The 56,430-nt window shown below is 74.3% G+C and carries 55 protein-coding genes and 1 riboswitch (1 of these 56 only partly in view); of the genes, 29 read left to right on the top strand and 26 right to left on the bottom strand.

Translation table 11 applies throughout. The features are described 5' to 3' along the window. Nucleotides 1–155 precede the first annotated feature (155 nt). From E8D37_RS12460 to pdxY, 4 genes are all read right to left on the bottom strand, one after another. Nucleotides 156–2,105, bottom strand: coding sequence for an SGNH/GDSL hydrolase family protein (locus E8D37_RS12460; RefSeq protein ID WP_136570062.1), 1,950 nt, complete (start codon nt 2,103–2,105; stop codon nt 156–158). A gap of 10 nt (nt 2,106–2,115) precedes the next feature. Further along, complete coding sequence (locus E8D37_RS12455) at nt 2,116–2,514, bottom strand: hypothetical protein (RefSeq protein WP_136570061.1); 399 nt, start codon at nt 2,512–2,514, stop codon at nt 2,116–2,118. A 40-nt stretch (nt 2,515–2,554) separates the two neighbouring features. After that, nucleotides 2,555–2,695 carry a hypothetical protein gene (locus tag E8D37_RS19880; protein WP_168929738.1) on the bottom strand — a complete coding sequence of 47 codons (141 nt, stop codon included), beginning with the start codon at nt 2,693–2,695 and terminating at the stop codon, nt 2,555–2,557. Between the two features lie 189 nt (nt 2,696–2,884). Further along, on the bottom strand, nt 2,885–3,748 hold the full coding sequence (pdxY, locus tag E8D37_RS12450) for a pyridoxal kinase PdxY (RefSeq protein ID WP_136570060.1): 864 nt from the start codon (nt 3,746–3,748) through the stop codon (nt 2,885–2,887). A gap of 80 nt (nt 3,749–3,828) precedes the next feature. On the opposite strand from pdxY, the gene E8D37_RS12445 reads away from it, so the two are divergent. Further along, entirely contained in the window at nt 3,829–4,779 is a 951-nt protein-coding gene (locus tag E8D37_RS12445; protein WP_136570132.1) for an aldo/keto reductase, read from the top strand. 21 nt (nt 4,780–4,800) lie between these two features. Here E8D37_RS12445 and E8D37_RS12440 read toward each other — a convergent pair whose 3' ends face one another. From E8D37_RS12440 to E8D37_RS12420, 5 genes are all read right to left on the bottom strand, one after another. Then, complete coding sequence (locus tag E8D37_RS12440; protein WP_240770377.1) at nt 4,801–5,613, bottom strand: dioxygenase; 813 nt, start codon at nt 5,611–5,613, stop codon at nt 4,801–4,803. An 81-nt stretch (nt 5,614–5,694) separates the two neighbouring features. Further along, entirely contained in the window at nt 5,695–6,399 is a 705-nt protein-coding gene (locus E8D37_RS12435; protein ID WP_136570059.1) for a uracil-DNA glycosylase, read from the bottom strand. A 22-nt stretch (nt 6,400–6,421) separates the two neighbouring features. After that, on the bottom strand, nt 6,422–7,744 hold the full coding sequence (locus E8D37_RS12430) for an alpha/beta fold hydrolase (RefSeq protein ID WP_136570058.1): 1,323 nt from the start codon (nt 7,742–7,744) through the stop codon (nt 6,422–6,424). A 102-nt stretch (nt 7,745–7,846) separates the two neighbouring features. Continuing rightward, nucleotides 7,847–9,262, bottom strand: a complete 1,416-nt coding sequence (locus tag E8D37_RS12425) for a trehalose-6-phosphate synthase (protein WP_136570057.1) — start codon at nt 9,260–9,262, stop codon at nt 7,847–7,849. A gap of 89 nt (nt 9,263–9,351) precedes the next feature. Beyond that, nucleotides 9,352–10,407, bottom strand: coding sequence for a Gfo/Idh/MocA family oxidoreductase (locus E8D37_RS12420; protein ID WP_136570056.1), 1,056 nt, complete (start codon nt 10,405–10,407; stop codon nt 9,352–9,354). Nucleotides 10,408–10,631: 224 nt separating this feature from the next. Here E8D37_RS12420 and E8D37_RS12415 point away from each other — a divergent pair, with 224 nt between their 5' ends. The 9 genes from E8D37_RS12415 to E8D37_RS12375 all read left to right on the top strand — a co-directional run bounded on the left by E8D37_RS12415 (nt 10,632) and on the right by E8D37_RS12375 (nt 19,830). Beyond that, nucleotides 10,632–10,928, top strand: a complete 297-nt coding sequence (locus tag E8D37_RS12415; RefSeq protein WP_136570055.1) for a DUF3263 domain-containing protein — start codon at nt 10,632–10,634, stop codon at nt 10,926–10,928. 8 nt (nt 10,929–10,936) lie between these two features. Then, nucleotides 10,937–11,485, top strand: a complete 549-nt coding sequence (locus tag E8D37_RS12410) for a LytR C-terminal domain-containing protein (RefSeq protein ID WP_240770376.1) — start codon at nt 10,937–10,939, stop codon at nt 11,483–11,485. A gap of 109 nt (nt 11,486–11,594) precedes the next feature. Further along, the gene (gene otsB, locus E8D37_RS12405; RefSeq protein ID WP_136570054.1) at nt 11,595–12,434 is read left to right on the top strand and encodes a trehalose-phosphatase; all 840 of its coding nucleotides are present in this window, start codon (nt 11,595–11,597) and stop codon (nt 12,432–12,434) included. 157 nt (nt 12,435–12,591) lie between these two features. Beyond that, a riboswitch (SAM riboswitch) is annotated at nt 12,592–12,756 on the top strand. A gap of 61 nt (nt 12,757–12,817) precedes the next feature. Beyond that, nucleotides 12,818–14,086, top strand: coding sequence for a threonine synthase (gene thrC / locus E8D37_RS12400; RefSeq protein WP_240770390.1), 1,269 nt, complete (start codon nt 12,818–12,820; stop codon nt 14,084–14,086). Between the two features lie 160 nt (nt 14,087–14,246). Further along, nucleotides 14,247–15,080: an SGNH/GDSL hydrolase family protein gene (locus E8D37_RS12395; protein WP_206055719.1), complete on the top strand. Its 834-nt coding sequence runs from the start codon at nt 14,247–14,249 to the stop codon at nt 15,078–15,080. A 228-nt stretch (nt 15,081–15,308) separates the two neighbouring features. Next, on the top strand, nt 15,309–16,937 hold the full coding sequence (gene groL, locus E8D37_RS12390) for a chaperonin GroEL (protein WP_136570052.1): 1,629 nt from the start codon (nt 15,309–15,311) through the stop codon (nt 16,935–16,937). 813 nt (nt 16,938–17,750) lie between these two features. Beyond that, complete coding sequence (locus E8D37_RS12385; RefSeq protein ID WP_136570051.1) at nt 17,751–18,284, top strand: hypothetical protein; 534 nt, start codon at nt 17,751–17,753, stop codon at nt 18,282–18,284. Beyond that, nucleotides 18,281–18,877, top strand: a complete 597-nt coding sequence (locus E8D37_RS12380; RefSeq protein ID WP_136570050.1) for an NTP transferase domain-containing protein — start codon at nt 18,281–18,283, stop codon at nt 18,875–18,877. Before E8D37_RS12385 ends, E8D37_RS12380 begins: the two co-directional genes overlap by 4 nt. Then, a complete protein-coding gene (locus E8D37_RS12375; RefSeq protein WP_168929737.1) occupies nt 18,874–19,830 on the top strand; it encodes an aminoglycoside phosphotransferase family protein in 957 nt (318 codons plus the stop codon). The genes E8D37_RS12380 and E8D37_RS12375 overlap by 4 nt, the downstream gene beginning before the upstream one ends. 15 nt (nt 19,831–19,845) lie before the next feature. Here E8D37_RS12375 and E8D37_RS12370 read toward each other — a convergent pair whose 3' ends face one another. Together E8D37_RS12370 and E8D37_RS12365 are read right to left on the bottom strand one after the other, a co-directional pair. Further along, entirely contained in the window at nt 19,846–20,217 is a 372-nt protein-coding gene (locus E8D37_RS12370) for a DUF2256 and DUF3253 domain-containing protein (RefSeq protein ID WP_136570048.1), read from the bottom strand. A 370-nt stretch (nt 20,218–20,587) separates the two neighbouring features. Further along, nucleotides 20,588–21,943 (bottom strand): MFS transporter, encoded by a 1,356-nt coding sequence (locus tag E8D37_RS12365; protein WP_136570047.1) that lies wholly within the window; start codon nt 21,941–21,943, stop codon nt 20,588–20,590. Between the two features lie 427 nt (nt 21,944–22,370). Here E8D37_RS12365 and E8D37_RS12360 point away from each other — a divergent pair, with 427 nt between their 5' ends. Continuing rightward, a complete protein-coding gene (locus E8D37_RS12360) occupies nt 22,371–22,949 on the top strand; it encodes an alpha-ketoglutarate-dependent dioxygenase AlkB (RefSeq protein WP_346763590.1) in 579 nt (192 codons plus the stop codon). 22 nt (nt 22,950–22,971) lie between these two features. Here the strand turns inward: E8D37_RS12360 and E8D37_RS12355 are convergent, their stop codons facing one another. Beyond that, nucleotides 22,972–23,415 (bottom strand): SRPBCC family protein, encoded by a 444-nt coding sequence (locus E8D37_RS12355; RefSeq protein ID WP_136570045.1) that lies wholly within the window; start codon nt 23,413–23,415, stop codon nt 22,972–22,974. Nucleotides 23,416–23,587: 172 nt separating this feature from the next. Between E8D37_RS12355 and E8D37_RS12350 the strand changes: the two genes are divergently transcribed. The 3 genes from E8D37_RS12350 to E8D37_RS12340 all read left to right on the top strand — a co-directional run bounded on the left by E8D37_RS12350 (nt 23,588) and on the right by E8D37_RS12340 (nt 27,792). Beyond that, on the top strand, nt 23,588–24,382 hold the full coding sequence (locus E8D37_RS12350; RefSeq protein WP_136570044.1) for an ABC transporter ATP-binding protein: 795 nt from the start codon (nt 23,588–23,590) through the stop codon (nt 24,380–24,382). Nucleotides 24,383–24,384: 2 nt separating this feature from the next. Further along, the gene (locus tag E8D37_RS12345) at nt 24,385–26,988 is read left to right on the top strand and encodes an FtsX family ABC transporter permease (RefSeq protein WP_136570043.1); all 2,604 of its coding nucleotides are present in this window, start codon (nt 24,385–24,387) and stop codon (nt 26,986–26,988) included. 126 nt (nt 26,989–27,114) lie between these two features. Further along, entirely contained in the window at nt 27,115–27,792 is a 678-nt protein-coding gene (locus tag E8D37_RS12340) for a GntR family transcriptional regulator (RefSeq protein ID WP_240770389.1), read from the top strand. 214 nt (nt 27,793–28,006) lie between these two features. On the opposite strand, the gene E8D37_RS12335 is transcribed toward E8D37_RS12340, so the two are convergent. Continuing rightward, nucleotides 28,007–28,357, bottom strand: coding sequence for a hypothetical protein (locus E8D37_RS12335; RefSeq protein WP_206055718.1), 351 nt, complete (start codon nt 28,355–28,357; stop codon nt 28,007–28,009). 83 nt (nt 28,358–28,440) lie between these two features. Here E8D37_RS12335 and E8D37_RS12330 point away from each other — a divergent pair, with 83 nt between their 5' ends. After that, a complete protein-coding gene (locus tag E8D37_RS12330) occupies nt 28,441–28,740 on the top strand; it encodes a DUF4031 domain-containing protein (RefSeq protein WP_136570040.1) in 300 nt (99 codons plus the stop codon). A 4-nt stretch (nt 28,741–28,744) separates the two neighbouring features. Here E8D37_RS12330 and E8D37_RS12325 read toward each other — a convergent pair whose 3' ends face one another. The 5 genes from E8D37_RS12325 to serA form a co-directional block, all read right to left on the bottom strand. Next, the gene (locus E8D37_RS12325; protein WP_240770375.1) at nt 28,745–29,401 is read right to left on the bottom strand and encodes a hypothetical protein; all 657 of its coding nucleotides are present in this window, start codon (nt 29,399–29,401) and stop codon (nt 28,745–28,747) included. A 117-nt stretch (nt 29,402–29,518) separates the two neighbouring features. Beyond that, complete coding sequence (locus tag E8D37_RS12320) at nt 29,519–30,490, bottom strand: carboxypeptidase-like regulatory domain-containing protein (protein WP_136570039.1); 972 nt, start codon at nt 30,488–30,490, stop codon at nt 29,519–29,521. Nucleotides 30,491–30,863: 373 nt separating this feature from the next. Continuing rightward, nucleotides 30,864–32,075: a carboxypeptidase-like regulatory domain-containing protein gene (locus E8D37_RS12315; RefSeq protein WP_136570038.1), complete on the bottom strand. Its 1,212-nt coding sequence runs from the start codon at nt 32,073–32,075 to the stop codon at nt 30,864–30,866. 125 nt (nt 32,076–32,200) lie between these two features. Then, entirely contained in the window at nt 32,201–33,088 is an 888-nt protein-coding gene (locus E8D37_RS12310; RefSeq protein WP_136570037.1) for an oxygenase MpaB family protein, read from the bottom strand. Nucleotides 33,089–33,216: 128 nt separating this feature from the next. Next, on the bottom strand, nt 33,217–34,425 hold the full coding sequence (gene serA, locus E8D37_RS12305) for a phosphoglycerate dehydrogenase (protein ID WP_136570036.1): 1,209 nt from the start codon (nt 34,423–34,425) through the stop codon (nt 33,217–33,219). Nucleotides 34,426–34,605: 180 nt separating this feature from the next. Between serA and E8D37_RS12300 the strand changes: the two genes are divergently transcribed. Beyond that, entirely contained in the window at nt 34,606–35,373 is a 768-nt protein-coding gene (locus E8D37_RS12300; RefSeq protein ID WP_136570035.1) for a GAF domain-containing protein, read from the top strand. A 77-nt stretch (nt 35,374–35,450) separates the two neighbouring features. Beyond that, nucleotides 35,451–35,618, top strand: a complete 168-nt coding sequence (locus E8D37_RS19875) for a hypothetical protein (RefSeq protein ID WP_168929735.1) — start codon at nt 35,451–35,453, stop codon at nt 35,616–35,618. Between the two features lie 101 nt (nt 35,619–35,719). Here E8D37_RS19875 and E8D37_RS12295 read toward each other — a convergent pair whose 3' ends face one another. Genes E8D37_RS12295 through E8D37_RS12280 form a run of 4 tightly spaced genes read right to left on the bottom strand, consistent with a single transcriptional unit; the run spans nt 35,720 to nt 40,107 of the window. Beyond that, nucleotides 35,720–36,763: a methylenetetrahydrofolate reductase C-terminal domain-containing protein gene (locus E8D37_RS12295; protein ID WP_206055717.1), complete on the bottom strand. Its 1,044-nt coding sequence runs from the start codon at nt 36,761–36,763 to the stop codon at nt 35,720–35,722. Then, nucleotides 36,753–37,394 (bottom strand): pyridoxamine 5'-phosphate oxidase family protein, encoded by a 642-nt coding sequence (locus E8D37_RS12290; RefSeq protein ID WP_136570034.1) that lies wholly within the window; start codon nt 37,392–37,394, stop codon nt 36,753–36,755. Before E8D37_RS12290 ends, E8D37_RS12295 begins: the two co-directional genes overlap by 11 nt. Continuing rightward, a complete protein-coding gene (locus E8D37_RS12285) occupies nt 37,391–38,815 on the bottom strand; it encodes an FAD-binding oxidoreductase (RefSeq protein WP_136570033.1) in 1,425 nt (474 codons plus the stop codon). The genes E8D37_RS12290 and E8D37_RS12285 overlap by 4 nt, the downstream gene beginning before the upstream one ends. Then, nucleotides 38,812–40,107, bottom strand: coding sequence for an amidohydrolase family protein (locus E8D37_RS12280; RefSeq protein ID WP_240770374.1), 1,296 nt, complete (start codon nt 40,105–40,107; stop codon nt 38,812–38,814). The genes E8D37_RS12285 and E8D37_RS12280 overlap by 4 nt, the downstream gene beginning before the upstream one ends. 348 nt (nt 40,108–40,455) lie before the next feature. Here E8D37_RS12280 and E8D37_RS12275 point away from each other — a divergent pair, with 348 nt between their 5' ends. The 8 genes from E8D37_RS12275 (at nt 40,456) to E8D37_RS12240 (ending at nt 48,433) form a co-directional block, all read left to right on the top strand. Beyond that, entirely contained in the window at nt 40,456–41,052 is a 597-nt protein-coding gene (locus tag E8D37_RS12275) for a helix-turn-helix domain-containing protein (RefSeq protein ID WP_136570032.1), read from the top strand. After that, nucleotides 41,049–42,014, top strand: coding sequence for a PDR/VanB family oxidoreductase (locus E8D37_RS12270; protein WP_136570031.1), 966 nt, complete (start codon nt 41,049–41,051; stop codon nt 42,012–42,014). Before E8D37_RS12275 ends, E8D37_RS12270 begins: the two co-directional genes overlap by 4 nt. Continuing rightward, nucleotides 42,011–43,393 carry an amidohydrolase family protein gene (locus E8D37_RS12265; protein WP_206055716.1) on the top strand — a complete coding sequence of 461 codons (1,383 nt, stop codon included), beginning with the start codon at nt 42,011–42,013 and terminating at the stop codon, nt 43,391–43,393. The genes E8D37_RS12270 and E8D37_RS12265 overlap by 4 nt, the downstream gene beginning before the upstream one ends. Nucleotides 43,394–43,687: 294 nt before the next feature. Then, complete coding sequence (locus tag E8D37_RS12260; RefSeq protein WP_240770373.1) at nt 43,688–44,476, top strand: ABC transporter ATP-binding protein; 789 nt, start codon at nt 43,688–43,690, stop codon at nt 44,474–44,476. Continuing rightward, nucleotides 44,473–45,351 (top strand): ABC transporter permease, encoded by an 879-nt coding sequence (locus E8D37_RS12255; protein WP_136570029.1) that lies wholly within the window; start codon nt 44,473–44,475, stop codon nt 45,349–45,351. Before E8D37_RS12260 ends, E8D37_RS12255 begins: the two co-directional genes overlap by 4 nt. Nucleotides 45,352–45,566: 215 nt before the next feature. Next, nucleotides 45,567–46,757: an ABC transporter substrate-binding protein gene (locus tag E8D37_RS12250; RefSeq protein ID WP_206055715.1), complete on the top strand. Its 1,191-nt coding sequence runs from the start codon at nt 45,567–45,569 to the stop codon at nt 46,755–46,757. Nucleotides 46,758–46,883: 126 nt separating this feature from the next. Continuing rightward, complete coding sequence (locus tag E8D37_RS12245) at nt 46,884–47,678, top strand: creatininase family protein (RefSeq protein WP_136570028.1); 795 nt, start codon at nt 46,884–46,886, stop codon at nt 47,676–47,678. After that, the gene (locus tag E8D37_RS12240; RefSeq protein WP_136570027.1) at nt 47,675–48,433 is read left to right on the top strand and encodes an SDR family oxidoreductase; all 759 of its coding nucleotides are present in this window, start codon (nt 47,675–47,677) and stop codon (nt 48,431–48,433) included. The genes E8D37_RS12245 and E8D37_RS12240 overlap by 4 nt, the downstream gene beginning before the upstream one ends. 27 nt (nt 48,434–48,460) lie before the next feature. On the opposite strand, the gene E8D37_RS12235 is transcribed toward E8D37_RS12240, so the two are convergent. Beyond that, on the bottom strand, nt 48,461–49,771 hold the full coding sequence (locus E8D37_RS12235; protein WP_136570026.1) for an amidohydrolase family protein: 1,311 nt from the start codon (nt 49,769–49,771) through the stop codon (nt 48,461–48,463). Nucleotides 49,772–49,961: 190 nt separating this feature from the next. Between E8D37_RS12235 and E8D37_RS19870 the strand changes: the two genes are divergently transcribed. After that, nucleotides 49,962–50,114, top strand: coding sequence for a DUF5999 family protein (locus E8D37_RS19870; protein ID WP_168929734.1), 153 nt, complete (start codon nt 49,962–49,964; stop codon nt 50,112–50,114). A 306-nt stretch (nt 50,115–50,420) separates the two neighbouring features. Here E8D37_RS19870 and E8D37_RS12230 read toward each other — a convergent pair whose 3' ends face one another. Further along, nucleotides 50,421–52,085 (bottom strand): DNA repair helicase XPB, encoded by a 1,665-nt coding sequence (locus tag E8D37_RS12230; protein WP_136570025.1) that lies wholly within the window; start codon nt 52,083–52,085, stop codon nt 50,421–50,423. Nucleotides 52,086–52,223: 138 nt separating this feature from the next. Between E8D37_RS12230 and E8D37_RS12225 the strand changes: the two genes are divergently transcribed. Beyond that, nucleotides 52,224–52,598, top strand: coding sequence for a hypothetical protein (locus E8D37_RS12225; RefSeq protein ID WP_136570024.1), 375 nt, complete (start codon nt 52,224–52,226; stop codon nt 52,596–52,598). 10 nt (nt 52,599–52,608) lie between these two features. Here E8D37_RS12225 and E8D37_RS12220 read toward each other — a convergent pair whose 3' ends face one another. Both E8D37_RS12220 and E8D37_RS12215 read right to left on the bottom strand, forming a co-directional pair. Beyond that, the gene (locus E8D37_RS12220) at nt 52,609–53,982 is read right to left on the bottom strand and encodes an MmgE/PrpD family protein (RefSeq protein ID WP_136570023.1); all 1,374 of its coding nucleotides are present in this window, start codon (nt 53,980–53,982) and stop codon (nt 52,609–52,611) included. Between the two features lies 1 nt (nt 53,983). After that, nucleotides 53,984–54,820: an IclR family transcriptional regulator gene (locus E8D37_RS12215; RefSeq protein ID WP_136570022.1), complete on the bottom strand. Its 837-nt coding sequence runs from the start codon at nt 54,818–54,820 to the stop codon at nt 53,984–53,986. Between the two features lie 380 nt (nt 54,821–55,200). On the opposite strand from E8D37_RS12215, the gene solA reads away from it, so the two are divergent. Next, on the top strand, nt 55,201–56,382 hold the full coding sequence (solA, locus tag E8D37_RS12210; RefSeq protein ID WP_136570021.1) for an N-methyl-L-tryptophan oxidase: 1,182 nt from the start codon (nt 55,201–55,203) through the stop codon (nt 56,380–56,382). Between the two features lie 14 nt (nt 56,383–56,396). Then, nucleotides 56,397–56,430, top strand: the start of a protein-coding gene (locus E8D37_RS12205; protein WP_136570020.1) for an aromatic ring-hydroxylating dioxygenase subunit alpha. 1,250 nt of this gene lie beyond the right edge of the window; the window shows 34 of its 1,284 coding nt (coding positions 1–34); the start codon lies at nt 56,397–56,399; its stop codon lies off the right edge, out of view.

The raw sequence follows: 56,430 nt of genomic DNA, 5'->3' as shown, positions 1-56,430 counted from the left end.
CAGCCTGATCAGAGGAGGTTTCTCGGTTGTGTGAGCGAGGGTTCTCAATTACTTGTAATAAGGATGTCGCGGGTTCGACTCCTGTCACCGGCTCCGCCGGCAGCACCCCCGCACCGCGTCCCACGCGGCGCAGGGGTGCCTGCGCGGTGCCGCGCTCAGGCCGGCACGTGGGCCGTGAGCGCCGCGGTGACCACCTGGTTGCGGACGGCGTAGCCGGCCGCCGTCATGTGCCTCCCGGTGGTGTCGGAGCTGAGCCAGAGCCCCGACTCGTCCCTGCCGTCGTGGATCGCGGCGTCCATGTCGTACCCCAGCAGCGTGAGGTCGGTGCGCTCACCGGCGATCGTGTCGAGCAGGGCGTTGAAGCGTCCCACCGCGTCGGCCATGTCGACGTCCGGGCTGAAGACCAGCCCGGGCCACAGGACGACGTAGTCGGACCGGTCACCCGAGGCGATCGCGTCGAGCACCTCGGTGATGTGGGTGCGCCACTGGCTGTCGGTCGCGTTCCGCTCGTTCGCGCCGAGCGGGACGCACCAGTAGCGCGGGTCGAAGCCGTCGTCGCGCCACGAGGAGATGACCTCCAGCGAGGACGTGCCGGCGGTGTCGGCGCTGATCGGTCGCCCGATCAGGCCGTCCACCCGGGAGCCCAGGAAGCGGGCGTCGGCCAGCGACTCCGCCACCGCGTCGGAGTCGTCCTGGTAGGTCAGCGAGTCGCCCACGAACCCGATCGGGCCGAGGTCGGTCGTGCCCGAGCCGGACGAGCCGGACGACCCGGCGCTCGAGGCGGTGAGGGTCTGGAGCGAGCCGCCGGAGAAGCCCGACCAGCTCACGGGCGTCCACACCCCGGGCAGCGCCACGGGCGTCCCGATCTTCACCGAGTCGACCAGCAGCGTGGCCCCGTCGGGCGCCGTGAGCGCGCCGACGCGGAACCGCGGGACCCGCCCGCGGGTGTAGGCCCCCACGAGGTGCGCCACCATCGCGCCGGAGGCGTCGTAGACGCGCAGGCGCTGACGGGCGGTGGTGCCGGGCTCGACCGTCCACCGGAACAGGTACTTCCGGCCGACGCTCAACCGCCAGGTCGTCGTGGCGACCGTGACGGAGGAGTCGCGCAGGCACAGGGTGCGGTCGGTGTTGATCCGGACGTAGGCCGCCTGCTGGCCGCGGGCGGTGCCGAACGGGTAGACCGGCACGTCCCCCGGGCTGCGCAGCTCCAACCACGCGGAGAGCTCGATGGCGTCGCTCTGCGGCTGGGAGAAGGTGTAGGTGAGCTGGCGGTAGTGGGTGGCCTTCGACAGCCTCGCGCCCTTGCCGGCGGCGAGCCCGGCGCTGACGACCTGGAAGTCGTCGTCGGCGTAGTTACCCTCGCTCTTCCACCCGGTCGGCATCGTCGCCGACGCGAGTCGCGTGCCCACGGCGAAGCCCTGGAACGTGAGCGAGGTCGTGGCCGGCCCGCCGCCCTTGACCGGGGTGTTGTCGGTGTCGTCCGGGTCGGGGTCGACGACCGTCTCGCCGACGATCCAGCCGTCGGAGACCCGGACGTTGTCCAGGTCCAGGCTGGTCCCGTCGACGTCGGTGAGCAGGCCGAAGCAGGCCAAGCTCCAGGACGTCGCGGTCATCGCGCCCGTGAGCTCGTCGAGCAGGACGTCGGAGGTGTCGTAGACCCGCAGCGTCTGCGAGACGCCCGGCTCCACCCGCCACTCCACCCGGTAGGTCGTGCCGACCTCCAGGAGGCCGGCGTCGGAGGAGTCCACGGCCTCGGTGCCGTCGCGCAGGGCGACGCGGCCGCTGGCGTTGACCCGCCAGGACGCGAGGCTCTCCGAGCCGTTCGCGGTGGTCACGCCGACGACGTTGATCTGCCCGGGCAGCGCCCGCAGCGTCAGGTCGCACGACAGGACGCGGGCCTCGGTCTCGCCCGGGTCCGAGTACTGGAGCCGGCGCAGCGAGGTGGAGTCGACGAGGCTGACGCCCTGGGCCGAGTCCACGGCGGCCGACGTGGAGACCACGAAGTTGCGCCCGGTGCCGTAGGAGGACCAGCGGTTGGCCAGGCCCGGAGGGGCCCCGACCGTGTCGTCCTCGAAGCCGAGGAAGGACAGGACAGTGGTGCTCACGGCCCGGCCCTCAGGCGGTCGGCTGGACGAAGAGGTCGACCCCGTCGACGGCGGCGGCCGGGGCGGCAGCGCTGCCGCTGGGGTCGTACCAGAGGACGGTCACCGTCTCGTCGGAGACCGGACGGGCGGGCCAGCCGGAGCCGGCCGACCAGCGGACGCAGGGCATCGCATCGAGGCCGGCGACCGCCGAGGCGACGGCCTTGTCCACGGCCTTCGCGACCGCGGAGTCCACCAGGTCGGCGACGGCGTCGGCGTCCAGGTAGCCGGTGAGCGCCTTCCAGCGGGACTTGCCGTCGCCGATCTTGAGGACGCGGGTGCGGACGTCGAGGCCCGGCTCGCCCTGGGCGAGGACCGGGTTGACGCGGTTCCAGCGGCGCGTGGTGCCGCGACGGAAGCGAATGGTGGCCACAGTGGTGCTCCGATCTACAGGCGTGGTGGTGGGTGCGCGCTCAGGGCGTGCCGCCGTCGAGGTCCTCCTCGACGGCCGCCTGTGCGGACTGGGGGGCGAACGGCAGGGCGAGCGTCGCGCCACCCAGCAGGGTGGCCAGGACGCGGCGGCGCGAACGCGGGGCGGGCTGCTCCTCCGACACGGTCGTTCTCCTTCGACGGTGTGCGACGACCCGCCGGTCGGCGGGTCGGACACATCGCAGCGCCTGGGGGGCGTCAGGCGAAGCAGGACCGGGTTTTACTCACCAATTTCGGGTAGGGCTCCGGGGCCGCCTGGGAAGCGGCGGTGATGATCCGGTGAGCAGTCGGTGACCCGGCTGTGCCGGCGAGCGTCAGCGCAGTCGCGTGGCGGCCGCGGTGCGCGGCGGGTCGGCGATCGCGTCCTGCGCGTCGACCAGGCGGATCTCGCGGCTGCCGGCGGCCAGCGTCGCCTCGAGCACCGCCCGCACGCTGGACGTGGTCCGCTCGAGCGCCCGGGCGGCCGAGCGCGTGCCGTGCCAGTGGGCCAGGAAGAGCGCGGCCGTGACGTCGCCGCAGCCGTTGGGCGCGATCGGCAGCCGGGGCGTGGTGACCAGCCAGGCGCCCTCGTCGTCCACGGCCACCACGTCGAGGTGGTCGGGGGCGGTCTCGCGGGTGAGCACCGAGGTGACGAGCACCGTCCGCGGCCCACGGGCGCGCACGGCGTCCACCGCCTCGAGGAGCTCCTCGCGGGTGCCCACGCCGTCGCAGGTCGTGGCCCCGGCGAGGAAGTCGAGCTCGAAGTGGTTGGGGGTGAGCAGGTCGGCGGCGGGGACGACCTCGTCGCGGATGAGCTCGGGCAGGCCGGGGCGCACGAACATGCCGCGCCCGACGTCGCCCATCACCGGGTCGCAGCAGTACACGGCCCCGGGGTGGACGGCCTTCACCTTCGCGACGGTCTCCAGCACCACCGCGGCCACGCCCGGGTCGCCCTGGTAGCCGGACAGCACGGCGTCGGCGTCCCCGAGGACCCCGCGGTCCTCGATGCCGGCGACGACCTCGCGGACGTCCTCGGCCGGCAGCACAGGCCCGCGCCAGGCGCCGTAGCCGGTGTGGTTGGAGAAGTGCACCGTGAGCACGGGCCAGACGTCGTGACCGAGCCGCTGCAGGGGGAACACGGCGGCGGAGTTGCCGACGTGGCCGTAGGCGACGGACGACTGGACCGACAGGATGCGCACGGCGTCATCCTCCCGCACGGTCGGCGCGGTGCCGCTGTCCGGCCCGGCCGGGGCGGGCTAGGTTCGAGGTCGTGAGCGAGATGACCTACCGCCCGCTGGGCGACTCCGGCCTCGTGGTCAGTGCCGTCGGCATCGGCTGCAACGCGTTCAGCCGGCGCGTGGACCTCGACGGCGTGCGCGACGTCCTGGACGCCGCGACCGACTGCGGCGTGACCCTGCTCGACACCGCCGACATCTACGGCAACCCGCCGGGCGGGTCCGAGGAGCTGCTGGGGCAGGCGCTCGCGGGGCGCCGGGACGACTTCGTCCTCGCCACCAAGTTCGGCATGGACATGCAGGGCGCCAACGGCGCCGACCACGGCGTCCGCGCCTCCCGCCGCTACGTCCGGCGCGCGGTCGAGGCGTCCCTGAGGCGGCTGCGCACCGACCACATCGACCTCTACCAGCTGCACCGCCCCGACCCCGTCACCCCGATCGAGGAGACCCTCTCGGTGCTCACCGACCTCGTGCACGAGGGCACGATCGGCTACCTGGGCTGCTCGAACTTCGAGGCGCGGCAGGTCGCGGACGCCGAGTGGACCGCCCGCTCGGCCGGCCTCGAGCGCTTCGTCTCGGTGCAGAACCAGTACTCGCTGCTCGACCGCACCGTCGAGGCCGAGGTCGTCCCCGCCTGCGAGCACTATGGGCTGGGCCTGCTGCCGTTCTTCCCGCTGGAGCGGGGCCTGCTCACCGGCAAGTACCGCCGCGGCGAGGGTGCCCCCGCCGGCTCCCGGGCCGCGGCCGAGCCCGAGCGCTCCGGCTGGCTCGGCGAGGCGGACTGGGACCGGATCGAGGCGCTCGAGGCGTTCGCCGCCGCGCGCGACGTCTCCGTCCTGGACGTCGCGATCGCCGGCCTGGCCGCGCAGCCCGGCGTGGCCTCGGTGATCTCCGGGGCGACCTCGGGCGCGCAGGTGCGGGCCAACGCGGCCGCGCTGCGCTGGGAGCCGACCGAGGCGGACCTCGTGGAGCTCGACCGGATCACCGTCGGCTGAGGCGCCCCGACCGGCGGCGGCTCAGGCCACCTGGAGACTGCGCTTGGACAGGCCCATCCAGAACTCGCCCGTGCTGCCGATGACCTGCTCGCCGGGGGTGCCGGCGTCCGAGGCCGCGCCGAGGGTGACGAAGAGGGGGGAGTAGTGCTCGACGGTCGGGTGTGCGTAGGGCATGCCTGGCGCGACGTCCTTGAACCGTGCCAGCTCGTCCACGTCACCGCGCGCCATCGCCTCGCCGGCCCAGGCGTCGAACTCCTTGGACCAGCCGGGGGCCTGCGCCTCGATCCGGAAGTCGCGCAGGAACGGCAGGCCGTGGGTGAGGAAGCCGGACCCCATGACGAGCACGCCCTCGTCGCGCAGCGGGCGCAGGCGGCGGCCGATCTCGAGCAGCCGCTCGGGGTCGTGCGTGGGCAGCGACATCTGCAGCACCGGGACGTCCGCCTCGGGGTACATGATCTTCAGGGGCACCCAGGCGCCGTGGTCGAGCCCGCGGGAGCGGTGCTGGTGCACGGTCTCGGTGTCGGCCATCATCGCCGCCACCTGGTGGGCCAGCACGCTCGCGTCGGGCGTGCGGTACTCCATCCGGAAGTAGCGCGGGTCGAAGCCGCCGAAGTCGTAGACGAGCGGGACGCCGCTGGCCGACAGCGTGATCGGCGCCGACTCCCAGTGGGCGCTGACGATGAGGACCGCCCGCGGGCGCGGCAGGTCGGCGGCCCACGCGCGGAGCTGGCCGGACCACACCGGGTCGTCGAGCAGCGGCGGGGCGCCGTGCCCGATGAAGAGGGCGGGCATCCGACCGTCGGGGGCGGACTGCGGGTCGATCGTCTGCGTCATCACGACCACCTGAACGTTGTTGACAGTTCAAGTTAATCCCGGGACGGCCCTCCCGTCCAGCCGTGCGCCCCGCTGTGCCCGTCAGCCGGCCGCGTGGTCCAGCGGCAGCCGCCAGTCCACCGGCTCCCCGCCGGCTTTCACCAGCATCCGGTTGACCTGCGAGAACGGCCGGGACCCGAAGAACCCCCGCGACGCCGAGAGCGGCGAGGGGTGCGCCGAGCGGACGCAGGGGACGCCACCGAGCATCGGCTCGAGGGACTGCGCGTCGCGGCCCCACAGGACGGCGGCCAGCGGGCCGCCGCGCTCGACGAGCGCCTCGATGGCCCGCTGGGTCACCGCCTCCCAGCCCTTGCCCCGGTGCGACGCGGGCTCGCCGGGGCGCACGGTGAGGCAGCGGTTGAGCAGCATGACGCCGGCGTCGGTCCACGGCGTGAGGTCGCCGTGGCGGGGCACCTCGATCTCGAGGTCGTCGCGCAGCTCGGAGTAGATGTTGACCAGGCTGCGCGGTAGCGGCCACACGTCCCGGTCCACGGCGAAGGAGAGGCCGATGGGGTGGCCGGGGGTGGGGTAGGGGTCCTGGCCCACGATGAGCACCCGGACGTCGGCCAGCGGTGCGCGGAAGGCGCGGAACACGTCGTCGCCGGCCGGGAGGTAGCCCCGACCGGCCGCGATCTCCTCGCGCAGGAAGCGGCCCATCGCCTCCACCTGGGGCTCCACCGGCGCGAGCGCCGCCGCCCAGTCCTCGGCCATGAGGCCCTTCTCGACCAGTCCCGCCAGCGCGCCCATGCGGCGACGGTAGCCAGCCGGTTCAGTCGAACGGCGGGCGGGTGCCGCCCGCCAGCCCCCGGGACGAGCCCGAGGAGTAGCGGCGGCTCGGGTTGGACCCGATCGCGTCCTTGGAGGCCGTCCCCCGCGGCGCGGCCTTCGCGGGGGCGGCCTTCTTGGCGGTCGTCTTCTTGGCCGCTGCCTTCTTGGCGGCTGCCTTGTCGGCTGTCGCCTTCTTCGCGGCCGCCTTCCTGAAGGACGCCGGCGCCGGCATCGGGTCCGTGGAGGCGAACCACTCGTCGAGCACCGGCCACGTGCCGACCGCGGCGCCGCGACCGGTCAGCTGGCCGAGGTGCCCGCCGGGCACGATCTCCCAGCGCGACTCGACCTCGCGCCCGCGCGCGGCGACGAGGGCGTCCACGAGACCCCGGACGGCGTCGGGGGGCACGATCGCGTCCGTGGCGCCCGACAGCGCCAGCACCGGGGCCCGGACGCCGGACAGGTCGGTCGCCGGGCCGTCGTCCCGCACGAGGGGTCCGAGGAGCCGGTGGAAGACCTGGCCGTAGGTGCGCCCGCCGTAGGCGTGCTCGTCCTCCCGCGGCCCGGCCGCGGCGGCCCGCAGGGCCTCCACCGCCTCGAGCTGGGCGAGGAACTCGGGGTCGTCGAGGCGGCTGACGACGGTGAGCGGGGTGCCGACGACCCGGTCGACCAGCGGGCTCTCGAGCGCCGCGCGGGCCACGGGCACGGTGGCGCCCACGCCCGAGGCGACCTTCCACCCGACGCGCACGGCACCCTCGGAGGCGGCGAGGATCGGTCGGGGCGGCACCGAGAGCGGCACGTGCTCCAGCGACCAGGGGGTGCCGAGCGTGGTGACCGAGGCGACCCGGTCGGGGTCGGCGGCCGCAGCGAGGACCGCGAGCGCCCCGCCCAGCCCCCAGCCGAGGAGGTGCACGGTGCCGGTGCTCGAGGCGACCGCGGCCGTCGGCAGGCAGCCCAGCACCGCCGTCAGGCGCTCGGTCAGCGGCACGCCGGTGTCCCAGGGCTCGGGCAGCTCGACCAGGAAGGTCGCCCGCCCGCCGTCCAGGAGGTGCCCCACCAGGGAGCAGCCGCGGCGCAGGTCGTAGACCCGCGCGGAGGCGCCGGGGGGTGCGACCAGGACGACGGGGGCGCCCGTGCTCGTGGCGCCGCCCTCGTAGCGGGAGACGATCCCGCCCTCGGGCGTGGCCGCCAGCACGGCGGCGTCGTGCGCCCGCAGGTCGGCGAGGCCGCGCCCCGCCAGCGGGCCGACGGGGAGCCGGCCCAGCGCCAGCCGGGTCAGCGAGCCCGCCGCGGTGAGGAGCTGTCCGGGGGTGGGCAGGACATCCATGGGCGCTCCCGTCTCGTGGGGCCGGTCCGGGCCGGGGTGCCCGGGCCTGCTGTGTCGCCGGCGGCGCGGCCGGGGCCGACCGCCGTGGCCAACGTACCCGCGTCAGGCGGTCGGGCGGACCGCCTTCGCGTGCGTCTCGACCTGCGCGAGGGCGGCGAGGAAGGAGTCCGCCCACGCCTTGACGTCGTTCTGCGTGACCGTCCTGCGCATGGCCTTCATCCGCTTGGCCGCCTCCTTGTCGGAGGCGTCGTAGGCGTCGCGCAGGGCCTGCTTCATGCCGTTGATGTCGTGCGGGTTGACCAGGTAGGCCTGTCGCAGCTCGTCGGCGGCGCCGGCGAACTCCGAGAGCACCAGCGCACCGTCGTTCTCGAACCGGGTGGCGACGTACTCCTTCGCGACCAGGTTCATGCCGTCGCGGTACGGGGTGACGACCATGATGTCGGCCATCCGGTACAGCGCCGCCATCTCCTTGCGGGGGTAGGAGGAGTGCAGGTAGTGGATCGCCGGGCGGCCGATCTCGCCGAGGTCGCCGTTGATGCGGCCGACGAGGCGCTCGATCTCGTCGCGCAGGATGCGGTACTCCTCCACCTGCTCGCGCGAGGGCACGGCGACCTGGACGAAGACGGCGTCCTCGACGGAGAAGTGGCCCTCCTTCATCACCTCGGCGAACGCGCGGAGGCGGGCGAAGATGCCCTTCGTGTAGTCGAGCCGGTCGACTCCGAGGAACACGGTGCGGGGGCTGCCGAGGGCCTCGCGGATCTCGTCGGCGCGCGCCTCCACCTCGGGGTCGCGCGCCATGTCCTCGAAACCCTTGGCGTCGATGGAGATGGGGAACGCGGCGGCGCGCACGGTGCGCCCGTCGGGCAGGTAGACGAGGTCGCGGTGGGTCTTGTGGCCGACGCGCTGGCGCACGAGGCGGACGAAGTTCTGGGCCGCGCCCGGCAGCTGGAAGCCCACGAGGTCGGCGCCCAGGAGGCCCTCGAGGATCTGTCGGCGCCACGGGAGCTGCTGGAAGAGCTCGGCGGGCGGGAACGGGATGTGCAGGTAGAAGCCGATGCGGAGGTCCGGACGCAGGGTGCGGAGCATCTGCGGGACGAGCTGGAGCTGGTAGTCCTGCACCCACACCGTCGCGCCCTCGGCGGCCAACGAGGCCGCCTTCTCGGCGAAGCGCTGGTTGACCCCCACGTAGGCGTCCCACCACTCGCGGTGGAACTCCGGCTTCACGACGACGTCGTGGTACAGCGGCCACAGACAGCCGTTGGAGAAGCCCTCGTAGAAGAGCTGGATCTCCTCGGCGCTCATCGACATCGGCGCCAGGTCGAGGCCGTCGGCGGAGAACAGCTCCTCGTCGCCGTCGGTGCCTCCCGGCCAGCCGATCCACACGCCGTGGTTGCTGCGCATGACCGGCTCGATGGCCGTCACCAGGCCGCCCGGGGAGGTCCGCCACCCGTTGCTCCCGTCCGGCAGCTTGATCCGGTCGACGGGGAGACGGTTGGCCACGATCACGAGGTCGAACACGCCCCCACCCTAGTCAGACGGCGTGCCGAGGCGTCCCGCCCGGCCGGGTGCCCCCGGCGCGGGGGTGCGTCGGGGACGCCTCGGGGTGGTCAGTCGGCGGGGTCGTCCGGGAAGCGGACGCCGGCCAGCGCCCGCGCCTCGTCGAGGGTGCGCATCACCGCGAGCGTCCGGGCGTGCGGCACCAGGGGGCTCTCGGTCTCCCCGGCCGCCAGGCAGCGGGCGACCTCGCGCAGCTCGTGGGTGTAGCCGGTGCCCAGCGGCGGCTCGGCCGGGACGATCTCCTCCGGGGCGACCTCGAGGGTGCTGTCGTTGTCGGAGCCGTCCGGCACGGGCGTGAACCAGGCGCGGGACGGGTGGTGGAACTGCCCCTCGAAGGTGATCCGGCCGCGGTCGGTGGCGATCGCCGCCGCCTGGTCGGACCACGACGTCATGGACGCCGACGAGGTCGACAGCGCGCCGTCGGCGTGCCGGGCGGTCACCACGACGTCCAGGTCGATGCCCCGCTCCGAGAGGTCGGCCGTGGCCGTGAGCCCCACGGGCTCCCCGAGCAGGAGGTGGGCGAGGGTGAGGGGGTAGATCCCCATGTCGAGCAGGGCGCTGGCGCCCAGCGCCGGGTCGAGCATCCGGTCGCCGGGCTCGGCGTCGACCCGGAACCCGAGCTCCCCGCGGACGTGGCGGGGCCGGCCGAGCTCGCCGGTGGCCAGCCGGGCGGCCACCGCAAGGACGACCGGGTGGCACGCCGTCCACATGGCCTCCATGAGGAAGAGGCCGCGCTCGCGCGCCAGCGCCACCATCTCCTCGGCGTCCGTGGCCCGCAGGGCCACCGGCTTCTCGACCAGCACGTGCTTGCCGGCCTCGAGCGCGAGCCGCGCGTGCTCGAGGTGGAAGGCGTGCGGGGACGCGACGTAGACCACCTCGACGCCCGGGTCGGCGACCAGCGCCTCGTAGGAGCCGTGGGCCGTCGCGCCCGGCGCGTGCTCGGCGGCGAAGGAGGCGGCCGATTCGGCCGAGCGCGAGCCGACTGCGACCATGCGGTGCTCCGGCAGCAGCGCGAGGTCGTCCGCCACGGTGCGGGCGATCTTCCCGGTCGCGAGGAACCCCCAGCGCAGGGGGTCGGCGGGCGTGGCGGCGGGGCGGGGGTCCATGGGCCCAGCCTGCCCCACCGTGGTTCGCCGGGGCCTCGCCCGAGGGGCCGCCTGCCGGGGCCGGCCGCAGGGGCCGACACGCGTCCGATCGGCGATCCGCTTAATCACAAGCGTGTAAGTCCGATCGGGTACCGTGAAGCGGACGGGCCGCGGAAGCGGTCACAGCCTGCTCACCAGCAGCAACAGTCACATCAGCACCACTCGTCACACGGGAGATTCGTCGCATGGAGCCTCAGCGGGACGCCGCGCAGCCTCTCGGAGGCGACGCGCCCTCTCTCAGCCAGCGCGACCTGGAGATCCTCGAGTTCGAGCGGCTCTGGTGGAAGTACGCGGGCGCCAAGGAGACGGCGGTCCGCGAGAAGTTCGGCATGAGCTCCACCCGGTACTACCAGGTGCTCAACGCGCTGATCGACCGGCCCGAGGCCCTCGAGGCCGACCCGCTGCTCGTCCGCCGGCTGCGCCGCATGCGAGCGGCCCGCCAGCGTCAGCGCTCCGCCCGCCGCCTCGGCTTCGAGATCTGAGGCCCGCGGTGCGCGACTCCCGAGGAGCCGTCCTCCCCACCCCCGTCCTGCTGCTCTCGCTCGTGGCGCTCGTCATGGCGGGCGTCGCCTGGGTGACGACCACCGGCTCCGGCTCCGACGAGGAGGACATCACCCCGGCCGCGGCCGGCGCCTCGTCGTCCGCGACGGCGTCGGGCACGGCCAAGGCCAAGGCGTCAAGCAGCGCGGACGCCTCGGACGACGCGTCCGCCAGCGCCACCGAGAGCGCGACCGCGACGGCCACGAAGACCGCGAAGCCGGTCAAGCGCGGCCAGGTCTACGTCGAGGTCTACAACAACTCCTCGATCAGCGGCCTGGCCTCCGACGTGGCGGCCAAGGCGACCGCGGTCGGCTGGAACGTCGTCGGCGCCGACAACTGGTACGGGAGCATCCCGTCCAACACCGTCTACTACCCGGCCCGGCTGAAGCGGGCGGCGAAGCTCCTGGCCCGTGACCTGGGCATCAGCCGCGTCGTCCCGGCCTCCGACCCGATGAAGATGGACCGGCTGACGGTCATCCTCACCGGCGCGCTGAGCTGAGCCACCTGCCCGTCCGGAGGGCGGGGCGAAGGCCCTGTGCCAGGCCCTGGGGCGCCCAGCCACCGGTCGCGGGGGGCGCTCTGCGCCAGGGTCGTGAAATCATGGGCCCATGGAGTTCACCTCGCAGGACGGCGAGCAGCACTGGCGTGACGTGCTGGCGGTCCTGGACCGCACCGTCGTCGGGCTCGACTTCGACGGCACCCTCGCGCCGATCGTCGACGACCCCGAGGCCGCCGGCATCCACCCGGACGCCCACGACGCGCTCGTCGCCCTCGCCCCGCACGTGGCGGCCGTCGCCGTCATCACCGGCCGCCCCGCGGCCCAGGTGATCGAGCTCGGCCACCTCGAGGACCTCGCCGACCGCCTCGCCGCGGCCGGCACCGAGCTGTACCTGTTCGGGCAGTACGGCAACGAGCGGTGGCGCGGCAGCACCCGCGACATCGACACCCCCGAACCGCCGGAGCGGCTCCAGGAGTTCGTCCACGCCCTGCCCGACCTGCTCGACACCCACGACGCCGACGGCGCGTTCGTGGAGGAGAAGGGCCTGGCCGTCGCGGTGCACACCCGCCGACTGGCCGAGCCCGAGGCCGCCTTCGACCGCCTCCTCGAGCCGCTCACCGAGCTCGCCGAGGAGCACGACCTGGGCGTCGAGCCCGGCCGCAACGTCGTCGAGGTCCGGGCCCCCGGCGTGCACAAGGGGGACGCGGTCGCCGAGATCGCCGAGGCGCTCGACGCCCGCGGCTTCGTCTTCGCCGGCGACGACCTGGGCGACGTGGAGGCCATGCGGCAGCTCGACGAGCTCGCCGCGCAGGGCCTGGCCACCCTCAAGGTCGCCTCCGCCTCGCGCGAGCAGCAGGCGCTCGTCGAGCTCGCCGACATCGTCGTCAAGGGCCCCGACGGCGTCGTGGACCTGCTCACCCGGCTCGCCGCGGACGCCGCCGAGCGCTGAGCCGCCCCGTCCCCCCGGCCGGCCCGCCGGCGACCCTCAGGTCCGGCCCGTCACGGGCGATGAGGGGACCGGACGCCGTGCGCGGCGTCCGGTCCACGTCCGTATCCCGGTACTCGAGTACGCCATTCGAGACATCGGCACGTACAGTGGGCGACAGCTCTCATCGAGAGGGACCGAGGGAACGGCCCGTCGACGTCCCGGCAACCGCCGCGAACCTCCGCCTCCTGGGCGCCCCAGCACTCCGCTGGGCACCGGGGAACGGATCGTGGAAAAGGTGCTAATTCCGGCCCGGCACGAAGGACGTGCCCGGGGAAGATGAGGAGGAGGTACTCATGAGCGCTGCATACGTCGTCGAGCCCGCCACTGCCCAGGTCGTGGACGGCATGCCCGCCGCCGGCCCCGGCACCGTCCCCGGCGTGCGCGAGGGTGCCTTCGGCAACGCCCGCTCGCTGCTGTGCCGCGAGTGCGGCCACGAGGTCGAGCTCGGCCCCTCCTACGCCTGTCCGGAGTGTTTCGGCCCCCTCGAGGTGGCCTACGACTTCCCGGCCGTGACCCGCGAGGAGATCGAGGCCGGCCCCCGCAACATCTGGCGCTACAAGGCGCTGCTCCCGGTGCCGACCGACATCGAGACGTCCCCCAACACCGAGCCGGGCTTCACCCGCCTGCTCGAGGCCCGCAACCTCGGCCGCGAGCTCGGCATCGAGAAGCTCTGGGTGAAGGACGACTCCACCAACCCGACCAACTCCTTCAAGGACCGCGTCGTCGCCTGCGCCCTCTCGGCCGCCCGCGAGCTCGACGCGAAGGTCTTCGCCTGCCCCTCCACCGGCAACCTGGCGAACGCCGTGGCCGCCGCCGGTGCCCGCGCCGGCATGAAGACGGTCGTCTTCATCCCCTCCAACCTGGAGAAGCCGAAGCAGGTCAACTCGGCCGTCTACACCGACTCGCTGGTCGCCGTCGAGGGCAACTACGACGACGTCAACAAGCTCGCGCAGGAGATCGCCGCCGAGGAGGAGGGCTGGGCGTTCGTCAACGTCAACGTGCGCCCCTTCTACGCCGAGGGCTCCAAGACGCTGGGCTACGAGATCGCCGAGCAGCTCGGCTGGCGCCTGCCCGACCAGGTCGTCATCCCCGTGGCCTCCGGCTCGCAGCTCACCAAGGTGCACAAGGCGTTCCAGGAGCTCATCAAGCTCGGCCTGGTCGAGGCCAAGCCGTACAAGATCTTCGGCGCCCAGGCCACCGGCTGCTCGCCCGTCTCGACCGCCTACAAGGCCGGCGTCGACGCGATCCGCCCGGTCAAGCCGGACACCATCGCCAAGAGCCTCGCCATCGGCAACCCCGCGGACGGCATCTACGTGCTCGACATCGCCCGGGAGACCGGCGGCGCCGTCGACGACGTCAACGACGACGAGGTCCGCGAGGGCATCCTGCTCCTGGCCCGCACCGAGGGCGTCTTCACCGAGACCGCCGGCGGCACCACCGTCGCCGTCACCCGCAAGCTCGTGCAGACCGGCCAGCTCGACACCTCGCTCGAGACCGTCATCATCAACACCGGCATGGGCCTGAAGACGCTCGACGCCGTCTCCGAGCAGGTCGGCCCCGCCGCGACCATCAAGGCCTCCTACGCGGCCTTCGCGGACACCGGCATCGCCTGACCCGCACCCACGCTCACCGGCCACGGGCCCGGCTCCTCGACAGGAGCCGGGCCCGTGCCGCGTCCTGCTGCTTCTTCCGGGGTGCCGCGGGGCGTAGTCGTCACCCCGCGTCGACCTGGGGATCACCCGGCGTTCAGGGTGCGCGGGTAGACCGGAGGACGTGCGTCGCAGTCTCATCGCCGTCGGGGTGGCAGCAGGAGCCGTGGGAGCGGTGAGTGGGGCGCTGGGGGTCGGGTTCCGCCGGCTGCTCCAGGCCCAGGCGGCGAGGGCACGCGCGATCATCGGCAAGCCGCTGGGGGAGGACGCGCTCGACGCCGACCGCGTCTGGAAGCGCGCCTACGGGGACCCGCTGGACCTCCTGGTGCTGGGCGACTCCATCGCCGCCGGGCTGGGCGCCGGCGTCCGCAAGGAGACGCTCGGGGCGCGGCTGAGCAAGGGCCTGGCCAAGCACCTGCACCGCTCCGTCCGCCTGCGGACGGGTGCGGTGGTCGGCTCGGAGTCCTCGGCGCTCGCCGGCCAGCTCGACGCCCTGCCCGACGGCTACCGCCCGCACCTGGCCGTCATCGTCGTGGGCGGCAACGACGTCACCCACCGCGTGCCCGTCCCTGACGCCGTGGCCCACCTCGAGGACGCCGTGCGCCGGCTGCGCGCCCTCGGCGCCGGCGTGGTCGTGGGCACCTGCCCCGACCTCGGCGCGCTGCGACCGGTCCCGCAGCCGCTGCGCGCGCTCGGCTCGCTCGCCTCCAAGCAGCTCGCGTCGGCCCAGGAGGAGGCGGCGCTGCGAGCGGGTGCGCACGCGGTGTCGCTGGGCCAGGTCGTCGGGCCGTTCTTCATCACCAACCCCGACGAGATGTTCAGCCTCGACCGGTTCCACCCCAGCCCCCTGGGCTACCGGCGCACCGCCGAGGCGATGCTGCCCTCGCTGCTGGCCGCGCTGGGGGAGCGGGACGAGGTGCCGTTCGGCCACGCCGCCCCGCCCGTCCGCGAGGGCTGAGGCGGCGCCCCCGGGCGCCCGCATGCCCCCGGGACGTTTGCACTCGCAGGGGTCGAGTGCTAAACATGACGCTGGCACTCTCTACGTGAGAGTGACAGTACCCCCGGGCTGGGGAGCTGAGGCCAGGACGCCGTCGGGAATGGTTCGACGGAGGGTCCGGGTCGTCCGTCGCGGGCAGCGAGCCGGCCCGTCCACCGACTCTTGAAGATGCGAAGGATCGCAGGAGTTATGCCGAAGCTGATTGCATTCGACGAGGAGGCCCGTCGCGGTCTCGAGCGTGGCATGAACACGCTCGCCGACGCCGTGAAGGTCACCCTCGGGCCCAAGGGCCGCAACGTCGTGCTCGAGAAGAAGTGGGGCGCCCCCACGATCACCAACGACGGCGTGTCCATCGCCAAGGAGATCGAGCTCGAGGACCCCTACGAGAAGATCGGTGCCGAGCTCGTCAAGGAGGTCGCCAAGAAGACGGACGACGTCGCTGGCGACGGCACCACCACCGCCACCGTGCTGGCCCAGGCGATGGTCCGCGAGGGCCTGCGCAACGTGGCCGCCGGTGCCAACCCGATGGGCCTCAAGCGTGGCATCGAGGCGGCTGTCGCCTCCGTGTCCGAGCAGCTGCTCGGCATGGCCACCGAGATCGAGACCCGGGACCAGATCGCGGCCACCGCGACCATCTCCGCCGGTGGCGACACCACCGTCGGCGACGCCATCGCCGAGGCGATGGACAAGGTCGGCAAGGAGGGCGTGATCACGGTCGAGGAGTCGAACACCTTCGGCATCGACCTCGAGCTCACCGAGGGCATGCGGTTCGACAAGGGCTACATCTCGGCCTACTTCGCCACCGACATGGAGCGCATGGAGGCGGAGCTCGACGACCCGTACATCCTCATCGCGAACCAGAAGATCTCCTCGGTCAAGGACCTGCTGCCCGTCCTGGAGAAGGTCATGCAGTCCGGCAAGCCGCTGCTGATCATCGCCGAGGACGTCGACGGCGAGGCCCTGTCCACGCTGGTCGTCAACAAGATCCGCGGCACCTTCAAGTCCGTCGCCGTCAAGGCCCCGGGCTTCGGCGACCGCCGCAAGGCCATGCTGCAGGACATCGCGATCCTCACCGGCGGCCAGGTCATCTCCGAGGAGGTCGGCCTCAAGCTCGAGAACGCCGGCATCGAGCTCCTCGGCACCGCCCGCAAGGTCGTCATCACCAAGGACGAGACCACGATCGTCGAGGGCGCCGGCGACGCCGGCCAGATCGAGGGCCGGGTCAACCAGATCCGCGCCGAGATCGAGAACTCCGACTCGGACTACGACCGCGAGAAGCTCCAGGAGCGCCTCGCCAAGCTGGCCGGCGGCGTGGCCGTCATCAAGGTCGGCGCGGCCACCGAGGTCGAGCTCAAGGAGCGCAAGCACCGCATCGAGGACGCCGTGCGCAACGCCAAGGCGGCCGTCGAGGAGGGCATCGTCGCCGGCGGTGGCGTCGCCCTCGTCCAGGCCGGTGCCACGGCCTTCGACAAGCTGGAGCTGACCGGCGACGAGGCCACCGGTGCCAACATCGTCAGGGTCTCCATCGAGGCCCCGCTCAAGCAGATCGCGGTCAACGCCGGCCTCGAGGGCGGCGTCGTGGCGGAGAAGGTGCGCAACCTCCCGTCCGGCCAGGGCCTCAACGCGGCCACCGGCGAGTACGTCGAGATGCTGGCCAACGGCATCATCGACCCCGCCAAGGTGACCCGCAGCGCGCTGCAGAACGCCGCCTCCATCGCGGCGCTCTTCCTCACCACCGAGGCCGTCGTCGCGGACAAGCCCGAGAAGGCTCCCGCGATGCCCGGTGGCGACGGCGGCATGGGCGGCATGGACTTCTGAGTCCAGCCCCACCCGGCTGCTGCACCCGCAGCACTGCACCACCCGCAGCACTGCACCACCCGCACGGCCCCGGTCCTTCCCAGGACCGGGGCCGTGCGGCATTTTGCGGCGGCCCGGGGCCGGGGCCTGACGCGGGTGGGTCCGATGCTGCTGAGTCGGCAGGGGCTGCTGAGCCTGCTGTGCTGGTGCTGCCGGCCGATCCGGCGTTCGGTCCTGGTGGGCACGAGGACCGAACGTCTCCCCGACGTGGCTGTGCACGCTCAGGGGGACCGGGCTGGGGAGGGTTCGGTCCTCACGGAGCACGAGAAGCGGCCGCCTGGCGGCGTTCCGGCCGGTGCCGGCGCGGCTGGGCCTGGTGCTGGCGGGTCGGTCGGGGCCGCTGGGTCGGCGGGTACTGCTGAGCCTGCTGAGGCGCTGCTGCCGGGCGATCAGCGTTCGGTCCTCGCGGGCACGAGGACCGAACGTCTCCCCGACGTGGCTGTGCACGCTCAGGAGGACCCGGCTGCGGAGGGTTCGGTCCTGGTGGGCACGAGGACCGAAGCAGAACAGCCGCGCGGGGCCGGTGCCGGCGCGGCTGGGCCTGACGCGGGTGGGTCTGATGCTGCTGAGTCGGCAGGGGCTGCTGAGCCTGCTGAGGCGCTGCTGCCGGCCGATCCGGCGTTCGGTCCTCGTGGGCACGAGGACCGAACGCCTCCCCGGCGAGGCTGTGCACGCTCAGGGGGACCGGCTGGGGAGGGTTCGGTCCTCATGGAGGACGAGAAGCGGCCGTCGGGCAGCGCTCCGGACGCTTCGCGGGCGTGTGACACTGCACGGGTGAGACCCGGTCGTCGTCTGCCCGCCCTGGCCGCCGCGGGCCTCCTCCTCACGCTCGCCGCCGGGTGCGCCGGGGACGGCGAGCCCACCAGCGCGCCGGCGCCGGCCGCGAGCCCGAGCAGTGGCACGACGTCCGACCCCGCGTCCGACCCCGCGTCCGACCCGGGCGACGGCGCCTCCGGCACCGCCTACCCGGTGGTCGAGCTCAGCCTCGCCGCGGCGAGCGGCCGCTGCGCCGTCCCGACGGCGGCGCGCCTGGCCCTCGCGGACGGCGCCTGGTCGGGCACGGTGACGCAGGCGGGGGACGGGGTGGTCGTCGTCGAGACCAGCTACACCTGGACGGGGCGGCACGCCGGCACGGTGGAGCTCGACGTCCTGGACGACGCGCTGGTGGCCGACGCCCTGCACCTCCGGGTCGGCGACGAGGTGCTGCTCGCGGCCTCCGGGTCGCAGGCGATGGTCTGCGGCTACTCCGGACCCCGCACGCGCGGTCTCGCCCGCCTCTACGAGCGGGCGTTCGGGAGCGACGCGTGACGCAGGGTCTCGGCCCGGCCGCCGATGAGCGCACCGGACGGCTCGGCGGGCTCGTCCTCGCCGCGGGGGCGGGCAGCCGCCGCGGCCAGCCCAAGGCCCTGGCCGCGGACGAGCGGGGCGACTGGCTGCCCCGCGCCACCGCGGTGCTGCGCGCCGCCGGCTGCGACCCGGTCGTCGTGGTGCTGGGGGCCGCCCCCGAGGCCGCGGCCCTGCTCGGCGACGGCAGTCGCGTCGTCGTGGCCGCCGACTGGGCGGAGGGGCAGGGCGCCTCCCTGCGGGCAGGCCTCGAGGCGCTGGGGGCGACCGACGCCGAGGTCGCGCTCGTGACGCTGGTCGACCTGCCGGACCTCACCGGCGCCGTGGCCGCCCGCGTCGCCGGCTGCGCCGACGGCCCGGCGGCCCTGGCCCGGGCCACGTTCGGCGGCCGCCCGGGACACCCCGTGCTGCTCGGGCGCGACCACTGGCCCGGCGTCCTCGCCCTGGCGGCGGGGGACGCCGGGGCCCGGCCCTACCTGGCCGCGCACCCGCCGCGCCCCGTCGAGTGCGGCGACCTCGCCTCGGGGCAGGACGTCGACGGGCCGCCGACCTCGTGACCCGGCCGTTCGCCGACCCGCCGCGCCTCCAGCCGCTGACCCGGGCCCGGGTCGCCGACCTGGGCGAGCCCGGCGCCGCCTGGCACGCCGGGCTGTCGGCGCTGCTGGACGGCCTGGCGCAGCGGTGGGGGCTCACCCTGGGGCGGCCGCTGCCCGGGGGCAGCGCCTCCTACGTCCTCACCGCCACGACCGCCGCCGGGGAGCCGCGCGTGCTCAAGGTGCGCCTCCCGGACCCGACCCTGGCCGACGAGGCGCGGGTGCTGCGGGCGGCGCACGGGTGCGGGTACGCCCGCCTGCACGGGCACGTCGCCGCGGCGGAGCTCGGGGTGGGCGAGGGCGGGGACGCGCTCCTGCTGGAGCACCTCGGCCCGACCCTGGACGCGGCAGGCGGCGCGCCACCTGACCGCCTGCGCGTGGTCGCGAGGACGCTGCGCGAGGCGTGGGCGGTCGAGCCGCCGCCCCTCGTGCCACGGCCCGAGGACAAGGCGGTATCGCTGGCCCGCTCCGTCCGCGAGACCGACGCGCGGCTCGGAGGGGTCACCGACCCCGGGGTGCTGCGGGCCGCGCTCGCCGCCGCGGACCGGCTGGCCGGCTGGGACGGCCCGGAGGTGACCGTCCACGGCGACCCCCACCTCTCGAACCTGCTGAGGGCTCCGGACGCGCGTGGCACGGGCTGGGTCTTCGTCGACCCCGACGGGTTCCCGGCCGACCCCGCCCACGACCTCGGGGTGGCGCTGCGCGACTGGGTCACGACGCTGGCCGAGGCCGGGAGCGGGGCCCGAGCGCTGCACGAGTCCTGGTGCCGCCTCGTGGCCGAGGAGACCGACCTCGACGCCGGGCGCGTGCGCGACTGGGCCCTGCTGGAGCGGGTCTCGACCGGCCTGTACGTGTGCGGGTTCGGGGCGGACCGGGTGGGGAGGCCGTACCTGGAGTCGGCGCGGGCGCTCGTGTGACCGCGGCTGAGCGGGTCAGCGGGCCCGGCGCACCCGGATCGGTCCCTTGGCGGTGGAGGGGTCGACGACGCGTCCGCCCTGGGTGATCTCCACCTGCCCCGCCGCCACGAGCCGGCGCGCGGCCTGGCGTGCGGGCTCCATCAGGTCGCGCCAGTCCTCGCCGCCGACGGCCCGCGCGGCCTCGGAGGGGCAGATCGTGGCTGACGCCGCCCGGGCGGCCAGGAGGTCGGTGATGCTGCGCTCGAGCGCCTCGTCGACCGGCCCGGGTCGGTGCCGACGGCAGGCCGTGGAGCAGTAGCGGACCTGCTCCCAGTCCCGTTCCCACTTCTTGCGCCACTCGATGCGGCGACCGCAGGTGGCGCACGACTTCGGGGGCGGGGTGCTCACGCGCCCAGCCTCACCCGACGCGCCCGTCGTCCGGACCACCCGCCGGTGCGTGGGGCGCCGTGAGCCTCACCCGACGTGGTGAACGTGTGAAGAATGCCCGGATCGGCGTGACATCGGCGGCTCGAGCCCGCAGACTGGGGGGCGCCGACGGGGGAGTCTGCGAGGACGTACCGGGCTGGTTGGTTGCCGAGGGGCCGATCATCCCTGTTCTCGCGAGAGACTGGAGCCCTGCTCTGTGGCGGAGCTCCACGCGGCATCCTTCGGGCCATGTCGTCGACACGGGGGAACGTGCGAGGACGCGTGGCAGGGGGGAACCCCTCGCCGGGGAGCACCCGGCACCGGACCAGTCCGAGCAGGGCGCCGTTCGGCCTCAGACCACGCCGCCGGCGGGCAGCGTCTCCGCGCCCGGCACCTCCGGCTCGCGGACGCCGTTGACGGCGGGGCTCAGCCGCTTCTCCAGGTGGACGACGGCCACCACGCCCAGCACCAGCGAGCCCATGACCAGCAGGCCGATGTAGGTCTGCCCGAGGCCGTGCCCGACCAGGAACCCGGCGATCGGCGGGGCGATGATCGCCGCGGACTGGAACGAGATCGAGCTCAGTGCGTTGTACCGCCCGCGCAGCGCGTCGGGGGCCAGGTCGTTGACCAGTGCCGGCAGCGTCGGCTGCATGAGCGTCTCGCCCAGGGCGAAGACCGACGCGCAGCCCGCCACGAGGAGCGTGGCCCCCACGGTGCCCGGCACGAGGGCCGTGGCGCCCAGCAGCAGCCAGGAGCCCGCCCAGACGACGGCCATCACGGCCATGACCCGGGTGCGGCGGCGCCCCTCGATGCGCTGGAGCACGAGCAGCTGGAGCACGACGATGACCGCGGTGTTGGCGGCGAAGGCGAGGCCGAGCCCACGTGTCGAGACCTCGCCGACCTCGCGGGCGAAGGCCTGGAGCCCGGCGTTGAGCTGCGAGTAGCCGACGAACGAGGCCAGGAAGCCGAGCCCCATCACCGAGGCGACCGCCGGGCGGCGCAGCACCGCCCAGTAGCTCACCGACGCGGTGGCCGCCTCGGCCCCGGCCCCGGTCTCGCCCCCGGGCTCCGGCGCGTGCGTCACCGGCCCGCCGACGTGCCGCAGCGGCCCGAGCAGCAGCACGAGCGCAGGCAGGTAGGAGGCGGCGTCGGCGAGGTAGATCGTCTGGAAGGTGATCACCCGGTCGACGTCCACGAAGAGGCCGCCGACGATGCCGCCCAGGCCGATGCCCAGGTTGAGCAGGGCGAAGTTGAGCCCGAAGTAGCGCTGCCGGATCGCGGGCGGGACGACGGCGGCGACCAGCGACTGCGCGGCCGGCCACTCCAGCCCGAACGCCAGGCCCTGGAGGGCGAGGCCGGCGACGGCCACGGGCAGGCTCGAGGCGAGGGCGAGGACGACGCCGCCGACCACCAGGCAGGCCAGCGCGGCGGCCAACACCCGGCGCGGGCCGAGGCGGTCGATCGCGTGGCCGCCCGGGGCGGCCGCGACGAGGCCGACCAGCGGCTGCACCGCGATGAGCAGGCCGGCGGTGCTGTAGCCGAACCCGCGCACCTCGGCGAGGTAGACGATGTGGAACGGCAGCACGAGGCCGGTGCCCAGGAACTGGAGCACGACGATGGAGAGCAGCAGCCGCCCCTCGCGGGGCAGGTCGTGCCAGAAGTCGACGAGGCGGGGGCGGGCGTCCTTGCCCGACCGGGGAGCGGTCATGGAGGGCAGTCTCACCCGGGCACGGGGAGGACCCGCAATCGAGTTTCGCCGGCGGCGGGGGTGAGGCGGGCCGACGGGCTCCCGGTCAGCGGCCCCGGCGCCCTGGTCGCGGCCCGCTCACGCGGAGGGCCGAGCGGGAGACGAGGGGCGTCGGGACCGGTGAGGAGGCCGAAGCACGACCCCGTGCCAGCGCCGGAGGGAGGTCGGCGCCGTCCCGGGCCGCCGCAGCGCCTCTCGTCGTGGCCTGCGTGCGACCCGTGACCTCCCAGACAACCTCGTCGGGCGGCCCAGCGCCAGCGCAGAGGGGTGACGACCTGTCGACCCGCCGCGCCGGTGGAATCGAACGGAGTTTCGATTCGCCGGGTATGGTGCGCGCATGGACTTCCAGAGCACCCTCTTCGCGGGCCCCGAGACCGGGGTGGACGCCATGGTGGCCGACCTCGCCGGTGCCGAGCGCACGGTGCTGGGCCAGGGCGCCTGGATCGACGTCCGCCGCTCCTGGCTGCCCGAGCCGGACGCCGTCCTCGCCGCGCTCGTCGAGCGGGTGCCGTGGCGCGCCGAGCGCCGGCAGATGTACGACCGGGTGGTCGACGTGCCGCGGCTGCTGCACACGTACATGATCGGCGAGGAGCTCCCGCACCCCGTCCTCACCGACGCCCGCGACGCGCTGAGCGCCCACTACCGCCCCGAGCTGGGCGAGGACTTCCGCACGGCCGGTTGCTGCTACTACCGCGACGGCCGCGACAGCGTCGCGTGGCACGGCGACACCATCGGGCGCGGCTCGACGCAGGACACGATGGTCGCGATCGTCTCGGTCGGCGACCCGCGCCGGCTCGCCCTGCGGCCGCGCAACGGCGGCGCGGACACCGTGAGCGTCGAGACCGGGCACGGCGACCTCCTCGTGATGGGTGGCTCGTGCCAGCGCACCTGGGAGCACGCCGTCCCGAAGACCGCCTCCGCCGGCCCGCGGATCTCGGTCCAGTTCCGGCCGCTCAACGTCTTCTAGCGCGGCGCGCGGCGGCTCCGGGTCAGGCGGCCGGGACCTTCTCCTCCAGCACCTGCGTCATCTTCGCCACCGTCTCGTCGGCCAGCGCCGAGAGCGGCCGGGCGAGGAACAGGGGCGCCACCAGGTTGAGCAGGCGGCCGAAGTCGAAGTCCGCCCGGTAGCGGATGCGGGTGGAGCCGGGGCCGGCCGGCGTGAGCGTCAGGTCGTCGTGCGTGACGGCCGTGTCGTTGCGTCCCTCGAAGCGCAGGCGCCCGGTCTCCACGACCTGCGCGGTGTAGGTGAGCGAGGTGCGGCGGCCCAGGAACTCCGAGGTGTTGGCGTAGGTGGTGCCCACCCCGCCGTCCCCGGAGGTCCGCGTGGTCTCGACGGTCCCCGGGTCCCAGTCGTTGGTGGAGCGGAAGTCCGCGAGGTAGGCGGAGACGCCCTCGAGGGGACGCCGGACGGTGAAGGTGCGCTCGACGTGCATGCCTCGAGGCTAGGCAGGTGGACGCCGTCCGCCGATCGCCCCGCGGGGTGGTGCCGTGCCCCGCGGGGTGGTGCCGTGCCCCGGCGGGTGGTTCACTCGCCCGCCTCCCTGCCGATGGACCACCCGACCAGCGACCCTCGCGCCCTCCGGCGCGCACCGTGAGGATGGAGCCATGACGACCCCGCCGACCGCGACCCCCGCGAGCGCCGAGCGTGGCGTGGCCGCCGCCCGGGTGCGCGACCTGCGCAAGACCTACCGCGAGGGCGACTCGGTGGTGCACGCCCTGGACGGCGTCACCCTCGACCTCGAGGCCGGCCGCTTCACGGCGGTGATGGGGCCGAGCGGGTCGGGCAAGTCGACCCTCATGCACTGCTGCGCGGCGCTCGACACGCCCACCTCGGGCTCGGTGCGGCTCGGGGACACCGAGCTGACGGGGCTGGGGGACGACGCCCTCACCCGCCTGCGCCGCGAGGAGATCGGGTTCGTCTTCCAGTCCTTCAACCTCGTGCCGACGCTCACGGCCGAGGAGAACATCACCCTGCCGCTGGCCCTCGCCGGACGGCGGCCGGACCCGGCCTGGTTCACGCAGGTCGTCGAGGCCGTGGGCCTCGCCGACCGGCTCTCCCACCGCCCGCAGCAGCTCTCCGGCGGGCAGCAGCAGCGGGTGGCGGTGGCGCGGGCCCTGGTCGGCCGGCCCCGGGTCGTCTTCGCCGACGAGCCCACCGGCAACCTCGACTCGCGCGCCGGCGCGGAGGTCCTGGGGCTGCTGCGGCGCTCCGTGGACGAGACCGGCCAGACCGTCGTCATGGTCACCCACGACCCGGTGGCCGCCGCCTGGACCGACCGGGTGGTGCTGCTCGCCGACGGGCGGGTCGTGGAGACCCTGGAGCGCCCGACGCGCGAGTCCGTGCTCGAGGCGATGGGGCGGGCGGCCGAGCCGGGGCCGCCCGGTGGCGGGGAGGGCTGAGCATGCTGCGCTACGCCCTGCGCAGCCTCCTCGGGCGCCGGCTGCGGCTCCTGATGAGCACCCTGGCCGTCGTCCTCGGGGTGGCGTTCGTGGCCGGCACCCTCGTCTTCTCCGCCACCCTGGACCGGAGCTTCACCTCCCTGTTCGACGCGACCGTCGGGGACGTGGTGGTCGAGCCCGTCTCCGGCGACAGCGCGCGACGCCCGGAGGCGTCGGTGAGCCAGGCGCTCGTCGAGCGGCTGGCCGCGCTGCCCGGCGCGGCCCGCGCGGACGGGCGGGTGCGGGTCATCGGCGTCTACGTCGTGGGCACGGACGGCAAGCCCGTCGGCGGGTTCGGCCCGCCCGCGATCGCGGGCTCCGTCGGCGACGCCCCCGCCGCGCACGGTGCCTCCGGGCTGACGCTGCTGGAGGGCCGCGACCCCCGGGGGCTCGGCGAGATCGTCGTGGACGAGGCGACGGCCGAGTGGGCCGGCTACTCGATCGGCGACCAGGTGCCGCTCGTCTCCGCCTTCGACGACGCCTCGCTCACGGCCACCCTCGTCGGGCTCTACGGCTTCCCGGACGGCGGCTCGCTCAACGGCGCCACCTTCGTCGGCCTCGACCCGCAGGTGGCCCAGCAGGTCTTCCTCGGCGGTGCCGACGGCTGGACGGCCGCCTGGGTCACGGCCGCCCCGGGCACCAGCCAGGACGAGCTGGCCGCGCAGGTGGCCGCCGTCCTGCCCGACGACCTGCAGGCGGTCACCGGCGACGACGCCGCGCAGGAGGCGGCCGGGCACCTGCTGCGGGCCGTCTCGTTCCTCACCACGTTCCTGCTGGTCTTCGCCGGCATCGCGCTCGTGGTGGGCGCCTTCCTCATCGTCAACACGTTCTCGATCCTCGTGGCCCAGCGCTCCCGCGAGCTCGCGCTGCTGCGCGCCCTGGGCGCCTCGCGCCGCCAGGTGACCGCCTCGGTGCTGCTGGAGGCGCTCGCCATGGGCCTGGTCGGCGGGACGGCGGGCCTGGGGCTGGGGCTGCTCACCGCCGTCGGCCTCAAGGCGCTGTTCGCCGCCCTCGGGCTGGACCTGTCCGGCCAGCCGCTCGTCGTCACCTGGACCACGCCGGTCGCGGCCTACCTCGTGGCCGTGGTCGTGACGGTCACCGCGGCGCTGCTGCCCGCGCTGCGCACCACCCGCATCCCGCCGGTGGCGGCCCTGCGCGACGACGTGGCGCTGCCCGAGGGGTCGCTGCGGCGGCGCGCCGTGCTCGGCGCGCTGGCGGTGCTCGCGGGGGCCGGCCTCGTCGCGCTCGGGCTGGTCCCCGGGGCGGCCCACCACTGGTGGTGGCTCGGCCTCGGGGTGCTGGCCGTGCTGCTCGGCACCACGGCCGCCGCGCCGCTGCTGGCTCGGCCGCTCCTGCGCGGTCTCGGGGCGGTCTACGCGCGCACGATGGGCACGACCGGGCGGCTGGCCGCCCTCAACACGCTGCGGCAGCCGCGCCGCACCGCGGGCACCGCGTCGGCCCTGATGATCGGCCTCACGGTCGCGTGCACGCTCGCCATCGTCGGGGCCTCGGCGAAGGCGTCGGTGGACGCGGCCGTGGCCGAGAGCTTCCCGGGCGACTACCTGGTGAGCAGCGCCTTCGGGGCACCGTTCTCCACCTCGCTGGCCGGCCGCGTCGCCGCGGTGGACGGGGTGGGCGAGGTCGTGCGGGAGCGGCTCGACCGGATCGCCTGGGCGCCGGAGGCCGCCGGCTCGGACGGCTCGGACGGCTCGGACGGCTCGGACGGCGGCACCGGCGAGGCCGAGGGTGAGCCGCTGCCCGTCGCCGCGACGGACGCCGAGGACGCCGACGTCCTGCGGCTGACGGTGCTGGACGGCACGGTCTCGCTGGAGCCCGGGCTGGCGGTGGTGCAGCAGACGCTGGCCGACGAGCGGGGGATCGCCGCGGGGGACCTGCTGGACGTCGTCACACCCGCCGGGCCGGTCACCTGGGAGGTGTCGGCGGTGGTGGAGGACAACCCGATGATCTTCGCCGACGTGCTCGTCGGCACCGGCACCTACGATGCGGCCGCGCTGCTCCAGCAGGACTGGCTGCTCGTCGTCCTCGTGGCCGACGGTGCGGACGTCGCGGCGGTGGGGGAGGCGGTCACGGACGAGCTCGCCGACCAGCCCACGGTCACCGTGGCCGACCAGGCCGAGTTCGCCGCCGCCCAGCGGGAGCCCATCGACCGCACGGTGCTGATGATCTACGCCCTGCTCGCGCTGGCGCTGCTCATCGCCGTGCTGGGGATCGTCAACACCCTGGCGCTCAGCGTGACCGAGCGGACCCGCGAGATCGGCATGCTGCGGGCCATCGGCCTGAGCCGGGCCGGCCTGCGGCGGATGGTGACGCTGGAGTCGGTCGCGATCGCGGTGCTGGGCGCGCTGCTCGGGCTCGTCCTCGGCACCGTCTTCGGCGTCGTCCTCATGCGGGCCCTGGCCGACGAGGGCCTCGAGGTGATCGCGGTGCCCGTCGGGCAGCTGCTGGCGTTCCTGGTCGCGGCGGTGCTGGTGGGCGTGCTGGCCGCCGTCCTGCCCGCCCGGCGGGCGGCCCGGCAGGAGGTCTTGACCGCCCTTGCCACCGAGTGAGAGGCGGCGGAACAATACTCCACCCGCGATTTCAATGACCTTGTTCCCCGGACGGGGCGCGGCCGACCCCCTACTCTCGACCACGTGGACGAGCTACTGGAGGCAGACGGTCGTGCGTTGAAGCACGTGCGTGTGCGGGAGTACGTTCGCAACCTCGTGTCGGGCTCCGCGCCCGGCTCGCCCGCCCCCAGCGAGCGAGAGCTGGTGCAGCAGTTCGGGGTTGCGCGGATGACCGTGCGCCAAGCCATGGATGCCCTCGTCGTGGAAGGTCTGCTGGAGCGGATCCCGGGGAGGGGCACCTTCGTGGCGCGCCCTCGCCGCACCGCCTCCCGCATCACCGGCTACACCGAGGAGATGACCCGCCGCGGCATGCTGGCGGAGTCCCAGACACTGCTGGCGCGACGCGAACAGGCTGGTCCTGGCGTGGCGCGGGCGCTGTCGTTGACCGAGGGTGACGCCGTCATCCACTGGCGTCGGCTGCGGCGCGCGGACGGGGTGCCGATGTGCATCGAGGACGCCTACCTCAACGAGATCCTGCTGCCGGGCTTCCTGCAGTCGGGGATGCCGACGAGCCTGTACGACGCCCTCGAGGCGCGCGGCCTGCGGCCGACGTGGGCCGAGGACTCGATCCAGGCCGACAAGGCCACCGCCGAGGAGGCGCAGCTGCTCGAGGTCGAGCCGCTCAGCTCCGTCCTGCGGCACTCCCGTCGGGCCATCTCCGGCGAGAAGGTCGTGGAGGTCTCCCGCTCGGTCTACCGGGCGGACCGCTTCACCCTCTGGGTCCAGCTCGGCTCCGACTCCTGACCCCTCCCGTCGACGACCCCCAAACGTCGGCGTCAGGTCGGCCCCGGCCGCAGCGACACCCAGCGACACCCAGCACCACCCAGCATCACCGCAGCACGGCTCCCCACCCCGTAGCACCCGCACCCGTCACACCAGCAGCGAGCCCCGGCCGTCCGGCCGGGGCTCGCGTGCGTCCTGGGTGCGTCCTGGCCACGTCCAGCCGCTGCCGCGCGCCTCAGGCGCCGAGCGACCCGAGCGGCGCGACCGCCGTCCCGCTCTCCTCGCACACCCACGTCGGGTCGGGGCCGCCCAGGTCGGGCTGGACGTAGAGCGGGTGCTCGGGCTCCTCGGCGCACCCCGCGAGCCGGCACAGCGGCCAGCGGCCCACGGTCTCGAAGAGGGCGTCCTGGACGTCCTGGGCGACCAGCCCGGGGACGAACACCGCGCCCTCCGGCCACGCCTCGACCCAGCCGGCCCGCTCGCTCAGCGACTCCTCGAGGGCCGAGACGGCCTCGGCCGTGGCGGCGCCGCGCGCCGAGAGGTCGGCGAGCACCAGCGCCCGGGCGGTCAGCAGCACGTCGTCCATGCGCCCCATTGTGAGCCAGGGGCGGTGGCGTCCTAGCCGTGGCCGGGGCGGCCGCGCCGTCCCACGCCCCTAGACTCGGCCGCGTGGCGCTCCTGATCGACCCCCCGAACGCGCCGGGCCACGGGCGGATGTGGTCCCACCTGGTCAGCGACACCTCCTACGAGGAGCTGCACGCGTTCGCGGCCGGCCTGGGCATCCCGCGCCGCGGCTTCGACGGCGACCACTACGACGTGCCCGCCGAGCGCTACGAGGACGTCGTGGCGGCCGGCGCACGGCCGGTCTCCAGCCGCGAGGTGGTGCGGGCGCTGCACGCCGCCGGGCTCCGGCGACGCAAGCACCGGGGCGTCCGGCTGCCGGCACCAGGTCCGTCGGACGGGGAGTAGCGGCTCAGGCCGGGTGGGCCTGCGGCTCACCGATCGCGCGGGCCAGCCCCTCCAGCTCCGCGGACAGGTTCGCCCGCGCGGCGTCCTCCCACCGCTCCCGCGCGGGGCGGGTGTGGAAGAGGTGCGGCTTCTCCGCCAGCCCCGCGAGCACGCTGGCGCGGCCGCGCAGGAACGCCTCGTCGTCCACGTGGGCGTACTCCTCGCGCACCGTCCGCACGTACTCGGCGTAGCGCGCGGGCGCCGCGGCGAGGATGGCCAGGTCGGCGTCGGAGAGGGCGCAGCCGGCCACGTCGTCGTCGGCCGGGAGGTGCGTCTCCGTGAGCCGGACGAGGCGGGCGACCTCGTCCGCGACCTCCGGCCCCACCAGCTCCGGGAGGACGTCCTCCGCCCAGGCGGCCGAGCGCTCCTCGGCGTCCCGCTCGCCGTCGTAGACCGCGTCGTGGAACCAGGCGGCCAGCACCACCGGCAGCACCGGGAACGGGACGCCCGCGGCGGCCAGCTCCTCCAGGTGGGCGAGGACCTCGGTGAGGTGCGTGAGGTCGTGGTAGCCGCGGTGCGGCTCCGACCACGCCTCGACCAGGTGCTCGCGCAGGGGCTCGGCCTCGGGCAGAGGCCACCAGTGGCGGGGGTCCGCCGCAGCGGACGGGCGTTCGTCAGGCATCGGGACCCATTCAAACCGAGAGGCCGTCGGCGCGCCACCGGAACCGCTCAGAGACCCCGTTTCCGGGGAACGAGCCCGTGCGTGGGGGCCGGTGAGGTGGGGCCGCGGCTGCCGGGCTCAGACCCGGACGGCCGGGAGGCGCAGCGCGACCGCGCTGGCGCGAGGCAGGGAGACCCGCAGCTCCCGGGGGGCGCGGGGCGCGCGGACGAGCTCGATCGTGCCGACGTCCACGAGGGCGGCGTCGGCGCAGGAGAGCCCGGTGAGGCGGACCCGGTCCACGACGGGGTCGCCCGGGCCGGAGACGACCACGAGCGTGAGGTCCTCGGCGTCCGGGAGCTCCCCTCCCACCACGAAGTCGCCGTCCGCGTCGGCGCGGGCCCGGGCCAGCACGGCGTCGCTGGGGTCGCGGACCTCGACGAGGGCGGCGTAGGCGGGACGTCCGGTGGCGGCCTCCAGCACGCGGCCGCGGAACGAGGAGCCCAGCGTGAGGGCGTCCTCGCCGAGCGGCACGCCGAGGGCCGGGGGCAGGACGAGGGGCAGCCGGTGGGCGCGGATGCGGCCGGGCTGCACGGTGAGGGTCTCGGGCCGCGAGCTGCCGCGACGGTGGGTGGCGGTGAGCATGACGGGCTGCGCCGGGAGGCCCGCCAGCACGTACCGGCCGAGGCCGTCGGTGCGCACCTCGAGGCTGCGGCCGTCGAGGGCCTGGGCCCGGACCCGGGCGAACCGGACGAGGCCGCCGTCGGCGTCGACGACGCGGCCGACCAGCCGACCGCCGCGACGCAGGTGGAGCCGCACGGGTGCGGGGTCGTCGTCCGTCCCACCGGCGACGGCCTGCACCCGCACGGGAGCCAGGCGGCGAGGGTCGTCACCCGGGCGGTCGTCCGACGCCTCGACGGTGACGGGGCCGGGGGCCGCGGGCAGCACGAGCCGGCCGGCCAGGGCCCGGCGCTCGCCGACCAGCCGGCGCTCGCCGACCAGCCGGCGCTCGCCGACCAGCCGGCCCTGGGCGAACCAGCGCAGGCGCACGACGCAGGGGACGTCGGTGGCCAGGTCGACCGTGAGCCGTCCGTGCCGGTCCGCTGCGCGCATGGGTGCCTCCTCGTCGGCGGCCGGGACGTCCGCGTCGGGGTGCGCGACCACGGGGGAGGGGTGCCCCCGGGGGTGTCCGGCCTGCCTGCGACGACCATAGTGCGACCTCCGGCAACGGATCACCCACCGTTCGGACACGGTGAACACACGTTCAGGTCACACGTCGGGGCCCGGGTAGCCCGTCTGGGCTACAGCCGTGGCGCATCCGGCTCACGACGCGCGGTGCGACACGGTCACGCCTGATCAGATACCCCCGACAGCATGAGACATGAGTAACAGGCCCGGACTGGACGGGTGCGGCCCCGTGCACCGGACACCCGGGCGCCCAGCTGCGCGGGCGGTGCTCGCCGGGTGGACGGCTGAGCGCGAGACGTCAGGCGGAGGCGCGCTTGGTCAGCGTGATCGTGCCGACCGCGCGGACCTTGTTGACGTGGACCGACAGGCCGTTGCGCTGGGCGCGCTTGTAGTACTGCAGCTGGCTGCTGTTGGGGATCACCACGAGCGAGAGGTGGCTCTGGGTGCGCAGCTGCTGGCCGAGGAGGAACCGGCCGTCGGAGTCCGTCGTGCCCGAGGCGATGACCTTCCCCGCGTGGGTGCGCAGCTCGACGGTGACGTCCTCCATGCCCACCTTCCCGTCGCTGCTGATGACGCGGCCCTTGACCCGGCCGCCCTGCGTCGTCCAGCGGAAGCTCGAGGAGAAGTCGGTGCGGCCGGCGTGCACGAGCGCGCCCTTGATCACCCCGGTCCGGGCGAACCAGTTCTGCCAGCCCGGCGCGACGAGGGTGTAGCCGCCGGGGAAGAGCCCGGAGAACGTCGCGGTGCCGCCGCGGGCGGTGACGGTCCACCACTGGCCGGTCTTCTTGCTGACGGCGGTGACGGTCACCTTGCCGACGCTGGACGCCCCGGCCCGCAGGTCGACCAGCAGGCTGCCGGCCTTCTTCGTGAGACGCAGCGCCTCGCTGCGGACCTCGCCGCGGGTCAGCTTCGCGACGTACGTCGACCTCGCCACCCACTTCTTGTCCCGGTCCCAGGTGAAGAGGCTGTAGCTGCCCGGGGGCAGGCCGGCCAGCGCGTACTGACCCTTGCGGTTCGCGGTGGTGGAGAACGTGACCTCGTTCGCGTCCGCCGCGACGATCCGGGCCTTCGACAGCGCCTTGCCGTTGCCGCCCTTGATCGTGCCGACCACCGCGGCGCCGGTGCGCATCCGGACGTTGCGCTGCTTCGAGGCCCGGACGAGCTTCACCGTGACGTCGCTGGGCGCGTACTTGTCGGTGTCGTACGTGGGGCGCAGGTCGGTGAACTGCACGTGGTAGACGCCGGGCTTGAGGTGGAGCACGTACACGTCGCTGTGGACCTTGCGGGTGCCGACCTGGACCCAGTCCTTGGTGAACCAGGACACCCGCAGCGTGACGCCGTCCGGGTTGGAGATGTTGCCGGCCAGGCGCACCTTCTGGGTGGCGGCCGTGGCGGGGGCGACCAGGGCGGCGCCGAGGGCGCCGGTCAGGCCGAGGGCGAGCGCCAGCGTCAGCAGGGGTGCCAGCACGGGTGCCAGCAGGCGGGCGGACGGGCGGGCGGGGGTCCCCATGACGTACTCCGGGCGGAAGGCTGCGGGGCCCGATGCCCCGTGGCGGTGCCACCACTGTAGGAACCCGGGCGCGGGAGTGCCTCAAGACGGTGCAAGCGTTGCCCCAGTCTTGGCTCAGTCTTGCCTCAAGACGCGGCCGCGGCGCGCTGCTCGGAGGCCCCGGTCCCGACCTGCTGGCCGGACAGCGCCCAGCGGACGCCGCCGACCACGCCGTGGCCCAGCCCGCGCACGAGCGTCCTCTCGGCGACGGGGGCCCACGGCAGCCGCAGCGGCGGACGCGACCAGGCCGGCAGCAGCCCCACCGAGGCCGCGGCCAGGGCGGCGTAGGGGACCCGGGCCGCCAGGGGGATCGGCGGGCTCAGCAGCAGGAAGCGCGCGGCCTCGCGGGCGGCCGGCGTCCCGCGCAGCTCGACGCGGTAGGCGGCGAGCGTCGCCGCCAGGGCGGCGCGGGTCGTGGGCGGGTCGAGGACGCCGAGCGCCCGGGCGACCACGGCGGCCTGGTCGAGGTAGGTGTCGCACTCGGTCGGCGTGAGCGGGCGCTCGCCGTAGACCTGGTGGGCCAGCAGGAACGAGTCGACCTCGGCGGCGTGCACCCAGGCGAGCAGGTGGGGGTCGCCGGCCGCGTACGGAGTCCCGTCGGGCAGCGTCCCGGTGACCCGGTCGTGGATGCGCCGGACCGCGGCGACCGCGGTCGCCGCGTCGTCCTCGTGACCGAAGGTGGTGGTCGCGAGGAAGGTGCTGGTCCGGGCGAGGCGGCCCCACAGGTCGCCCCGGTAGCCGGAGTGGTCCGCGACGGCCTGCATGGCGGCGGGGTGCAGCGTCTGGAGCAGCAGCGCCCGCAGGCCGCCGACGAACATCGAGGCGTCCCCGTGCACGCGCGTGATCGGCGAGCCGGGCTCGAACCAGCGGGGTCCGGGCCGGGTGTGGATGCGCTCGCGGTGGCGCGGGCCGTCCGGCCCGGCGACGCGGCGGAAGAGCGCGTCGCCCGCCCGCGACCGCAGGTCGGTGATCATGCGTCCACGGTACGAACGACGACGCCGCCGCCCGCTCACCCCGCCGGGCGGCGGGAGGCGGACGGCGGCGTGCCGTGCGGGAGGTGGTGGGCCGGGGCTGGTGGGGCCGGGGCTTCTGGGACCGGGGCTCAGGCCTGCGGCGCGTGCCAGGTGCGCACCCACTGGCAGTGCTCGGAGCCGGCGAGCTTGGCGACGACGTCCTCGGGGACCTCGCCGTCGATGTCGATGACGGCGTAGCCCTGCTGGCGCACCGTGGCCAGGTACTGGCCGGTGACGTTGGCGCCGGAGTCGGCGAGCAGCTGGTTCACCTCGGCCAGGACGCCGGGCAGGTTGTCGTGGAGGTAGCCCAGCCGGACCCCGGAGTGCAGCTCGGGGGCGCCGACGGTGGGCAGGTTCACCGACAGCTCGGTGCGGCCCTGCTGGTGGAAGCCCGCCAGCTTGTTGGCGACGAAGTAGCCGATCTCCTCCTGCGCCTCCTGGGTGGAGCCGCCCACGTGGGGGGTGAGGATGACGTTGTCGAGCCCCTTGAGCGGGGACTCGAAGACGTCGCCCTGCGCCTTGGGCTCGATCGGGAAGACGTCGAGGGCCGCGCCGGCGATGTGGCCGGAGACGATGTGGTCGCGCAGGGCCTCGGTGTCGACGACCATGCCGCGGCTGGCGTTGATGAACAGCGAGCGGGGCTTCATCTTGGCGAACTGCTCGGCGCCGAAGAGGCCGGCGTTGCCGGGGCGGCCGTCGACGTGGAGCGAGACCACGTCGGCCTCCTCCAGCAGCGCGTCGAGGGTGCGCTTGCGCTGGGCGTTGCCGTGCGCGAGCCGGTCGGCGGTGTCGTAGAAGATGACGGTGAGGCCGAGGGCCTCGGCGAGGTTCGACAGCTGGGTGCCGATGTTGCCGTAGCCGACGATGCCGAGGACGCGGCCGCGGATCTCGTGGGAGCCCTTGGCGGACTTGTCCCAGATGCCCGCGTGCATCTTCTCGGTCTTCTCGGCCAGGCGGCGCGCCAGCATGATGATCTCGCCGATGACGAGCTCCACCACGCTGCGGGTGTTCGAGTACGGGGCGTTGAACACCGCGATGCCGCGCTCGGCCGCGTGGGCGTGGTCGATCTGGTTGGTGCCGATGCAGAAGCAGCCGACGGCCTTGAGGTCCGGCGCCGCGTCCAGCGCCTCGGCGGAGACGTGGGTGTTGGACCGGATGCCGAGCAGGGACACGCCCTGGAGCTTCTCGACGAGCTCGTCGTGGTCGAGGGAGCGGTCGAGCAGCTCGACCTCGTAGCCACGGTCGGTCAGCACCTCGACGGCGAGGGGGTGGATGTTCTCCAGCAGCAGGGCCTTCACGCCTGCCAGGGTAGGCGGTGGTCCCTGCCGCGCCCCAGCCCGGACGAGGGGTGGGACGCGGCCGCGGCCGTCGCTCGAGGTGTGCTCACGCCTCCTGGAGCTCGACCCCGGAGGGCCACGCCGGGTCCGGCTTCGTGTGACGGGCGGCCGTCGGAGGCGTGCCCTACGTTGGGCTCCGACATGACGGGGACCTCTGCGGAGAAGAAGCCGCGCGACGGGGCGTGGGTGCTGCTCGTGTTCGTCGTCGCCGTCCCGGTAGCGGCCTACTTCGCCAAGGACGCCACCGGCAAGAAGGCGGCCTGGCTCGTCGCAGCGCAGATCGCCGCGACCGCCATGGCGTTCCTCGTGCCCCAGGTGCGGCAGATCCAGGCCCGGCGTCGAGAAGCCAGCTCGGCTCAGCGCGAGCTCGCGGCTCGCACCGAGACCCGTGCCGCCATGAACGACGTACTCGACCCCATCCTCCGGCAGCTGGGACGCATCTCGTCCGAGCAGCTCGAGCCTGCCCGCAAGGAGCTCATCGCCGCCACCGTGCCCTTCGTGCTTCATGCCGCTTCGAACCTCATCGGCCCGGACAGGTCTCGCGCGTGCTGGTTCGAGCTGACCGACGAGGATTCCGCACGGCTGGTCCCCCAGCAGCATGCAGGGCGTTCAGGGAGTCCCAGGACGACCTTCGCTGAGGGCACCGCTGCAGGTGACGCAGCCATCGGCATGGTGCTCAACGGCGAGAACCGGCTCTGCGAGGACATCGACGCGGACCCGCCACCTGGCTGGGACAACGGCAAGACACGGGACTACAAGACCTTCATCTCGGTCTCTGTGGCGGCCGGGGACACCGCCTACGGGATGCTCACGCTGGACGCGCTGGAGCCCGGCGACCTCAACAACGACGACCTGCACCTGCTGAGCCTGATGGCCGCAGCGCTCGCGGCGGCGCTCGCTCGAGCCTAGGAGTGTCGGCCCCGATTCCTAGGGTGTGTCCGTACCTTCTGGCACACTGCCAGGAACACGTAGCAGGGAGGCAGCAGGTGGCGAAGAAGCTCCGTACGACCAGCCGTGACGACCGCATCGAGCGCGCCCTGCAGGACCCCAAGACCTACTTCAAGCAGGCGCGCGACCGCGCCCAGAGGGAAGTCAGCGCCGAGATGGCCCGCGAGCGGAGCCGCCCGGCCGCCCGCAAGCGGCTCGCCACCTGACAGACATCGAACGAGGCCCGGGATGCGCACAGCATCCCGGGCCTCGCTGGTTGATGCGGTCAGCGCCAGCCCCGCGCCGAGCCCGCTGGGGCTCGAGGCGGTCAGGCCAGGACGCGGTCCGCGATCTCCCCGACGGCCTCGGCGTACCAGGCCTTCTGCCCGGGGCCGGGGCCACCGGAGAGGTCGACGCCGACCAGGCCGAGGTCCGCGCCCAGGGCCAGCAGGTCCTGGCACAGCTGCACCGCCAGCGCGATGCCCTCCGCCCGCGGGTCGCGGGCGGCGAGGATGCGCTCGGCGTAGCCCGGCGGCATCGGCGAGGTCGTGAAGGACGCCAGCAGGGCGGCGCTCCGGGCGTCCAGCACGATCGGGACGCACGGGACGAAGCCGACCCCCACGCCCAGGTCGCGCGCCTCGGCCGCGAACGCCCGGATCGGCTCGAGCCCGCCGCAGTGGTTGACGAAGCACACCTCGGCGCCGGCGCGCTCCTTCTCGGCGAGCCGGGCCGCGCGGCGCCCGGTCGGGGGCGCCGCGGGGCTCTCGCCCACGGAGACCAGGTGGCCGTGGCGGCGGGCCAGGGCCGCGGTCTGCGTGCTGTCGAGGTCGAAGACGGGCGCCGCGTCCGGGCGGTCGCCGGTGCGCGTGTGGTCCCCGGTGACGCAGTGGACGCCGGCCACCCCGACGTCGGCGAGCGCCGCGAGCTCGCCCTCGAGCGCGACCCGGTTGCGGTCGCGGTTGTTGAAGCCCGTCCACGTCACGAGCCCGGCCTCCCGCAGCAGGTGCGCGCGGTAGGCCGGCGGCAGCTGGACGCGGGCGTCCCCGGCGTCCCCGGCCAGGACGGCGTCCACCCGCCCGGTGAGGATCGCCCCCACCTCGCGGATCGACGCCGGCGAGAGCGGCGCGGCGGGCAGGTCGACGACCACCACCGGCCGGGTCGCCAGGAGCGCCCGCATCGCGGCCGCGCCGGGCTGCGCGACGACCCCGGGGTCGGGGTCCGGCCCGCGCCAGGTGACGGTGGCGGCGTCGACGAACGGGCACGGCCGGGGGTCGACCTCGCAGGCGCCCGTCGTGGTGACCCCGCCGCACGGCCCGTGGACCATGTCCTTGGGACAGGTCAGCGCGCCCGCCGAGGCGGTGTCAGCCGGCACGGACGTCGCGCTCCCACCCGGCGTCGGTGAGCGTGTAGCAGACCCGACGGCTGGGGGCGTCGGTCCGCCCGGCCCAGAACCGCACCTGGGTCGGCCGCACGCGGCGTCCGGTCCAGGTGCTCGGCGGGGCCAGGTCCGGGCCGCCCTCGAACGCGGCCCAGGCCGCGATCCGCTCGCCCAGCGGCGCCGCGGCGAGCTCGTCGGTGTTCACCCACGCCAGGGTGCGCAGGTAGTCGCCGCGCACGGCGTAGACGCGCGCCTCCTCCTCGGGGTCGGCGGGCTCGACCGTGCCCTGCACGACGACCTGGCGGGCCTGGTCGGGCAGGTGCAGCACGAGCGCGGCCCGGCCCGTGGCGTCCACCTCGGCGATCTTCCGCGAGCGGCTGTCGGTGTGGAAGTAGAGGCCGTCGGCGTCCAGCTCGGAGAGCAGGACGATGCGGGCGTCCGGCCAGCCGTCCGCCGAGACCGTGGAGAGCGTCATCAGCGGGCGCGCCGGGTCGTCGTTGGCGGGCAGCCAGGCCGCGAGGACCTCGAAGGGGTCCTCGGGCCAGGCCGCGTCCTCGGCCGAGGTGCCGTCCTCGGCCAGCCCGGTGCCGGCCCCGGGGGAGCCGGCCGCCCAGGGGGCGGTCACTCGGCGTCCAGGTCGGGCATGGGGACGACCATCTTGGAGCCGGCGCCGGTCCACACCGTCGGCTCGGCGAGCTTGCCCGGGTTGAGCAGCCCGTGGGGGTCGTTGACCGGGGCCATCGCGCGCACGGCGTCCGGCTGGTAGTCCACGTACCACTGGTGCGGGTTGTGGAACCCGACCTCGAGCGCCACCAGGCGCTCGAAGCCGGGCCACACGTCGGCCGAGGAGGTGTAGGGCGCGGCCAGCATGCCGATGGGGCGCCCTGCCTGGCCCTCGATGTGCAGCAGCGCGCCCGGGTAGACCTCCTGGACCTCGTCGAGGCGGTCGACGAGCGAGTCGCCGCTGACCTCGACGTGGAACCAGCGCTCGTCGGGGCTGGACTTCATCAGCCACTCGATCGGGTGGTTGTAGCTGATGGTGGAGAGCTTCATCGTCTGCTGCAGGCCCTCGCGGACCGCCTCGACGGTGCCGCCGGCGGCCTCGACCAGCGCGGTCGCGGCCTCCACGGTGGCGGCGTCGAGGATCGCGCGCAGGCTGGAGCGGTCGGCGGGCAGCGCCTCGTCGGCGGGCAGGGCCGCGGTGATCCGCGGGCCGTCGGCGGAGACCAGGCGCGGGGTCGGCTCGAGGGCGGAGATCTGCCGGATGAGGCCGAAGGCGTCGTGGACGTCCTCGAAGCTGGCGTAGAAGGCGCGCCAGTCCTGGGCGGGCTCGAGCGCGACGCCGATCCGGGCGATCACCCCGGCCGTCCCGTAGTTGTGCAGGTAGGCCTCGGTCTCCTTGCCCTCCAGGTGGATGAGCTCGGCGTCCGGCACGGCGTGGACGACGTCCAGGCTGGTGACGAAGTCGTTGTGGAGCATCCCGTGCTTGATCGAGCCGGTGCCGCCGGAGCCGCCGGAGACGAAGCCGCCGAGGGTCGACTGGACGGTCGAGGGGTACATGAGCAGCTGCTGGCCGCTGCGCATCGCGGCCTGCTCCAGCTGGACGATGGGGGCGCCCGCGTCGGCCACCAGGTAGCCCTCGCCCACCTCGACGACGCTGCGCGCGCGGGTGGTGTCGAGGACGAGTCCGCCGGCCATCGGGATGGCCTGGCCGTAGTTGCCGGTGCCCTTGCCGCGCACGGTCACGGGCACGCCGTGGCGCACGGCAGCGCCGACGACGGCGGCGATCTGCTCGGCGTCCTTGGGGTAGGCGACGAGCTGCGCGCGACCGAGCGGCAGCAGGTCCTTCACCACGGGGCTCATCTCGGCGCCGTCGACGGAGGCGCGGTCGAGCGCGGCGGCCTCGTCGCTCACCCCGGTGTCCCCGAGGAGGGTGCGGAGCTCGGCGGCGAGGGCCTCGACCTGCTCGGCCGGGACGGCGGGCAGGTGCTCGGGGGCGCGGCCGGCCGGGCTGAGGTGGCTGAGGTCGGCGGGGGCGGTGGTCATGCGAGCTCCATCAGGCTGGTCGGGAGGGCGGTGGTGGTGGTGACGCGGCTGGCCGAGACGAGCCGGCCCGCGTGCAGGACGTAGCGGTCGGGGTGCGCCTCGGCGACGACCTGGCCGAGGCCGGTGCCGCGGACGGCGAGCAGCTCGGCGCGGGCGCCGGGGCGGGGGCCGGCCTCGGGCAGGCTCATGACGGAGCGGGCGCCGTCGGTGACGAGCGCGATCGCCTCGGTGAGCGTGAGGTGGCCGGCGGTGACGAGCAGGGAGGCCGTCTCCAGGGCGTCGCTGCGCCCGACCGGGTTGAAGGGGTCGCGGACGTTGTCCGCACCGGCCGAGACGCGGGCCCCGGCCTCGAGCAGCGGGCGCAGGGCCGTGAGGCCGCGCGGGGTGCTCACGGGGTGCTCCCAGCCCTGGAGGTAGAGGTTCGTGATCGGCAGGCTGACGATGCCCAGGTCGCTGGCGACGACCTCGGCGATCACCTCGGCGAGCTGCTCGGGCGGCAGGGTGCCCAGGCGGACGCAGTGGCCGGCGGTGACGGGGCGGCTCCAGCCGCGGGTGGAGCGGGCGAGCTCGACGATGGTGAGCGGGCCGTCCAGCGACTCGTCGGTGTGCATGTCGACCGGCAGGTCGAGCCGCTCGGCGATCGCCAGCGCGCGGTGCAGCTCGCCGATCGGGTCCTCGGCCATGTGCGGGGCGCCGCCCACGAGGTCGACGCCGAGGGCGGCGGCCTCCTCGTAGACGCTGTCCGGCGCCCACTCGTTGCCGAGCGCCACGAGCTGGAGGTCCATGAGCCCGGCGAGCTCCTCGCGGACGCCGACGAGGGCGCGGATGCCGCGCAGCGGGTCGCCGGTGCGCAGCAGGTCGACGTGGCTGCGCACGGCGGTGGTGCCCTGGGCGAGCATGGCCAGCGCCTGACGGCGGGCCCGGCCGGCGATCTCGGCCACGTCCATCGTGTGCTGGTGGGCGACCCACGACTCCACGGCGCGACCGAGGTCGCCCATCGGCGGGTCGATGAGGTCCCACGAGAGGGCCTTGTCGAGGTGGGCGTGCGGCTCGGCCGGGGCGGTGAGCAGCGTGTAGCCGGTGAGGTAGAGCTCGGCCTCCGGCGCGGTGGCCGGCGCGGTGCCGGCGGGCACGACCTGCGCGACGACGTCGCCGGCGAGGACGACGTCCACGAGCGCGCCGTCGGCCAGGCGCGCGGAGCGCAGGACCTCGATCGGACGGGGCAGGACCTCCGACGCGGGGCCCGGGCCGTTCGGGGGCGGTCCGGGGTGCTGCGGGGCGGGAGCGGTCACGGGTACCTGTCTTCCTTCGTCGGCCGCCGGGTCCTCGGCCCGGGTCTTCCTCAGGGTGGAGGAGGGTGCGAGGATGGCGGAAGTCGATGTTGATCACATCAACATCGGTGAAGGTAGGAGTCGGCAGTGTCGCCGACGTGTCACGTTCGTTTCAGGCCCGTTGCGGCTGCCCGGCGCGGCCTGTGAGGTCGTGCGGCTGGCCTAGGGTCTGCACACGGACCGCCCGTCGTCCCGCCTCCGTGGCGGCCCCGCCCGGCCCGGGCGCGACAGCCCCCGTACCCGTTCGTCCGAGCCCGCGGAACCACCCGTGGAGCACCCGCTCAACCCCCTGTGACCTGGAGAGACGCCATGCCCGCCACCACCCGCAGCGCCACCTCGCTGCCCGTCGAGGACGACGCCGGTCGCCTCGGCGAGCGCCTGCGCGCCCTGCGGCGGGCCCGGGGGATGACGCTCGTCCAGCTGGCCGAGCTCGCCGGCCTCTCCCACCCGTTCCTCAGCCAGCTCGAGCGGGGCCTCGCCCGGCCGAGCATGGCGTCGCTGGAACGGATCTCTCGGGCCCTGGGCCTGAGCCAGGTGGAGCTGCTCACGTTCGCCGACCAGCCCGCGCCGTCCGCCTCCCCGACCGTCCTGCGGGGGCCGCAGGGCGTGCACGGCCGCTACGGCGAGGGCGAGGCCCGGCTGCTGATGGAGCCCGGCTCCGCGGCGTTCTCGCCCATGGAGGTCACCGGCGAGAACACCGAGTGGGGCCACACCTGGAGCCACGCCGAGGCCGAGTGGCTGTACGTCGTCCTCGGTCACGTCGAGGTCGAGCTCGGCGACACCCTCGAGACCCTCTCCCCGGGAGACAGCGCCGTCTGTCCGGGTGGCACCCCGCACCGGTGGCGGTCCGCCGACGGCGACCTCTACCGGCTCATCGTCGTGAAGGAGCAGCTGCGCCACCCATGAACGCCCCCACCCCCGACCTGACCCTGCAGGTCGTCGGCCGCGAGGACGTCGGCGACACCGTCGTCCTCGAGCTGGCCGCCGCCGACGGCGGCGCGCTGCCCGGCTGGCAGCCCGGCGCCCACGTCGACCTCGTGCTCCCCGACGGCCTCGTCCGCCAGTACTCGCTGTGCGGCGGCCCCGACCAGGGCCCGCTGGAGGCGCCCACCACGTGGCGCCTCGCGGTGCTGCGCGAGGCAGAGTCGCGCGGCGGCTCCTCGTGGCTGGCCGAGCACGCCGTGCCCGGGACCACGCTCGCCGCGGCCGGCCCGCGCACCCACTTCGCGCTCGAGCGCGGCGAGGGCCCGGTCCTGCTGCTCGCGGCCGGCATCGGCCTCACCCCGCTCCTGCCCATGGCGGACGCCGCGCTGGCGGCCGGTCGCGAGTACGCGCTGCACGTCGTCGGCCGCGAGGGGCGCCTGCCCTTCCTCGACGAGCTGGCGGCGCGGCACGGCGAGCACCTCGTCGTCCACCTCACCGACGGGCCGGGCGGACGCCCCGACCTCGCCGCCCTCGTGGAGGCCGCGCCCCGCGCGGTCGTCCACGCCTGCGGCCCCGCCGGGTTCCTGGAGTCGGTCGAGGCGGCCTGCACGGCCGCCGGCTCGCACCTGCGCGTAGAGCACTTCGTGCCGGAGGAGCAGGGCGACGTCGTCTGGGACGGCGCGTTCGAGGTCGAGTTCGCGCTCTCGGGCGTGACCGCGACCGTCGGCCCCGACCAGGGCATCCTCGACGTGGCGGAGGAGAACGGCATCTTCGTGCTCACCTCCTGCCAGGAGGGCACCTGCGGCACCTGCGAGACCGTCGTCCTCGAGGGCGACGTGGACCACCGGGACTCGATCCTGACCCCCGCCGAGCGCGAGCACGGCGACCGCATGTACGTCTGCGTCTCCCGCGCGGCGTGCCCGAAGATCAAGGTGGAGCTGTGAACGACCTGCTGGTGACCGGCGCCCGACTCATCACCGTCGCGGAGGGCACCGGCGAGGACCTCGGCTACGTCGAGCGAGGCTGGATGCTCGTCCGCGACGGCCGGATCGCGGCGCTGGGGGAGGGCGACCCCGCCGCCGACCTGGCCCCCGGTGTCGACGTCCTCGACGTGGCCGGCGCCTTCGTGGCCCCCGGCTTCGTCTCCACCCACAGCCACCTGTTCACCTCGGCCTCGCGCGGCCTGGGCGTGGCCGAGACGCTGTACGGCTGGTGCGACTCGATGCTCGGCCTCATCCGCGAGGCCACGCCCGAGGACATCTACTGGACGACGCTCCACGGTTCCCTGGACTTCCTGGGCAACGGCGTCACCACGGCCTACGACTTCACCGACCCGCGCATCCCGTGGGAGCCCATGGTCGGCGGCGTGCGCGAGGTCGTCGGCACGCTGCGCCCGCTGGAGTACCAGACCCGGCAGATCGACGCGAAGCACGACGCCGGCCTGCGCTTCGTGAACTCCACGCCGCTGGACGACGCCCAGGGCTCGGCCGACGACGTGCTCGAGCGGTTCGGCGAGGTGATGGCGCACGTCGCCGGCCTCGACCCGACGCTGGCGCTGGGCAACGCGGTCACCGGCAGCGTCCAGTGGTCCAACCGGCCGGACGCCGCCGAGATCGAGGTCGAGGCGATGCGCCGCTGGGGCGTGGTCAACCAGGCGCACTTCCTGGAGACCCGCGAGGCCGTGGAGCACCAGCGCTCGAAGTTCTCCCTCTACGCCGACGCCGGCGCGCTCGGCCCCGGGATGATCTTCGGCCACTTCATCCAGACCACGCCGGAGATCATCGCCGCCGCAGCCGAGTCGGGCTCCGGCATGTCCTGGCAGCCCTCCTCCAACGGCCGGCTGGCCTCGGGCACCGCGAAGGTGCCCCAGATGCTGGAGGCCGGGATGACCGTCGGCATGGGCCTGGACGACCAGGCCTGCACCGACGTCTCCGACCCGTGGCAGAACATGCGGGTCGGCATGTTCTCGGTGCGCGCGGAGACCGGACGTCCGCTCGACATGATGCCGGAGACGGTGCTGCGCCTGCACACGCTCGGCGGCGCCCAGCTGCTGGGCGTGGCCGACCGCGTCGGCTCGCTCGAGGTCGGCAAGCTCGCCGACTTCGTGGTCGTGGACCCGGAGGACCCGGACGTCGGTCCGCTGTGGCACCCGGTCCGCAGCTACGTCCTGGCGTGCGGCCTGCGCAACCTCAAGGGCGTCTACGTGGGCGGCCGGCTGGTGGCCCAGGAGGGCCGCTCGACCAACCCCCTGGCCCCCGAGTCGCGGGTCAAGGTGCGCGAGGCCCTCGGCGGGCTCGCCGCCAGGGGCGGCTGGCCGCGCTGAGGCACCGGCCCGCCTGAGGTGCTGGCCCGCTGAGGCGTGGGCCGCAGGGGCTCCCGGCCGGGCACGTGTCGTGGGACGAGACGCACGACACATGCCCGGCCACAGCCGCGGCACAGCGGTCAGGGGCGCGGTGACGTGCGCAAACGCAGCGTGATGAAACGGTGACCAGCGCGTGCAACGTTCGATACAGGCATGTCACGGAGCCGAAACAGGCGTCTCGTAGCGTCAGCGATGTTGAGCCGGTCAACATCGGCCGGCTCGGCCCTCGACAACCTCCCCAGGAAGCGAGCACCCGTGGTCCCGACCTCCGCGAGCGCGGCCCAGGCCGCGCCAGCACCGGCACCGCCGGCCGGCACCCTCATCGACTTCGCCGACGTGGCGATGCAGTTCCCGAACGGCACCGTCGCCCTCTCCGGCGTCGACATCAACGTCCGCCGCGGTGAGTTCGTCACCGTCGTCGGCCCCTCGGGCTGCGGCAAGTCCACGCTGCTGCGCATCGCCTCCGGGCTGGAGTCGGCCAGCGAGGGCAAGGTCCAGGTCAACACCGACCGCATCGGCTACGTCTTCCAGGACGCCACGCTGCTGGCGTGGCGCGACGTCCGCCGCAACGTCGAGCTGCTCGCCGAGCTCAACGGCCGCAGCAAGGCCGAGCGCGCCGCCAAGGCCGCCGAGGCCATCGAGCTGGTCGGCCTCAAGGGCTTCGAGAAGCACCTGCCCCGTCAGCTCTCCGGCGGCATGAAGATGCGCGCCTCCCTGGCCCGCTCGCTCACGCTCGACCCCGAGCTCTTCCTCTTCGACGAGCCCTTCGGCGCGCTCGACGAGATCACCCGCGAGCGCCTCAACGACGAGCTGATCAAGCTCTTCGTCGAGAAGAAGTTCGCCGGCATGTTCATCACGCACTCGGTCTCCGAGGCCGTCTACATCTCCACCAAGGTCGTCGTCATGTCCGGACGCCCGGGCAAGATCGTGGAGACCTTCGACGTGCCGTTCCCGATGCCGCGCGACCCCGAGATCCGCTACACGCCCGAGTTCGGTGAGCTCGTCGGTCGTGTCTCCCACGCCCTGCGGGAAGGTCACTCATGAGCAGCTCCACCGACATCAAGGCTCCCGCCGAGCAGGGCGGTCAGGTGACCCTGACCGCCACCGCCGTGGCGCCGTCCCGTCGTGGGACTTCCGCCCTGGTCCTCTCCCTGCGCAACGCGCTGCCGCCGCTGATCGTGTTCGTGGTGATCATCGCCGTCTGGTACCTGATCCGATACCTGCTGCCCGAGGGCCAGAAGTTCGTGCTCCCGACCCCGGACGCCGTGCTCACCGAGGGCGTCTTCGACCCTCAGACCATGGGCGACATCCTCGAGAGCGCCTGGCACACGACGCAGGTGGCCATCACGGGCCTCGCCATCGCGGCCGTCCTCGGCATCACCTGGGCGATCGCGATGAGCACCGCCTCGTGGGTGCAGCGCTCCACGTACGCCTACGCCGTGGTGCTGCAGACGATCCCGATCCTCGCGATCGTCCCGCTCATCGGCATCTGGTTCGGCTACGAGTTCAACGCCCGCGTCGTCGTCTGCGTGATGATCTCGCTCTTCCCGATGGTGGCGAACACCCTCTTCGGCCTCCAGTCGGTCGAGCGCTCGATGGTCGAGCTGTTCAAGCTGCAGAAGGCCTCGCCGCTGGTCGTGCTCACCAAGCTCAAGCTGCCGGCCGCCCTGCCCTCGATCTTCGTCGGCCTGCGCACCTCGGCCGGCCTCTCGGTGGTCGGCGCCATCGTCGGCGACTTCTTCTTCCAGCGCGGCACCCCGGGCCTCGGCTCCCTGATCTCCACCTACACCCGGCTCCTGAACATGTCGGCGCTGTTCGCCGCGATCTTCGTCGCCGCGCTCCTGGGCATCGTGATGTTCGCGGTCTTCGGCCTGCTCTCCAAGCTCGCCGTGGGCCGCTGGTACGACGCCACCCGCTGAGCCCGTCGGCTCGGCCACCGCACCACCCCTGTTCTCCGGCGCGCCCTGCGCCGGCCGCACCACCGCCTCGGGGCACCCCTAGGGCACGGCAGCGCCGCCGTGCCGGCCTCATCCCCCCTCGCTGCGCGCGAGGCGCCGTCCTGCGCGGACGGCGGCCGGGGAGAAGCGACCCGCTTCGCCGTTCACCTCCTCCTGTTCGAAAGCGAGCACCAACCATGCCCGTGATCCGCCGCCGCTCCCGCGTCGCCGCCAGCCTGGGTGTCATCGCCCTCGCGACCACCCTCCTGGCCGCCTGCGGCTCCGAGAGCTCCGAGGACACCGCCGCCGAGACGGCCGCCGCCGGCGCGACCGACCTGGCCGCCGCCGGCTGCCCGGCCACCATCGTCATCCAGACCGACTGGAACCCCGAGGCCGAGCACGGCCACCTCTACGAGATGTTCGGCGACGACGCCACGATCGACGCCGACAACAAGAGCGTCTCCGGCACCCTGTACGACAACGGCGAGTCCACGGGCGTCAAGCTCGAGGTCCGCGCGGGTGGCCCGGCCATCGGCTACAGCACCGTCTCGGCCCAGATGTACACCGACAAGTCGATCACCATGGGTTACGTCACCACCGACGACCAGATCGCCTCCTCGGCCACGACGCCCACCAAGTCGTTCTTCGCCCCGCTCGACCTCAGCCCGCTGATGGTCATGTGGGACCCGACCTACTACCCGGACGTCACCGGCATCGACGACCTCAAGGACGCCCTGGACTCCTCGGGCGGCGTGTGGCGCTACTTCGCCGGCTCGGCGTACATGGACTACCTCGAGTCCGCCGGCTACGTCTCCAAGGACTCCATGGACTCCTCCTACGACGGCACCCCGGCGAACTTCGTCGCCGCCGGAGGCAAGGACGTCCAGCAGGGCTTCGCCTCGGCCGAGCCCTACCAGTACGAGAACGAGGTCAAGGCCTGGGGCAAGAAGGTCGACTACGCCCTCATCTCGGACACCGGCTGGGACCCCTACCAGTCCTCGCTCGCCGTCCGCTCGGCCGACTTCGACGACCTCTCCGACTGCCTCGCGGCCCTCACGCCGGTCCTGCAGCGCGCCGAGGTCAACTACTTCGCCGACCCGACCGACGCCAACAACCTCGTCCTCGAGGCCGTCCAGGAGTACAACACCGGCTGGACCTACTCCCAGGGCATGGCCGACTACTCGGTCGAGACGATGCTGGGCGACAAGCTCGTCAGCAACGGCGACAACGACTACATCGGCGACTTCGACGACGACCGCATGAGCGCGTTCTTCGACAAGGCGACGAAGACCTACAGCGCGCTGGGCACCGACATGGCCTCCGGCCTGAAGGTCTCCGACCTCTACACGAACGAGTTCATCGACGACTCGATCGGCCTGTCGAACTGACGTAGGTCCGCAGCACTGCACCACCCAGCACCAGCACCACCCCGCCGCCCCGGCCGGCCCTGCCGGTCGGGGCGGCGTCACGTCCGGCGCCCGACGCCGGACCCAGACCCACGAGGAGAGACGCACGTGACCAGGAAGTTCGCCGAGCTCAGCGGCCCCCAGACGCTGGAGCGGCTCACCGCCGACTCCGTCCTCGTGGTGCCGATCGGCGCCGTCGAGCACCACGGCCCGCACCTGCCGCTGATCACCGACGCGCTGGTCGCGGAGTCGGTCGTGAGCAGCCTGGTGCCGATGGCGGTCGAGGCCGGCATCGACGCCTGGCAGATGCCCACCCTCACGATCGGCAAGTCCGACGAGCACCACTGGGCGTCCGGCACCCTGTGGCTCGACGCCAAGACCCTGTTCGACACCCTCGTCGACCTGGGCCGCTCGGTGGCCACCACCCCGGCGCGCAAGATCGTCTTCGTCAACGGCCACGGCGGCAACACGGCGCTGCTCGGCGTGACCAACCGCGAGCTGCGCCGCCGCTTCGGCCTCACCACCTTCTCGATGCCGGCGGGCCGTGGCCGGGCCGGCACCGGCCGCGACGGCGAGCCCGACGAGCAGGGCCTGGGCATCCACGGCGGCTGGTTCGAGACGTCCATGATCATGCACCTGCGCCCCGACCTGGTCGACGAGAGCCTCTTCGCCCCCAACGTCCCCGAGCAGTTCGCCGGCCTCACCCAGATCGGGTTCAACTCGATGCCGGTCTCGTTCGGCTGGCTCTCCGACGACTTCGGCCCCTCCGGCATCGTCGGCGACCCCACCGGCGCCACCGCCGAGGCCGGCAAGGAGATCTTCGAGCACAGCCTCGAGCAGGGCCTGGTGGCGCTGAAGGAGATCGACACCTTCACCATGCCCGCCCGGCCGGTCCTGGGATGACGGCCGAGGCGGGCACCCCGTCCGCGCCGGCTGCCGGCCGCCTGGCCGGTGTCGGGGTCGTGGTGGCCGGCGGCTCCCGCGGCATCGGGGCGGGCGTCGTCCGCCGCTTCGCCGCGGAGGGCGCGCGGGTCGTCGTCCTCGACGTCAACGAGCCCGTCGGGCTGCCCGTCGCGGGGTTCGTGCGCACCGACGTCTCCGACGAGGGGTCCGTGGCCGCGGCCTTCGCGGAGGCAGCCGCCGTGCTCGGCACCGTGCGGGTCACGATCAACTCCGCCGGCATCCACCACCTGGCCCCCGTGGTCGACACCGACCTGGCCACGTGGCGCCGCATCCAGGACGTCAACGCGACCGGCACCTTCCTGCTCACGCGGGAGGCCGGTCGCCACCTGGCGGCCGTCGGCGGCGGGGGACGCGTCCTCAACATCGCCTCCATGGCCGCCAAGCAGGGCGGGGCGAACGAGGTCGCCTACGCGGCCTCCAAGGCGGCCGTCGTCGCCGTCAGTCGGGTCGCCGCGCTCGAGTGGGGCTGCCACGGCGTCACCGTCAACGCCATCTGCCCCGGCTACGTGCCGACCGAGATGGGCGCCGACACCCGCACCGAGGAGGACGTGGCCCGCTGGTCGGCGCTCTCGCCGCTCGGCCGCCTCGGCACGCCCGACGACGTCGCCGGCCTCCTGGTCTTCCTCGCCTCCGAGGAGGGGAGCTACTTCACCGGTCAGGCGTTCAACGTCACCGGTGGGATGGCCATGCACTGAGGCCGCCGCGCGTCGCGGCGGCGCGCCTCAGCGGCCGACGCGCTCCCGGAGCCGGGCGACCAGCTCGGACTCGTCGGCGGTGAGGAGCACGCCGTCGCGGACGACCACGCGGCCGCCCACCACGACGTCGCGAGGACGCCGGCCGGGGTTGGCCCACAGCAGGCCGGCGACCGGGTCGGCGACACCGGCGTCCGCCACGCCCGAGACGTCCCAGACGCAGAGGTCGCCGGCGGTGCCGGCGTCCAGGTGACCCAGCTCGGGCCGCCCGAGGCCGAGCGCGGAGCCGAGCGTGGCCTGCGCGAGCACGGTCGCGGCCTGGAGGGGCGCGCCGACGAGCCCGGAGACCTGCATCCCGAGGCGCGCGTCGGCGAGCAGGTGGCCGGCGTCGTTGGAGCCGCCGCCGCTGGTGCCGAGGCCCACGGGCAGCCCGGCGCGCAGCAGCAGGTCCACCCGGGCCACGCCCCAGCCCATGGGGACGTCGCAGCCCGGCGCGTGGGTGGCGGTCACGCCCGCCTCGGCCAGGCGGGCGACCTCCTCGTCGGTGACGTCGACGAGGTGGGCGAGCGTGACGTCCGGGCCGAGCCAGCCCCACTCGTCCAGCAGGTCCAGCGGGCGCCGCCCGTACTTCGCCATCGCGACGTCGACGTCGACCTGCTCGTTGGCCTGGGTGCGTCGGCGCAGGCCGTGCTCGGCAGCCACCGCGCCGAGGGCCTCGAAGGTCTCACGGCCGTCGGAGTGCGCCCCCGCGGGGCCGACCGCGACCTGGAGCATCCCGTCCGGGGTCACGCCGCCGTGCGGCACGAGGGCGCGCGCGATGGCGTCGGCGCTGGCGCCGGCCCAGGCGGCGTCGTCGCGGGCGGAGCCGCGCACGTAGACGAGCCGCCCGCCCAGGTCGAGCGCGGCGCCGGCGATCGCCGCCGCGATCTCCACGGTGTGCTCGACCGGGGTGCCGAGCGGCCAGTTGAGATGGTGGTCGGCCACGGTGGTGACGCCGCAGAGCAGGCCCTCCGCGACGCCGACGGCCGCGGTGGCGGCCACGAGGGAGGGGTCGATGACGGCCTCCCCGTAGGCCGCGGCCATCGCCGGGAGCCACGCCGCCATGGGGACGCCGCGGGTGCCCGGCAGCGTCCGGAAGCCGCTCTGCAGCAGGTGGTGGTGGGCGTTGACGAGGCCGGGCGTCACCACGCAGCCGCGGGCGTCGACCTCGGTGACCTCCGCCGACCCGTCGTCGAGGACGACGTCGGCGCCGGAGAGGTCGACGCCGGTGCCCGGGGCGGCGTCCGGGTCGAGGCTGGGCGAGCGGAGGACGGCGACGGGCTGGCGGACGACGAGGCTCACCTGCGCAGGTTAGTGGGCGCCGGGGGCGGTCCGCTCGTGGTTGCGGGGCAGGTCACGCGGGGTGGGCAGCGGTCCGAAGCGTCCTTGTCCATATCTTTGCAATCGTTTTCTCTCAACCTTTTTCCCGCGGCGCCGATGTGTCTGGCATCACCATCCACCAGCGATGTCGCCCGGAGAGGACGAAGACCCCATGTGCCACCACGTACCGGCGTGCCCCGACGCGCACGACCCGCACTTCAACGAGGCCACCCTCGTTGCCGACCACGACGTGGACCAGGGCTGGGTCCTCCTCTGCAACGGCGTCATCCGCTTCCACGACGGCGGTTGCCTGGTCCCGTCCTGACCAGCAGCTGCACGGTGGGCCCGCCCGGGACTGGCGGCGGGCGGGTCCACCCTCGGAGGCGTCGTCGTGCCTCGCGTGAGCTCAGCTCCGCGCACGACGGCGCCTCCGAACCAGGGCTCGGCACTCCGACCACCCCTGAACGAGGAGGGTCGGGCCCGACGCCGTGGGGCCTCGTCGACCGGGCTGTCCCTTGCCCACGCACGACGCCTCCCGGCACCTCCCTGCGACAGGCGCACCCTTCCCGAGGGGGTGCGCCTGTCGTGCATTTCCACGCGTGCGCGGGTGCGGGTGCGGCTGCGGGTGCGGTCAGACCGTGAGGTCCCCGATGTCCTCGGCGTCGACGATCCGGTAGGCGTAGCCCTGCTCGGCCAGGAACCGCTGCCGGTTCTGGGCGAAGTCGGCGTCCACGGTGTCGCGCGAGACGACGGTGAAGAACTTGGCGACCTTGCGCTCGCCGTCGGGGCCGGGCTCGCCGGGGCGCAGCAGCCGGCCGAGGCGCTGGGCCTCCTCCTGGCGCGAGCCGAACGAGCCCGAGACCTGGATCGCCACCTCGGCCGAGGGCAGGTCGATGGAGAAGTTGGCGACCTTGGAGACCACGAGCCGGTCGATCTCGCCGGAGCGGAACGCGTCGAACAGCCGCTGCCGCTCCTTCACGGTCGTCTCGCCCTTGATCACGGGGGCGTCGAGGGCCGCGGCGAGCTCGTCGAGCTGCTCGATGTACTGCCCGATCACCAGCAGCGGGCGGCCGGCGAACCGGCGTACCAGGTCGCGCACGACGTCCACCTTGCGGTGCGTGCAGGACGCGAGGCGGTACCGCTCCTCGGGCTCGGAGGTGGCGTAGACGAGCCGCTCGTCCTCGGGCAGCGTCACCCGCACCTCGGTGCAGTCGGCCGGGGCGATCCACCCCTGCGCCTCGATGTCCTTCCACGGCGCGTCGTAGCGCTTGGGGCCGATGAGGGAGAAGACGTCGCCCTCGCGGCCGTCCTCGCGCACGAGGGTGGCGGTGAGGCCGATGCGGCGGCGGGCCTGGAGGTCGGCGGTCATCCGGAAGATCGGGGCGGGCAGCAGGTGCACCTCGTCGTAGACGATGAGGCCCCAGTCGCGCGCGTCGAGCAGCTCCAGGTGCGGGTAGACGCCCTTCCGCCTCATCGTGAGCACCTGGTACGTCGCGATGGTGACCGGACGGATCTCCTTGGTCGCCCCCGAGTACTCGCCGATCTCGTCGGCGGTCAGCGAGGTCCGCCTCACCAGCTCGTCCTTCCACTGGCGCGCGCTGACCGTGTTGGTGACGAGGATGAGCGTGGTGGTCTTCGCGTGGGCCATGGACGCGGCGCCGACCAGCGTCTTCCCCGCGCCGCACGGCAGGACGACGACGCCCGACCCGCCGTGCCAGAAGGACTCGGCCGCCTCGCGCTGGTAGGAGCGCAGCTCCCAGCCGTCCTCGAGGAGGTCGATGGCGTGGGCCTCGCCGTCGACGTAGCCCGCGTAGTCCTCCGCCGGCCAGCCGAGCTTGAGCAGCGCCTGCTTGAGGTTGCCGCGCTCGGAGGGGTGCACGGCGACGGTGTCGGGGTCGATCCGCGAGCCGAGCATCCCGGCCACCTTCTTGGCGCGCAGGACCTCCTCCAGGACCGGCCGGTCGGTGCTCACCAGGACCAGCCCGTGCACGGGGTGCTTCTCCAGCCGCAGCCGGCCGTAGCGGGCCATGGTCTCCGCGACGTCCACGAGCAGGGAGTGCGGCACGGGGTAGCGGCTGTAGGCCAGCAGGGTGTCGACGACCTGCTCGGCGTCGTGGCCCGCGGCGCGCGCGTTCCAGAGCCCGAGCGGGGTCAGCCGGTAGGTGTGGACGTGCTCGGGGCTGCGCTCGAGCTCGGCGAAGGGGGCGATCGCCTTGCGGCAGTCGGCGGCGCGCTCGTGGTCGATCTCGAGCAGGAGGGTCTTGTCCGACTGGACGATGAGGGGGCCGTCGTTCACCGGTCCACCCTACGGAGGCCGTCCACACCGTGGCGGTCGAGACCAGGGCGGCGGCCACGGCCGCGGTGTCGTCGATGTCGGTACGGGCGGGGGACCGACGGGCTAGCGTGCGGCCGACGTCCGTCGTGAGGAGAGCCCGTGTCGATGTTCGTGGTCCTGGCCCTGATCGGCCTCGCCGCTGCCCTGGGTGTGGCCCACGGCGTGTGGCGGCTGGTGCTGGCGGGGCTCCCCGAGGACGCCGCGGCACGCCTCGCCCCGCACGACAGGACCGTCACCCGGGTGGTGCTGGCCGCCGTCGTGGTCCTGGCCGGCGTCGACGCCCTGCTGCTCCTCGCCACCCTGGGCGACCTCGTCGTCTCGGCCGGGACCTTCGGTTCCTCGCTCCTGCGACTGCTCTGGCCCCTGGTCGGGCTGGCGCTCCTGGTCGGGCTGCTCCGCTGGGCGGTCTCGCTGCGCGCCCGTCTGCGCGGGGCGACCCCGGTGCGCCCGAGCCCGGAGCCTGCCCGGTCCTGAGCGCCGCGCCTCAGGCCGGCGCCACCGGGTGGTGCAGGACGCCGAGCAGCGCGTCCGCGTCGAGGGCGGCCAGCCCGGCCCCGGCGACCGGCCGGGGCGGCGGCGCGTCGCCCCAGGCCGCGGCGGCCTTGCGCTGGGCGACGCCGGCCCACCCGGGGTCGCCCGGGTCACCGGGCGAGGTGACGGGGCCGGCGGCCAGCGTCCGACCGTCGCGCAGGCGGACCTCCACGCGGGTGCGGCGGCGGGCCGGGAACTGGGCGGTGAGCACCTCGTCCGTGCGCACCGTCGTCCTGCCCGCCAGGGACCGCAGAGCCGGGTCGTCGAACCCGCCGAGGGCCGCGGCGACGGGGTAGTCGCCGGTGAGCAGGGCCCACAGCACGGGCCACACGACGTTGTACTGGGCCTGCTCGGTGTCCGCCGGCGGCGTCGCCTGGAGCTCGGCGGCGGCGGCGAAGGTGGTGATCTCCAGGCTCTCCACGTCGTCGGCGCGCAGCGGGCCGGCCTGGGTGGCGACCTCGAGGGCGGCCGCGATCCCGGGCTGCGCCCAGCGGCAGCACGGCCAGGGCTTGAGGTAGGTGCGCAGCACCTGCCAGGGCTCGGTGCGGGCGGAGGCGGGCACCGGGTCCTGCTCGAGCTGGCTCGGCGTGGCGGTGAAGCCCTCGGCGGCCAGCAGGGCCGCGGCCACACCGGCGTGCGCGCCCCAGCCGATGCCGTCCTTGGTCATGGCGGGCTGGGCGACCGAGCGCATCACCAGGGCCACGGGCCCGTGGTACTCGGCCAGGCCCCAGGCGTGGGAGACGGTGCGCCGGTCAAGCCCCAGGAGGCTGGCGGCGGCGCTCGCGGCGGCGACCGCGCCCCACGACCCGCTGCCGTGGTAGAGCGGCCAGCGCTCGTGCTGGCGCACCGCGGCCGCGATGCCGACCTCGTACCCGACCAGGATCGCCGCGGCCAGTCGGTCGGGCGTGGCGTCGACGAGCTGGCCGACGGCCAGGGCGGCCGGGACGACGACGGCGCCCGGGTGACCCTTGACCAGGGGGTGCCCGTCGTCCTGGTCGAGGACGTTGGCGAGGACCGCGTTGGCGAAGGCGGCGCCCAGCACCGAGCACCGCTCGCCCGTGCCGAGCAGGACGGCGTCCTCCCCGGGCATCGTCGCGCGGGCGACCCGCGCCGCGATGGCGGTGGCGGGCGCGTCGACGCCGGCCCGGCAGACCGCGGCGAGGTCGGTGGTGAGGGTGTCGACGTGCCGGCGTACGTGGGCGGGCACGTCCGCCCAGCGCAGGTCGGTGACGAGGTCGAGGAGGGCCCCCGCCGGGCCGGTCGCGGGCCCGGCGGCCGTGGCCTCCTTCGTGCTGAGGCCGGTCGTGAGCCCGGGGGCGGCGGTCACCTCAGGCCCCCGCGGTGGACGCGAGCCCGTCGGCGTGCTCGGGGGCCCAGCTGCTGAGGGCTCGGCCGGCGGCGCGGACGCGGTCCACCACCTCGTCCAGGCGCTCGACCATCCGGAAGCGGGGGCCGGAGACGTTGACGGCGGCGACCGTGCGCCCGGCGGTGTCGCGCACGGGGGCGGCGATGGAGAGCAGGCCCTCCTCGAACTCCCCGTCGACCGTGCACGAGCCCTCGCGGCGGGCGGCCAGGACCCGGGCGGCCAGGTCGTCGGGGCCGCGGACGGCGTGCGGACCGCGGCCGCCGGCGAGGTCGGCCTGCGTGAACATCGCGCGCACCTCGTCCTCGTCGGCGTCGGCGAGGAGCACGCGGCCCACCGAGGAGTGCGGCAGCGGGAAGGTCTGGCCGACCCAGGCCGAGGCCTGGAGGCCCGTCCCCGGGCGGCGGGCCACGAGGGTGACGGCGTGGTCGCCCTGGCGGACCGAGAGGAACGCGGACTCGCCGAGGTCGGCCACCAGCGTGTCGAGCACGGCCGGCGCGTCGTCCAGGAGGCGCCGGTCGCCGGCCAGCTGCGCCATCGCGAAGAACCGCCAGCCGAGGCGGTAGGCCAGGGTGCCCGGGTCCCGGTCGACCATCCCGTACTCGGCGAGCGTGGCGAGGCTGCGCGAGACCTGGCTCTTCTCCCGCCCGGTGATCTCGCAGATCGCCATCACGCCCAGCCCGCCGCGCTCGACCGCCTCGGGGAGGCCGAGGGCGAGCAGCACGTCGAGCCCGCGGCGCATGCCGGTCTCGCGGTCGGGGCGCTCGCGCCGGGCGCCGTCGGGAGCGGGGGAGGGAGCCACTGGTACCAACCTTCGTTGTCGTCCTGCCAACTGGCGGTGCCCATGAAACAGGCGGGCACGGCTCCTGGCAAGGGCGCTCGGTCGCCCCTGTCACTTCCTGTGAAAAGGCCAGGCCAGAGGTTGCACGCAGGTGACTGGAGCGTCCTCGGTGTTGCTTTTGGATTTCCTCGCGCCCATCCCCTTGGCGAGCCACCACCGCCCTTGGTTTGCTCCCATGCCAACCGGAGTTGGCACATGAGCAACTCGTTCGGAGCTGCCTCCACCCCGGCCCCGTCACCGGAGGACACCCGTGAACACGCTTCCCCGCCCGACGTCCGCCCCCCTCTGCCAGGCCGCGGCGGCCACCCTCGTCGCGGGCCGGGCCTGAGGGGGGGGCCGGCATGGACCGCTACCGCCTGGTCGTCGTCGGCGTCGGCGGCGTCGGCAGCGCCGCCTGCTACTGGGGCGCCCGCGCCGGGGGAGGCGTCCTCGGGCTGGAGAAGTTCGAGCTCGGCCACTCCCGTGGCGCCTCGCAGGACCACTCGCGGATCATCCGCCTGGCCCAGCACGAGGAGCCCTACGCGTCCCTGGCCCCGCACGCCTACACCACGTGGGCCGAGGTGGAGGCCGAGGCCGGGATGAGCCTCGTCCAGGTCACCGGCGGGCTCGTCATCGAGGACGTCGAGGCCCGCCGCGGCCTCGACACCGGCTCGCGCAACATCGAGGGCTACACCGCCGCCTTCCGCGCCCACGGCGTCCCCTTCGAGGTCCTGGACGCCGAGCAGCTCGCCGCGCGCTGGCCCCAGTTCGTGCCGGGCGGCAGCGAGGTGGCGATCTGGCAGGAGTCCAGCGGTCTCGTGGACGCCGGCCGCGCCAACGCCACGCACGTGGCGCTCGCCCGCGCGCGGGGCGCGGAGGTGCGCGACCAGAGCCCGGTGCGCGCCGTCCGACCCACGCCGCGCGGCGTGGAGGTCGTCCTCGACGACGAGACGATCCTGGCCGACCGGGTAGTGCTCGCGGCCGACGCGTGGACCAACGAGGTGCTGCCCGAGGGCTCGCCCGCGCTCCCGCTGCGCGTGACCCAGGAGCAGGTGACCTACTACTCCACGCCGCACCTGCGGGAGTTCGCCCCCGAGCAGTTCCCGGTGTTCATGTGGCACGGCGACCACAACTTCTACGGCTTCCCGGTCTACGGCGAGGTCGCCACCAAGCTGGGCGAGCACCTGGGCGGGCACGACGTCACCGGCGACACCCGCACCTTCGAGCCCGACCCGGTGCGCCGCGAGCGGCAGCGCGCGTTCCTCGCCCGGCACCTGCCGCGGTTCCTCGGGCCGGAGCTCTACACCAAGACCTGCCTCTACACGATCCCGCCGGACCAGAACTTCGTCGTCTCCCCGCTCCCCGAGGACCCCCGCGTCGTCGTCTTCGTCGGGGCCGGGCACGCGTACAAGTTCGCCAGCCTGCTCGGCCGGACCCTCGTCGAGCTCGCCCTCGACGGCCGCACGCCCATGCCGGTCGATGCCTTCGCCCTCGACCGACCCGCCCTGCGCGACCCCGCCTTCGCCGCGCACTACCACCGCTGACGTCCGGAGGAACCATGTCCACCCTCGACGCACTGCCCGAGCCCCTGA

The organism is Nocardioides sp. GY 10127, from assembly GCF_004919085.1.
Taxonomy (GTDB): Bacteria; Actinomycetota; Actinomycetes; order Propionibacteriales; family Nocardioidaceae; genus Nocardioides.
This window is presented reverse-complemented; position numbering and strand designations above follow the sequence as displayed.

Coding starts and splice junctions, on each gene's coding strand:
- E8D37_RS12445 (WP_136570132.1), top strand. CDS start 3,829: ATGACCTACCGCCCGCTGGGCGACTCCGGCCTCGTGGTCAGTGCCGTC.
- E8D37_RS12440 (WP_240770377.1), bottom strand. CDS start 5,613: ATGACGCAGACGATCGACCCGCAGTCCGCCCCCGACGGTCGGATGCCC.
- E8D37_RS12435 (WP_136570059.1), bottom strand. CDS start 6,399: ATGGGCGCGCTGGCGGGACTGGTCGAGAAGGGCCTCATGGCCGAGGAC.
- E8D37_RS12430 (WP_136570058.1), bottom strand. CDS start 7,744: ATGGATGTCCTGCCCACCCCCGGACAGCTCCTCACCGCGGCGGGCTCG.
- E8D37_RS12420 (WP_136570056.1), bottom strand. CDS start 10,407: ATGGACCCCCGCCCCGCCGCCACGCCCGCCGACCCCCTGCGCTGGGGG.
- E8D37_RS12415 (WP_136570055.1), top strand. CDS start 10,632: ATGGAGCCTCAGCGGGACGCCGCGCAGCCTCTCGGAGGCGACGCGCCC.
- otsB (WP_136570054.1), top strand. CDS start 11,595: ATGGAGTTCACCTCGCAGGACGGCGAGCAGCACTGGCGTGACGTGCTG.
- thrC (WP_240770390.1), top strand. CDS start 12,818: ATGCCCGCCGCCGGCCCCGGCACCGTCCCCGGCGTGCGCGAGGGTGCC.
- groL (WP_136570052.1), top strand. CDS start 15,309: ATGCCGAAGCTGATTGCATTCGACGAGGAGGCCCGTCGCGGTCTCGAG.
- E8D37_RS12365 (WP_136570047.1), bottom strand. CDS start 21,943: ATGACCGCTCCCCGGTCGGGCAAGGACGCCCGCCCCCGCCTCGTCGAC.
- E8D37_RS12360 (WP_346763590.1), top strand. CDS start 22,371: ATGGTGGCCGACCTCGCCGGTGCCGAGCGCACGGTGCTGGGCCAGGGC.
- E8D37_RS12355 (WP_136570045.1), bottom strand. CDS start 23,415: ATGCACGTCGAGCGCACCTTCACCGTCCGGCGTCCCCTCGAGGGCGTC.
- E8D37_RS12350 (WP_136570044.1), top strand. CDS start 23,588: ATGACGACCCCGCCGACCGCGACCCCCGCGAGCGCCGAGCGTGGCGTG.
- E8D37_RS12345 (WP_136570043.1), top strand. CDS start 24,385: ATGCTGCGCTACGCCCTGCGCAGCCTCCTCGGGCGCCGGCTGCGGCTC.
- E8D37_RS12335 (WP_206055718.1), bottom strand. CDS start 28,357: ATGGACGACGTGCTGCTGACCGCCCGGGCGCTGGTGCTCGCCGACCTC.
- E8D37_RS12325 (WP_240770375.1), bottom strand. CDS start 29,401: ATGCCTGACGAACGCCCGTCCGCTGCGGCGGACCCCCGCCACTGGTGG.
- E8D37_RS12320 (WP_136570039.1), bottom strand. CDS start 30,490: ATGCGCGCAGCGGACCGGCACGGACGGCTCACGGTCGACCTGGCCACC.
- E8D37_RS12315 (WP_136570038.1), bottom strand. CDS start 32,075: ATGGGGACCCCCGCCCGCCCGTCCGCCCGCCTGCTGGCACCCGTGCTG.
- E8D37_RS12310 (WP_136570037.1), bottom strand. CDS start 33,088: ATGATCACCGACCTGCGGTCGCGGGCGGGCGACGCGCTCTTCCGCCGC.
- E8D37_RS12300 (WP_136570035.1), top strand. CDS start 34,606: ATGACGGGGACCTCTGCGGAGAAGAAGCCGCGCGACGGGGCGTGGGTG.
- E8D37_RS12285 (WP_136570033.1), bottom strand. CDS start 38,815: ATGACCACCGCCCCCGCCGACCTCAGCCACCTCAGCCCGGCCGGCCGC.
- E8D37_RS12275 (WP_136570032.1), top strand. CDS start 40,456: ATGCCCGCCACCACCCGCAGCGCCACCTCGCTGCCCGTCGAGGACGAC.
- E8D37_RS12270 (WP_136570031.1), top strand. CDS start 41,049: ATGAACGCCCCCACCCCCGACCTGACCCTGCAGGTCGTCGGCCGCGAG.
- E8D37_RS12255 (WP_136570029.1), top strand. CDS start 44,473: ATGAGCAGCTCCACCGACATCAAGGCTCCCGCCGAGCAGGGCGGTCAG.
- E8D37_RS12250 (WP_206055715.1), top strand. CDS start 45,567: ATGCCCGTGATCCGCCGCCGCTCCCGCGTCGCCGCCAGCCTGGGTGTC.
- E8D37_RS12240 (WP_136570027.1), top strand. CDS start 47,675: ATGACGGCCGAGGCGGGCACCCCGTCCGCGCCGGCTGCCGGCCGCCTG.
- E8D37_RS19870 (WP_168929734.1), top strand. CDS start 49,962: ATGTGCCACCACGTACCGGCGTGCCCCGACGCGCACGACCCGCACTTC.
- solA (WP_136570021.1), top strand. CDS start 55,201: ATGGACCGCTACCGCCTGGTCGTCGTCGGCGTCGGCGGCGTCGGCAGC.